General features: G+C 71.3%; 53 protein-coding genes (2 of these 53 cut by a window edge). 36 read left to right on the forward strand and 17 right to left on the reverse strand.

Features of this window, described 5'->3' with window-relative positions; genetic code table 11:
• On the forward strand, window positions 1-768 hold the 3' portion of the coding sequence (gene ccsB / locus ACH4EB_RS13945) for a c-type cytochrome biogenesis protein CcsB (protein ID WP_398347691.1). Its footprint begins 324 nt before the window's first position; 768 of the gene's 1092 nt are visible here — the last part of the coding sequence; the start codon falls outside the window, past its left edge; it ends in the stop codon at window positions 766-768.
• Between the two features lie 56 nt (window positions 769-824).
• Window positions 825-1349, forward strand: coding sequence for an SRPBCC domain-containing protein (locus tag ACH4EB_RS13950; RefSeq protein ID WP_398347692.1), 525 nt, complete (start codon window positions 825-827; stop codon window positions 1347-1349).
• Between the two features lie 78 nt (window positions 1350-1427).
• Here ACH4EB_RS13950 and ACH4EB_RS13955 read toward each other — a convergent pair whose 3' ends face one another.
• A complete protein-coding gene (locus ACH4EB_RS13955) occupies window positions 1428-1856 on the reverse strand; it encodes a nucleoside deaminase (protein ID WP_398348103.1) in 429 nt (142 codons plus the stop codon).
• Window positions 1857-1968: 112 nt separating this feature from the next.
• On the reverse strand, window positions 1969-2403 hold the full coding sequence (locus tag ACH4EB_RS13960) for a PLD nuclease N-terminal domain-containing protein (RefSeq protein ID WP_398347693.1): 435 nt from the start codon (window positions 2401-2403) through the stop codon (window positions 1969-1971).
• A gap of 88 nt (window positions 2404-2491) precedes the next feature.
• Here ACH4EB_RS13960 and ACH4EB_RS13965 point away from each other — a divergent pair, with 88 nt between their 5' ends.
• Together ACH4EB_RS13965 and mqnP are read left to right on the forward strand one after the other, a co-directional pair.
• Window positions 2492-3949 (forward strand): menaquinone biosynthesis decarboxylase, encoded by a 1458-nt coding sequence (locus tag ACH4EB_RS13965; protein WP_398347694.1) that lies wholly within the window; start codon window positions 2492-2494, stop codon window positions 3947-3949.
• A gap of 14 nt (window positions 3950-3963) precedes the next feature.
• Complete coding sequence (mqnP, locus tag ACH4EB_RS13970) at window positions 3964-4872, forward strand: menaquinone biosynthesis prenyltransferase MqnP (protein WP_398348104.1); 909 nt, start codon at window positions 3964-3966, stop codon at window positions 4870-4872.
• A gap of 161 nt (window positions 4873-5033) precedes the next feature.
• Here the strand turns inward: mqnP and ACH4EB_RS13975 are convergent, their stop codons facing one another.
• Window positions 5034-5639, reverse strand: a complete 606-nt coding sequence (locus ACH4EB_RS13975; RefSeq protein WP_398347695.1) for a rhomboid family intramembrane serine protease — start codon at window positions 5637-5639, stop codon at window positions 5034-5036.
• 203 nt (window positions 5640-5842) lie between these two features.
• On the opposite strand from ACH4EB_RS13975, the gene ACH4EB_RS13980 reads away from it, so the two are divergent.
• Window positions 5843-6514, forward strand: a complete 672-nt coding sequence (locus ACH4EB_RS13980; protein WP_398348105.1) for a UbiX family flavin prenyltransferase — start codon at window positions 5843-5845, stop codon at window positions 6512-6514.
• Here ACH4EB_RS13980 and ACH4EB_RS13985 read toward each other — a convergent pair.
• A complete protein-coding gene (locus tag ACH4EB_RS13985) occupies window positions 6511-6648 on the reverse strand; it encodes a hypothetical protein (protein WP_398347696.1) in 138 nt (45 codons plus the stop codon). The two genes, ACH4EB_RS13980 and ACH4EB_RS13985, sit on opposite strands and share 4 nt — an antisense overlap.
• 130 nt (window positions 6649-6778) lie before the next feature.
• On the opposite strand from ACH4EB_RS13985, the gene ACH4EB_RS13990 reads away from it, so the two are divergent.
• The 5 genes from ACH4EB_RS13990 (at window position 6779) to ACH4EB_RS14010 (ending at window position 11291) form a co-directional block, all read left to right on the forward strand.
• On the forward strand, window positions 6779-7234 hold the full coding sequence (locus ACH4EB_RS13990) for an Lrp/AsnC family transcriptional regulator (RefSeq protein WP_398347697.1): 456 nt from the start codon (window positions 6779-6781) through the stop codon (window positions 7232-7234).
• 148 nt (window positions 7235-7382) lie between these two features.
• Entirely contained in the window at window positions 7383-8549 is a 1167-nt protein-coding gene (gene mqnE / locus ACH4EB_RS13995; protein WP_398348106.1) for an aminofutalosine synthase MqnE, read from the forward strand.
• 43 nt (window positions 8550-8592) lie between these two features.
• A complete protein-coding gene (locus ACH4EB_RS14000) occupies window positions 8593-9120 on the forward strand; it encodes a GNAT family N-acetyltransferase (protein ID WP_398347699.1) in 528 nt (175 codons plus the stop codon).
• 117 nt (window positions 9121-9237) lie between these two features.
• Window positions 9238-9528 carry a DUF4229 domain-containing protein gene (locus ACH4EB_RS14005; RefSeq protein WP_398347700.1) on the forward strand — a complete coding sequence of 97 codons (291 nt, stop codon included), beginning with the start codon at window positions 9238-9240 and terminating at the stop codon, window positions 9526-9528.
• A gap of 407 nt (window positions 9529-9935) precedes the next feature.
• The gene (locus ACH4EB_RS14010) at window positions 9936-11291 is read left to right on the forward strand and encodes a dicarboxylate/amino acid:cation symporter (protein ID WP_398347701.1); all 1356 of its coding nucleotides are present in this window, start codon (window positions 9936-9938) and stop codon (window positions 11289-11291) included.
• A 175-nt stretch (window positions 11292-11466) separates the two neighbouring features.
• Here the strand turns inward: ACH4EB_RS14010 and ACH4EB_RS14015 are convergent, their stop codons facing one another.
• Window positions 11467-12354, reverse strand: coding sequence for an alpha/beta fold hydrolase (locus ACH4EB_RS14015; RefSeq protein ID WP_398347703.1), 888 nt, complete (start codon window positions 12352-12354; stop codon window positions 11467-11469).
• 165 nt (window positions 12355-12519) lie between these two features.
• Here ACH4EB_RS14015 and ACH4EB_RS14020 point away from each other — a divergent pair, with 165 nt between their 5' ends.
• Window positions 12520-13158 (forward strand): TetR/AcrR family transcriptional regulator, encoded by a 639-nt coding sequence (locus ACH4EB_RS14020; RefSeq protein WP_398348107.1) that lies wholly within the window; start codon window positions 12520-12522, stop codon window positions 13156-13158.
• A gap of 253 nt (window positions 13159-13411) precedes the next feature.
• Here ACH4EB_RS14020 and ACH4EB_RS14025 read toward each other — a convergent pair whose 3' ends face one another.
• The gene (locus ACH4EB_RS14025) at window positions 13412-14311 is read right to left on the reverse strand and encodes a MaoC family dehydratase (protein ID WP_398347705.1); all 900 of its coding nucleotides are present in this window, start codon (window positions 14309-14311) and stop codon (window positions 13412-13414) included.
• Window positions 14312-14610: 299 nt separating this feature from the next.
• On the opposite strand from ACH4EB_RS14025, the gene ACH4EB_RS14030 reads away from it, so the two are divergent.
• On the forward strand, window positions 14611-16632 hold the full coding sequence (locus ACH4EB_RS14030; protein WP_398347706.1) for an AMP-dependent synthetase/ligase: 2022 nt from the start codon (window positions 14611-14613) through the stop codon (window positions 16630-16632).
• Between the two features lie 121 nt (window positions 16633-16753).
• On the opposite strand, the gene ACH4EB_RS14035 is transcribed toward ACH4EB_RS14030, so the two are convergent.
• The 3 genes from ACH4EB_RS14035 to ACH4EB_RS14045 all read right to left on the reverse strand — a co-directional run bounded on the left by ACH4EB_RS14035 (window position 16754) and on the right by ACH4EB_RS14045 (window position 19683).
• Window positions 16754-17980: a lipase family protein gene (locus tag ACH4EB_RS14035; protein ID WP_398347707.1), complete on the reverse strand. Its 1227-nt coding sequence runs from the start codon at window positions 17978-17980 to the stop codon at window positions 16754-16756.
• 83 nt (window positions 17981-18063) lie between these two features.
• Window positions 18064-19284, reverse strand: coding sequence for an AraC family transcriptional regulator (locus tag ACH4EB_RS14040; protein ID WP_398347708.1), 1221 nt, complete (start codon window positions 19282-19284; stop codon window positions 18064-18066).
• Window positions 19285-19479: 195 nt separating this feature from the next.
• Complete coding sequence (locus ACH4EB_RS14045) at window positions 19480-19683, reverse strand: cold-shock protein (RefSeq protein WP_003984261.1); 204 nt, start codon at window positions 19681-19683, stop codon at window positions 19480-19482.
• Between the two features lie 249 nt (window positions 19684-19932).
• Between ACH4EB_RS14045 and ACH4EB_RS14050 the strand changes: the two genes are divergently transcribed.
• Window positions 19933-20832 carry a menaquinone biosynthetic enzyme MqnA/MqnD family protein gene (locus ACH4EB_RS14050; RefSeq protein ID WP_398347709.1) on the forward strand — a complete coding sequence of 300 codons (900 nt, stop codon included), beginning with the start codon at window positions 19933-19935 and terminating at the stop codon, window positions 20830-20832.
• A gap of 290 nt (window positions 20833-21122) precedes the next feature.
• Here the strand turns inward: ACH4EB_RS14050 and ACH4EB_RS14055 are convergent, their stop codons facing one another.
• Entirely contained in the window at window positions 21123-22295 is a 1173-nt protein-coding gene (locus ACH4EB_RS14055; protein ID WP_398347710.1) for an alpha/beta hydrolase, read from the reverse strand.
• A 312-nt stretch (window positions 22296-22607) separates the two neighbouring features.
• Between ACH4EB_RS14055 and mqnC the strand changes: the two genes are divergently transcribed.
• The 4 genes from mqnC to ACH4EB_RS14075 all read left to right on the forward strand — a co-directional run bounded on the left by mqnC (window position 22608) and on the right by ACH4EB_RS14075 (window position 26023).
• Entirely contained in the window at window positions 22608-23807 is a 1200-nt protein-coding gene (gene mqnC / locus ACH4EB_RS14060) for a cyclic dehypoxanthinyl futalosine synthase (protein WP_398347711.1), read from the forward strand.
• 30 nt (window positions 23808-23837) lie between these two features.
• Window positions 23838-24383, forward strand: a complete 546-nt coding sequence (locus ACH4EB_RS14065; RefSeq protein WP_398347712.1) for an imidazolonepropionase-like domain-containing protein — start codon at window positions 23838-23840, stop codon at window positions 24381-24383.
• Between the two features lie 104 nt (window positions 24384-24487).
• On the forward strand, window positions 24488-25093 hold the full coding sequence (locus ACH4EB_RS14070) for a Uma2 family endonuclease (RefSeq protein ID WP_398347713.1): 606 nt from the start codon (window positions 24488-24490) through the stop codon (window positions 25091-25093).
• 231 nt (window positions 25094-25324) lie between these two features.
• A complete protein-coding gene (locus ACH4EB_RS14075) occupies window positions 25325-26023 on the forward strand; it encodes a demethylmenaquinone methyltransferase (RefSeq protein ID WP_398347714.1) in 699 nt (232 codons plus the stop codon).
• Between the two features lie 27 nt (window positions 26024-26050).
• On the opposite strand, the gene ACH4EB_RS14080 is transcribed toward ACH4EB_RS14075, so the two are convergent.
• Window positions 26051-26647: a GNAT family N-acetyltransferase gene (locus tag ACH4EB_RS14080; protein WP_398347715.1), complete on the reverse strand. Its 597-nt coding sequence runs from the start codon at window positions 26645-26647 to the stop codon at window positions 26051-26053.
• Between the two features lie 101 nt (window positions 26648-26748).
• Between ACH4EB_RS14080 and ACH4EB_RS14085 the strand changes: the two genes are divergently transcribed.
• Entirely contained in the window at window positions 26749-28068 is a 1320-nt protein-coding gene (locus ACH4EB_RS14085; RefSeq protein ID WP_398347716.1) for a geranylgeranyl reductase family protein, read from the forward strand.
• Between the two features lie 193 nt (window positions 28069-28261).
• Window positions 28262-29470 (forward strand): DUF418 domain-containing protein, encoded by a 1209-nt coding sequence (locus ACH4EB_RS14090; protein ID WP_398347717.1) that lies wholly within the window; start codon window positions 28262-28264, stop codon window positions 29468-29470.
• A gap of 240 nt (window positions 29471-29710) precedes the next feature.
• Here the strand turns inward: ACH4EB_RS14090 and ACH4EB_RS14095 are convergent, their stop codons facing one another.
• Together ACH4EB_RS14095 and ACH4EB_RS14100 are read right to left on the reverse strand one after the other, a co-directional pair.
• Entirely contained in the window at window positions 29711-30922 is a 1212-nt protein-coding gene (locus ACH4EB_RS14095) for a histone H1-like repetitive region-containing protein (protein ID WP_398347718.1), read from the reverse strand.
• Between the two features lie 280 nt (window positions 30923-31202).
• The gene (locus ACH4EB_RS14100) at window positions 31203-32033 is read right to left on the reverse strand and encodes a C40 family peptidase (RefSeq protein WP_398347719.1); all 831 of its coding nucleotides are present in this window, start codon (window positions 32031-32033) and stop codon (window positions 31203-31205) included.
• 759 nt (window positions 32034-32792) lie between these two features.
• On the opposite strand from ACH4EB_RS14100, the gene ACH4EB_RS14105 reads away from it, so the two are divergent.
• From ACH4EB_RS14105 to nuoN, 14 genes are all read left to right on the forward strand, one after another.
• Complete coding sequence (locus ACH4EB_RS14105; protein ID WP_030022241.1) at window positions 32793-33152, forward strand: NADH-quinone oxidoreductase subunit A; 360 nt, start codon at window positions 32793-32795, stop codon at window positions 33150-33152.
• Window positions 33153-33161: 9 nt separating this feature from the next.
• Entirely contained in the window at window positions 33162-33716 is a 555-nt protein-coding gene (locus tag ACH4EB_RS14110) for a NuoB/complex I 20 kDa subunit family protein (RefSeq protein WP_398347720.1), read from the forward strand.
• Between the two features lie 119 nt (window positions 33717-33835).
• Window positions 33836-34534, forward strand: a complete 699-nt coding sequence (locus ACH4EB_RS14115) for an NADH-quinone oxidoreductase subunit C (RefSeq protein WP_398348108.1) — start codon at window positions 33836-33838, stop codon at window positions 34532-34534.
• Window positions 34534-35856 (forward strand): NADH-quinone oxidoreductase subunit D, encoded by a 1323-nt coding sequence (locus ACH4EB_RS14120; RefSeq protein WP_398347721.1) that lies wholly within the window; start codon window positions 34534-34536, stop codon window positions 35854-35856. Before ACH4EB_RS14115 ends, ACH4EB_RS14120 begins: the two co-directional genes overlap by 1 nt.
• Before the next feature lie 17 nt (window positions 35857-35873).
• On the forward strand, window positions 35874-36728 hold the full coding sequence (gene nuoE / locus ACH4EB_RS14125) for an NADH-quinone oxidoreductase subunit NuoE (protein WP_398348110.1): 855 nt from the start codon (window positions 35874-35876) through the stop codon (window positions 36726-36728).
• Complete coding sequence (nuoF, locus tag ACH4EB_RS14130) at window positions 36728-38083, forward strand: NADH-quinone oxidoreductase subunit NuoF (protein ID WP_398347722.1); 1356 nt, start codon at window positions 36728-36730, stop codon at window positions 38081-38083. Before nuoE ends, nuoF begins: the two co-directional genes overlap by 1 nt.
• The gene (locus ACH4EB_RS14135) at window positions 38080-40704 is read left to right on the forward strand and encodes an NADH-quinone oxidoreductase subunit G (RefSeq protein ID WP_398347723.1); all 2625 of its coding nucleotides are present in this window, start codon (window positions 38080-38082) and stop codon (window positions 40702-40704) included. Before nuoF ends, ACH4EB_RS14135 begins: the two co-directional genes overlap by 4 nt.
• Entirely contained in the window at window positions 40704-42080 is a 1377-nt protein-coding gene (gene nuoH, locus ACH4EB_RS14140; protein ID WP_398348111.1) for an NADH-quinone oxidoreductase subunit NuoH, read from the forward strand. Before ACH4EB_RS14135 ends, nuoH begins: the two co-directional genes overlap by 1 nt.
• Before the next feature lie 43 nt (window positions 42081-42123).
• The gene (gene nuoI, locus ACH4EB_RS14145) at window positions 42124-42720 is read left to right on the forward strand and encodes an NADH-quinone oxidoreductase subunit NuoI (RefSeq protein ID WP_398348112.1); all 597 of its coding nucleotides are present in this window, start codon (window positions 42124-42126) and stop codon (window positions 42718-42720) included.
• Window positions 42720-43529: an NADH-quinone oxidoreductase subunit J gene (locus tag ACH4EB_RS14150; protein WP_398347724.1), complete on the forward strand. Its 810-nt coding sequence runs from the start codon at window positions 42720-42722 to the stop codon at window positions 43527-43529. The genes nuoI and ACH4EB_RS14150 overlap by 1 nt, the downstream gene beginning before the upstream one ends.
• Entirely contained in the window at window positions 43526-43825 is a 300-nt protein-coding gene (gene nuoK, locus ACH4EB_RS14155; protein WP_398347725.1) for an NADH-quinone oxidoreductase subunit NuoK, read from the forward strand. The genes ACH4EB_RS14150 and nuoK overlap by 4 nt, the downstream gene beginning before the upstream one ends.
• Window positions 43826-43837: 12 nt before the next feature.
• Entirely contained in the window at window positions 43838-45814 is a 1977-nt protein-coding gene (gene nuoL / locus ACH4EB_RS14160) for an NADH-quinone oxidoreductase subunit L (protein ID WP_398347726.1), read from the forward strand.
• Between the two features lie 3 nt (window positions 45815-45817).
• Entirely contained in the window at window positions 45818-47434 is a 1617-nt protein-coding gene (locus tag ACH4EB_RS14165; RefSeq protein WP_398347727.1) for an NADH-quinone oxidoreductase subunit M, read from the forward strand.
• A complete protein-coding gene (gene nuoN, locus ACH4EB_RS14170; RefSeq protein WP_398347729.1) occupies window positions 47431-49083 on the forward strand; it encodes an NADH-quinone oxidoreductase subunit NuoN in 1653 nt (550 codons plus the stop codon). Before ACH4EB_RS14165 ends, nuoN begins: the two co-directional genes overlap by 4 nt.
• Before the next feature lie 175 nt (window positions 49084-49258).
• Here nuoN and ACH4EB_RS14175 read toward each other — a convergent pair whose 3' ends face one another.
• The 4 genes from ACH4EB_RS14175 to fahA all read right to left on the reverse strand — a co-directional run bounded on the left by ACH4EB_RS14175 (window position 49259) and on the right by fahA (window position 52497).
• A complete protein-coding gene (locus ACH4EB_RS14175) occupies window positions 49259-49600 on the reverse strand; it encodes a hypothetical protein (RefSeq protein ID WP_398347730.1) in 342 nt (113 codons plus the stop codon).
• Between the two features lie 167 nt (window positions 49601-49767).
• On the reverse strand, window positions 49768-50250 hold the full coding sequence (locus tag ACH4EB_RS14180; RefSeq protein ID WP_398347731.1) for a hypothetical protein: 483 nt from the start codon (window positions 50248-50250) through the stop codon (window positions 49768-49770).
• Window positions 50251-50602: 352 nt separating this feature from the next.
• On the reverse strand, window positions 50603-51301 hold the full coding sequence (locus tag ACH4EB_RS14185; protein WP_398347732.1) for a GPP34 family phosphoprotein: 699 nt from the start codon (window positions 51299-51301) through the stop codon (window positions 50603-50605).
• Window positions 51298-52497 carry a fumarylacetoacetase gene (gene fahA, locus ACH4EB_RS14190; protein WP_398347733.1) on the reverse strand — a complete coding sequence of 400 codons (1200 nt, stop codon included), beginning with the start codon at window positions 52495-52497 and terminating at the stop codon, window positions 51298-51300. Before fahA ends, ACH4EB_RS14185 begins: the two co-directional genes overlap by 4 nt.
• A gap of 329 nt (window positions 52498-52826) precedes the next feature.
• Here fahA and ACH4EB_RS14195 point away from each other — a divergent pair, with 329 nt between their 5' ends.
• From ACH4EB_RS14195 to ACH4EB_RS14205, 3 genes are all read left to right on the forward strand, one after another.
• Window positions 52827-54110: an ATP-grasp domain-containing protein gene (locus ACH4EB_RS14195; protein ID WP_398347734.1), complete on the forward strand. Its 1284-nt coding sequence runs from the start codon at window positions 52827-52829 to the stop codon at window positions 54108-54110.
• Between the two features lie 123 nt (window positions 54111-54233).
• Window positions 54234-55454, forward strand: a complete 1221-nt coding sequence (locus ACH4EB_RS14200; RefSeq protein ID WP_398347735.1) for an FAD-dependent oxidoreductase — start codon at window positions 54234-54236, stop codon at window positions 55452-55454.
• Between the two features lie 289 nt (window positions 55455-55743).
• Window positions 55744-56525, forward strand: partial view of a polyprenyl synthetase family protein gene (locus ACH4EB_RS14205; protein WP_398347736.1) — the 5' portion only. 232 nt of this gene lie beyond the right edge of the window; only the first 782 of its 1014 coding nucleotides appear in the window; its start codon is at window positions 55744-55746; its stop codon lies off the right edge, out of view.

Consider the following 56525-nt stretch of genomic DNA (forward strand, 5'->3'; position numbering starts at 1 on the left):
TACGGCCGGATCGCCATCTCGCTGACCACCCTCGGGTTCCTGATCCACCTCGGCGGAGTCCTCACCCGCGGCCTGTCCGTACAGCGCGCCCCCTGGGGCAACATGTACGAGTTCTCCACGACCTTCGGCATGGTCGCGGTGGCCGCGTACCTCGTCCTGCTCGTCCTGAAGAAGAACGTCCGCTGGATCGGCCTGCTGCTGACCGCCACCGTCCTGCTGGACCTGGGCGTGGCCGTCACCTGGCTCTACACCGACAGTTCGCAGCTCGTCCCGGCCCTGCACTCGTACTGGCTGTGGATCCACGTGAGCTGCGCGATCATCTCCGGCGCCTTCCTGTACCTGGGTGCCGTCTCGACGCTGCTCTATCTCTTCCGCGACCGCTACGAGAGCAAGCTCGCCGACCCGTCCGGCAAGCAGCCCGGCGCCTTCGCCACCTCCGTCATGGAGCGGCTGCCCGCGGCGTCCAGCCTGGACAAGTTCTCCTACCGGGTGAACGCCGCCATCTTCCCGCTGTGGACCTTCACGATCATCGCGGGCGCGATCTGGGCCGGCGAGGCCTGGGGCCGTTACTGGGGCTGGGACTCCAAGGAGATCTGGTCCTTCGTCACCTGGGTCGCCTACGCCGCCTACCTGCACGCCCGCGCCACCGCCGGCTGGAAGGGCCGCAAGGCCGCCTACCTGGGCCTGTTCGCTTTCCTGACGTACATCTTCAACTACTACGTGGTGAATTACTTCTTCTCCGGCCTGCACTCCTACTCGGGCGTCTGACCCGGTCGGAGCAGCACACCCCGACGCGGACCGGCGCCGTACGCGACGGTGGCCTCATGAACCGACCTGAGAGCCCCGTCCCGTACGGCGCCGCCGTTTCCGCCGACGACACCCACACCCTCCGCTACGAGCTGCGTCTTCCCCAGCCTGTGGAAAAGGTCTGGGGCGCGGTGGCCACTCAAGAGGGCCTGCCGGGCTGGCTGGCGGCCGCCGACCCGTTCGTACGGCACGAGGGCGGCGCGATCACGCTCCGCTGGCAGAACACCGACGAGAACGGCGTCGCGACGGTGGCCCCCGGACAGGTCACGGGCTGGGGGCCGACCCGGCTGGCCGAGTACACCGTCGACCCCCACGGCCGTATCCGCTTCGACCTCCGGCCGCACGACACCTCCGGCACCCGCCTCCGCTTCACCAACGAGTTCACCGGCTCCGCCGCCTACCGCCTGGACTGCCTCGCCGGCTGGCACCTCCACCTCGAATTCCTCATCGACGCCCTCGACGGCCACCCCAAGGACTGGTCCACCTGGAACCTGGACCGGTGGCGGGAGCTGCGCGCGGCCTACGCGGCCGCCGGGCAATAGCGGCGGCCCCGGTCGGGCCGCCGTCGCGGACCGGGCCGGGGCCGTCACGGGCGTGCCGGCGCCGTGGCGCCCGGGCGCTCAGTCATGGCCGATGTCCTCGTTCCACACCTCGGGCCGGGCCGTGACGAACTCGCGCATCAGGGCGCGGCACTCCGCGTCGTCGAGCAGCACGATGCGTACGCCGCTCTGCGCCAGCCAGTCGTGCCCGCCGTGGAAGGTGCGGGTCTCGCCGATCAAAACGCGCGAAATGCCGAACTGGCGGATCAGGCCGCTGCAGAACCAGCACGGGGAGAGGGTGGTGACCATCGTCGTGCCGCGGTAGCCGCGCTGCCGGCCGGCGGCCCGGAAAGCGGTGGTCTCCGCGTGCGCGGACGGGTCGCCGTCCTGGACGCGCCGGTTGCGGCCCCGCCCGAGGACGGTGCCGTCGGGGCCGTACAGCGCGGCGCCGATGGGGATGCCGCCCTCCGCCAGCCCGGCCCGTGCCTCGGCGACCGCCGTCGCCAGCATCTCCCGCTCCCGGTCCTTCACGACGGCCACTCTCCTCGCTCCGGGGCGGCCGGGCAACGCGCGGGACGGGGATCGGTGCGGCGCGGCCCCGGGAGCCGTACGCGGCCGGGCGTCAGCCCTTCGGCGGCGGCGTGCCGCCCTCGCCGTCCGCCGAACCGTTTTCCTTGCGGCGCAGCTCTTCCTCGCGGCGGCGCAGGTCGGCCTCCCAGTCCTTCAGGAGGGCCTCGTCGTTCTTGCTCTCCTTCTTCTTGCCCTCGTCCTTGAGCGAGCGCAGGAAGTCGGGGTTGTCGTCCGGCGCGACCCACGTGCGGTCCGTGCCGCGCGCGCCGCGGGGCCACGGCGCGCCGCCGCCGGCGTGCTCGCGGCGGGGCCGGCCGGCGACCAGCCAGGCGACCGGCCCGATCAGCACCTCGCCGAACAGCAGGATGATGAAGACCCAGGCGATCTTCGGCAGGCCGCGTACCTGCTTCTCCGGCGTGTTCAGGCAGTCGATGAACGCGTAGATCCACAGCGCCAGGATCAGAAGGAACGGCAGATACCTGAGCATTGCGGAAGCAGCCCCCCTGAGCTGACGGGCGGGCCTCGGCGGGGCCCGGTGACCTGTCCAGGGTAGTGCGTACCGGATACTGGAACGCATGGCTTATGACGACCTTCGCTCGTTCCTGCGTGCGCTCGACCGGGAGGGCGACCTCAAGCGGATCAAGGCCGAGGTCGACCCGCACCTGGAAGTCGGCGAGATCGTGGACCGGGTGCAGAAGTCCGGCGGGCCCGCGCTGCTCTTCGAGAACGTCAAGGGCTCGTCGATGCCGCTGGCGATGAACGTGTACGGCACCGACCGCCGGCTGCTCAAGGCGCTCGGCCTGACGTCGTACGACGACATCAGCGACAAGATCGGCGGGCTGCTCAGGCCGGAGCTGCCGCAGGGCTTCGTCGGTGTGCGCGAGGCGTTCGGCAAGCTCGCGAACATGACGCACGTACCGCCGAAAAAGATCAAGGGCGACGGCGCCCAGGTCCAGGAGGTCGTGCTCCGGGGCGACGAGGTCGACCTGGACCGGCTCCCCGCGCTGTTCACCTGGCCGCAGGACGGCGGGTCGTTCTTCAACCTGGGCCTGACCCACACCAAGCACCCGGAGACGGGCGTACGGAACCTGGGCCTGTACCGCCTCCAGCGCCACGACAAGCGCACCATCGGCATGCACTGGCAGATCCACAAGGACAGCCGCAACCACTACCAGGTGGCCGCCAAGCGCGGTGAGAAGCTGCCGGTCGCCATCGCCTTCGGCTGCCCGCCGGCCGTGACGTACGCCTCGACCGCGCCGCTGCCCGGTGACATCGACGAGTACCTGTTCGCCGGGTTCGTCCAGGGCAAGCGGATCGAGATGGTGGACTGCAAGACGGTCCCGCTCCAGGTCCCGGCCAATGCCGAGGTCGTGCTGGAGGGCTGGCTGGAGCCGGGCGAGATGCTGCCGGAGGGCCCGTTCGGCGACCACACCGGCTTCTACACGCCGCAGGAACCGTTCCCCGCGCTGACCATCGACTGCGTCACGATGCGCAGGCGACCGCTGCTCCAGTCGATCGTGGTCGGCCGGCCGCCGACGGAGGACGGGCCGCTGGGCCGCGCCACGGAACGGTTCTTCCTGCCGCTGCTGAAGATCATCGTGCCGGACATCGTGGACTACCACCTGCCCGAGTCGGGCGGCTTCCACAACTGCGCGATCGTCTCGATCGACAAGAAGTACCCCAAGCACGCCCAGAAGGTCATGCACGCCATCTGGGGCGCGCACATGATGTCGCTGACCAAGCTGATCATCGTGGTCGACGCCGACTGCGACGTGCACAACCTGCACGAGGTGTCCTGGCGGGCCCTGGGCAACACGGACTACGCGCGGGACCTGACCGTCGTCGAAGGGCCGGTCGACCACCTCGACCATGCCTCCTACCAGCAGTTCTGGGGCGGCAAGGCGGGCATCGACGCGACCCGCAAGCTGCCCGAGGAGGGCTACACCCGGGACGGCGGCTGGCCGGAGATGGTCGAGTCGGACCCGGCGACGGCCGATCGGGTGACGAAGCGCTGGAAGGAGTACGGGCTGTGAGCGGGGAAGCCGTCATGGGCGAGGGCGGCGCGGAGGCGCTTGCCCGCCCGCGCGGGGGGGTAGCGGCCTTCCTGCGGCTGGTGATGATCGAGCACTCGGTCTTCGCGCTGCCCTTCGCCTACATCGCCGCGCTGACCGCGATGCACGGCACGGACCGGTCCGTGCACTGGGTCGAGCTGCTGCTGGTCACCGTCGCCATGGTGGGTCTGCGGACGTTCGCGATGGCCGCCAACCGCATCATCGACCGGGAGATCGACGCCCGTAACCCGCGCACCGCGGGCCGCGAACTGGTCACCGGCGCGGTGAGCGTTCGGTCCGCATGGACCGGCGCGCTGATCGCCGTGGTGTGCTTCCTGGGCGCCGCCGCGCTGCTCAACCCGCTGTGCCTGGCGCTGGCGCCGATCGCCGTGATCCCGATGGTGGTCTATCCGTACGGGAAGCGGTTCACGAACTTCCCGCACGCGATCCTGGGCCTCGCCCAGGCGATGGGCCCGGTCGGCGCGTGGATAGCCGTCACGGGGTCGTGGTCCTGGGACGCGGTGATCCTCGGGGTCGCCGTCGGTGTCTGGATCGGCGGCTTCGATCTGATCTTCGCCTGCCAGGACGTGCAGGCGGACCGGGCGCACGGCGTGAAGTCCGTACCGGCCCGCTTCGGCATCCCGGGGGCGCTGCACGGCGCCCGCGCCTGCCACGCCGTCACCACGGCGCTGCTGGTCTGGTACGCGCTCGCCACCCACGCCGGGGTGTTCTTCTGGCTCGGTCTGGTGATCGTCGTCGGTGCGTTCCTCTACGAGCACACCATCGTGCGGCCGCACGACCTCTCCCGGCTCAACCGGGCCTTCTTCCAGGTCAACGGCTTCATCGGAATAGCGCTGTTCGTCTGCGCGCTGCTCGACCTGTTCGTCCGCGGCCTGACGCTCTGAGCGCGGGGGCGTTGCGGGGCGGCCGCTCCCGGAGCGCTTTTCGGCCCGTACGGCAACGGCCCGGCCACCGGCCGGACGAGGAACTCCCGGGCACGACCACAGGGGTACCGCCGGGGACGGGCCCGGCCGGGGCCGGTGCCCTGCCCTCCGGTCCGGCGGGCCTACGGGACCGGCCGGGCCACGCCGCCGGGTATCCGCGCGGCCGGGCGCTGCCGGAAGACGCAGGCCGCGAGCACACCGCCGGCCAGCCCGAAGAGGTGGCTCTGCCAACTGATGCCGCTGTCGGTGGGCAGCGCGCCCCACAGGATCGAGCCGTACACCGCGGCGACCAGCAGGCCGAGGCCGATGTCCAGCGGCTTGCGGTCGATGAAGCCGCGGATCAGGAGGTAGCCGAAGAGGCCGAAGACGACGCCCGAGACGCCGGCCGTGTTGCTGCCGGCGGGGGCGGTCAGCCAGACGCCCAGGCCGCTGGTGAGCGCGATGAGCAGGGTCACCCCGGCGAAGCGGCGCAGCCCGCTGCGGAGCGCGGCGAGGAAGCCGAGGAGCAGCAGCGGCAGGGTGTTGGCGGCCAGGTGGTCGAAGCCGAAGTGGATGAAGGCGGCGGGCAGCACGTCGGCCAGCTCGCTCATCTCGCGCGGCCGCACGCCGAAGGTGTCGAGCCCGTTGCCGGACACGGCGTCGGCGATCTCCAGGGCCCACAGCAGCGCGACCCAGCCCAGTGTCAGTGCGGCGGCGGGCCTGGCCCGCTCCAACGCTCGCGTCGTCATCCGCGGCACCTTCCTTTCCCCGTGCACCGGGTCCACCGGATCCGTCGGCTGCACCGGCTTCACTGGAACAAACGGCCGTGACGGGCCCGGTGGTTCCGCCGGATAGGCTCGATCCCGTGGAACCGCAGGACAACAACCCCAGTCAGCCCGGTGTCACAAGGCCCGGCGGGCACTCCGCCCGGCCGGCCGCCGGGTCCGCCGACGTGCCCCGCCGCCCTTGGGTGGTGGGTGTCTCCGGCGCGTCCGGCACCCCGTACGCGGCGTCCGTGGTGCGTGCCCTGCTCGCGGCGGGCGAGGCGGTGGATCTGGTCGTCAGCCGGGCCTCGCGGCTGACACTGCTGGACGAGACGGGCATCTCCTTCCGGGACGCGCACTGGCGCGCGGACCTGCGGGAGTGGCTGGCCCGGGGCGCGGACGGCAAGCCGACGACCTTCGCCGTCACGGACGCGGACCTGGACCTGGTGCGGTACTGGCCGGCCGGTGATCTCGCCGCGGGGCCGTCGTCCGGCTCGTACCCGGTCAAGGGGATGCTGATCGTGCCGGCGAGCACGGCGTGTGTGGCGGGGGTGGCGCTGGGCCTGTCGAAGGACCTGCTCCAGCGGGTGGCGAGCGTGACGCTCAAGGAGCGCAGGAGGCTGGTGGTCGCGGTGCGGGAGACCCCGCTGAACGGGCAGACCCTCAAGCATCTGGTGACGCTGGACGAGGCGGGCGCGGTCGTGCTGCCCGCCTCGCCGGCGTTCTACGCGGGAGCGACGCACATCCAGGATCTGGTGGACTTCGTCGCGGGCCGGGTGCTGGATGCGGCGGGCGTGCCGCACCGGCTCTACCGGCGCTGGGTAGGGGAGCTCGGATCGGGCTCCAAGGAGGAGAACTAGCGCTTCTTGGCGGTGGAGCCGTTGCGGCCGAAGAGGCGCTTGCCCTGGGTGGTGGCGGGACGGTGAGCACGTGAACGATTGGCCAGGTCCTGCAGCTCGCGCATGCGGGCGTAGGCCATCTCGATCGAGTACACGGTGACTTCTCCTGTGAAAGATCGTCTTTGATCAACTGAGATTGACGGTTTACAGGGTCGCATCCCCTGTATGCCTTAGATTCTACATGGAAAAGCCGGGATTGCAGAGCGAATGGAAGGTCAGGGGCGTATGGATGCCGTAGATAGGCAGCTCATCCAGGCACTGCGGGAGAACGGCAGGGCCTCGTACGCGGAGCTGGGCCGGCTCGTGGGCCTGTCCGGGCCCAGCGTCACCGACCGGATCAACCGCCTGGAGGCGGCCGGCGTGATCACCGGCTACCGCGCGACCGTCGACGCGGCCTCCCTGGGCCTGGGCGTCACCGCCCTGGTCGGCATCTCCCTGTCGGACGCGGCCGACCACGAGGACGTGGCCATGCGGCTGCGCGACCTCGCGGAGATCGAGGACGCCTGGTTCATCGCGGGCGACGACTCGTACATGCTCAAGGTCCGGGTCAGCGACGTGGACGGGCTGGAGCGCACCATCCGCCGGCTCTCCGGCACCAAGGGCGTCTCCCGTACGCGCACCACCATCGTGCTCTCCACCAAGTGGGAGAACCGCGTCGGCGAGCTGCCCGAGGAGGCGTAGGGCGCCCCGCGACGCCACTTTCCGCGCCTGTACGGCGGGCTCCCGGCCGTACAGGCATGGGGGCCCGGCGGGGCCGGAAAACGGGGGAGTACGCTCGGTGAAGCCCGATTTTGGCAGAGATATGGGAGGCGGCCGGATGACTGCATCCATGGATGTGGGTCTCAAGCGCGAGCTGGAGGACAAGGTCCGGTCCGGGGAGCGGCTGACCCGCGAGGACGGCATCGCCCTCTACGCGTGCGACGACCTGGCGTGGCTGGGCGGGCTCGCCCACGAGGTGCGCACGCGCAAGAACGGCGACGTGGTGCACTTCAACGTCAACCGCCACCTCAACATGACCAACGTGTGCACCGCCTCGTGCGCGTACTGCTCCTTCCAGCGCAAGCCCGGCGAGAAGGACGCGTACACGATGCGCATCGAGGAGGCCGTCCGCCTCGCCAAGGCGATGGAGGGCGAGAACCTCACCGAGCTGCACATCGTCAACGGCCTGCACCCGACCCTGCCGTGGCGCTACTACCCGCGCTCGCTCAGCGCCCTCAAGGAGGCGCTGCCCGACACGGTCTCCCTCAAGGCGTTCACCGCCACCGAGATCCACCACTTCGAGAAGATCTCCGGGCTGCCCGCCTCCGAGATCCTCGACGAGCTGATCGACGCCGGCCTGGAGTCGCTGACCGGCGGCGGCGCCGAGATCTTCGACTGGGAGGTGCGTCAGCACATCGTCGACCACGACACCCACTGGGAGGACTGGTCGCGCATCCACCGCCTGGCGCACGAGAAGGGCCTCAAGACCCCGGCGACGATGCTGTACGGGCACATCGAGGAGCCCCGGCACCGCGTCGACCACGTCCTGCGCCTGCGGGAGCTGCAGGACGAGACCAACGGCTTCCAGGTCTTCATCCCGCTGCGCTACCAGCACGACTTCGTGGACATGAAGGACGGCAAGGTCCGCAACAAGCTCCAGGCGCGCACCACGATGGCGACCGGTGCCGAGGCGCTGAAGACCTTCGCCGTCTCCCGGCTGCTGTTCGACAACGTTCCGCACGTGAAGGTCTTCTGGGTCATGCACGGCGTGCAGACCGCGCAGCTCGCGCTCCAGCACGGCGCCGACGACATGGACGGCTCGGTCGTCGAGTACAAGATCACGCACGACGCGGACAACTACGGCACGCCGAACAAGCTCACCCGCGACGACCTGCTGGAACTGATCCGCGACGCGGGCTTCCGGCCGGTCGAGCGCAACACCCGCTACGAGACCATCCGGGAGTACCCGGGCCCGGACGCGGAGCGCCGCGAGGCGCCGCAGCCGATGCGGGTGTGATCTTCGAGGCGGGGTGTCACCCGGGGCGATTAGGGTCCGCACCATGGATCTCCGCTTCGACCTGGACCCCGCCGTCACTCCCGGGCTGACCGACGGCATCCGAACGCTGTGGGCCGAGGTGTCCAACGCGGGCGGTGCCGTCGGTTTCGTCCCGCCGGTGACGGCCGAGGACGTACGCCCCGACCTGCTCGCCCACCTGGTGGCGATGACGGAGGGGCGCGCCCGGCTGATCGCGGGCCGCGACGCGCGTGACGGCCGGGTGCTCGCCACCGCGTTCCTCCACCTCAACCAGCACCGCCTGATGAAGCACTGGCTGTGGGTCTACACCGTGATGGTGCACCCCTCCCTCCAGGGGCGGGGCGCGGGCCGCGAACTGATGGCGGCCGTCGACGACGCCGCCCGTGAGACCGACGGCATCGAGGGCATCCGGCTCACCTGCCGCGGCGGCATCGGCGTCGAGCGGTTCTATGCCTCGTGCGGCTACAAGGAGGTCGGCCGGGTGCCGTCGGCGATCAAGCTGGCCGACGACGACTACCGGGACGACATCACGATGTGGCGGGAGCTGCGCTAGCCGGGGGCCCCGCGCGCCGCATTCCGCTTTCGGGGCAGGGGCCCGGAAGATCACGAATCGGGCTGTGCTTGACTGGACGCAGACCCTTTCGGTTGTCGTCGTGAAGAAGGTCCGCCCGTGAGTAGCCAGAAGTTCGCCACGCTCCGCTACACCGCCCTGCGTCTGGGGATCTTCGTCGGGTGCTTCGCGCTGGTCTGGGTACTGGCGTACTTCCACATCATCCCGCTCGCCGTGGGCAGCTCCAACGCCGTGTGGCTGCTGCTGCTCGCGATCGTGATCTCCGCGCCGCTGAGCTTCGTGCTGCTGCGCAGGCAGCGGGACGCGATGTCCGAGCAGATCGTGGCGAAGGTGGACCGGCAGAAGGCCCGCATCGCGGCCAACGCCCGCCAGGAGGACGGCCTCCTGTAGCCCCGGGTGCGGCCGGCCCCCGGACCGCCGGTGCCGTAAGGCGCCTCACAGCCGACGTACGCCCCGCCGTGGAGTTCACCCCTCCACGGCGGGGCCTCGTGCGTTCCGTGAGGCCCCCCGGACGCCGCCCGCCCCTCGTACCCAAAGAAATTCTTTGGGGTCCCCAAAGTTCAAGTGTTAACGTGTTCGACATGAAGACAGCAGCAGCGCACCACCTCCCCACGGGCGTCCCGCTCGTGGCGCGCCTGCACGTCGATCTTTGCCGCTGCATGTCCGCGGCCTGTCGCCGCCGCTGACCCTTTCCCCGCGGCGGCCGGAGATCCCGTACGGATCGATACGGACCTCCTGTCTCCTGGCGCTGCCCGCCGTTTCCTTCCCGACGTCTGTCCGTCCCCGGAGTGTGTCCGTTGTCCACCACGTCTTCCGAGACCCCGCGGTCCGAGACCGCCAGATCCTCCCGCCGTATACCCAAGGTCCCGTTCTGGGCGCAGATCCTGCTCGGCCTCGTCCTCGGCGTGCTGCTCGGCTGGATCGCCAAGAGCGGTGACGTCTCCTGGCTGAAGACCACCCTCGACACCATCGGCAGCCTCTTCGTCCAGCTCCTCAAGCTGGCCGTGGCGCCGCTGGTCTTCTTCGCCATCCTGGTCTCGATCACCAACCTGCGGCAGGTCAACAACGCCGCCCGGCTGGCCACCCGCACCCTGCTGTGGTTCATGGTCACCTCGCTGATCGCGGTCGCCATCGGCATGGCGATCGGCCTGATCAGCAACCCCGGCGCGGGCACCGGCCTGACCCCCAAGGACGGCAAGCTCCCCGAGCACGCCGGCTCCTGGATCGACTTCCTGACCGGCATCGTCCCCAAGGACGTCATCACGCCGTTCACCGAGCTGAAGGTCATGCAGATCGTCTTCATGGCGACGGTGGCCGGCATCGCGGCCCTGAAGCTGGGCGACCGCGCCGAACCGGTGCTGCGCCTGAGCCGCTCCGCGCTGGAGCTGCTCCAGAAGGCCCTGTGGTGGGTCATCCGGCTGGCCCCGATCGGCTCGCTCGGCCTGATCGGCTACGCCATCGCCGACTACGGCTGGGATCTGATCAGCAAGTACGCGACCTTCACCGTCGACATCTACGTCGGCTGCGCGATCGTCCTGTTCGGCGTCTACCCGCTGCTGCTGTCGGTCTTCGCCAAGGCCAACCCGCTGCAGTTCTTCAAGGGCGCCTGGCCCGCCATCCAGTTGGCGTTCGTCTCCCGCTCCTCGGTCGGCACCATGCCGCTGACCCAGAAGGTCACCGAGCGCCTGGGCGTCCCGAAGGAGTACGCGTCCTTCGCGGTGCCCTTCGGCTCGACGACCAAGATGGACGGCTGCGCCTCGATCTACCCGGCCCTCGCCGCGATCTTCATCGCGCAGATCTTCAACGTGGACCTGGGCATCGGTGACTACGCCCTGATCGCCTTCGTCTCGGTCATCGGCTCGGCGGCCACCGCCGGTCTGACGGGCGCCACCGTCATGCTGACCCTGACCCTGTCCACCCTCGGCCTCCCCCTGGAGGGCGTCGGCCTGCTGATGGCCATCGACCCGATCCTGGACATGATGCGGACGGCCACGAACGTCGCCGGCCAGGTCGTCGTGCCGATCCTGGTCTCGGCCAAGGAGAAGATCCTGGACCGCGACGCGTACGCCCGTGCCGCCGGCGTGGACCTGGAGGACCGCGCGGTCGCCGACGCCGAGCAGAAGGTGTCGGTGCCGGCGCCTGCCGGAGCCTAGGAGCGGACGCCGAGCGCGGGATCGCGGCACCGTGACGCCGGGCGGGCCGGGGACACACCCCGGCCCGCCCGGCGTTTCGCGTGCGTCCGGGGCGACGGCTCCGTACACCCGGGCGACGGTGACGGCTCCGTACGTCCGGACGACGGCGATGGCTCCGTACGCCCGAGCCGTCCCCTCAGCCCGCTTTCGCCGTATGCGCGAGGATCGCCTCCGCCAGCGGCCCCTGGACCGCCGGGGGCAGGGCGTGGCCCATGCCGGGGATCTCCACCAGGCGCGCGCCCCGGACGGCCTGGGCGAGGTGGTGCGGGTGCGGCGGCGGGAAGACCGGTTCGGCCGGGGCGCTGATGACGAGGGTGGGCACCTGGTTGGCGGCCAGGGCCTCGGTGCGCAGCATGCCGGAGTTGTCGGCGCGGGCGGGCGCGGTGGAGACGTCGTACCGGCCGGCGTGCTCGATGATCCCCCGCTCCAGCTCGCGGAAGTACCCGGCGTCGAACGGGAGCTGCCCGCCGCTCAGGACCCGCCAGTGCGCCACGCGCCGGTCGAGCTCGGCTTCCAGCCCGTGGTCCTCGACGGGGCGGGACCACATCTCCAGCACACCCGGGGCGATGCCGGGCAGTTCGGCGACGGGGACCAGGGTGCCGTCCGGGCGGGTGTACGGGGTGGTGCTCAGCGCCGAGGTGCCCATCAGGGTGGCGCTCAGCACCCGGTCGGGGTGATCGGCGAGGACGAGCTGCGTCAGCATTCCGCCGAGAGACAGCCCGGCCAGGTGCGCCCGCTGGACGCCGAGGCCGTCGAGGACGCGGACGATGTCCTGCGCCAGGTCCGTGATGCGGTACGGCCGCTCGTCGAAGGACCAGGTGGAGCGGCCCGTGTCGCGGTGGTCGTAACGGATGACCCGGTGGTGGACGGCGAGGGCGTCCACGAACGGCTCCGGCCAGCCCAGGCCGGACGCCTGCGCACCCATGACGAGCAGCAGCGGGGTCGCGTCGGCCGGGCCGCGCTGCTCGGTCCACAGGCGCACGCCGGGGGCCGCTTCGATGAATCGCCGGTGCGCCTGGTGCATGGGGGGACTTCCTTCCGCTGGTTTTAACGAGACGAGTCGTATCGTCTCGTAACGTAGGTGAGCACGTCAAGAGACGTCGGGCCGGGCGGGGAAACGTAAACTTACTTGGCGGTAAAGGGGTGGGACGGGAAGGCAATTGGGGTGGGAACTGTGAAGAGCAAGCGGATGCCGCGGGCGGTACGGGAGCAGCAGATGCTCGACGCGGCCGTGCTGACCTTCGCGCGGTGTGGTTACCGGGCGGCCTCGATGGACGAGATCGCCGAGGCCGCGGGGGTGTCGAAACCGCTGGTCTATCTGTACCTGAACTCCAAGGAGGAGCTGTTCAGCGCGGTGATCCGGCGGGAGGCGTCGGCCCTCGCGGAGGCCGTGCGGGCCGCCGTGGAGCCGGACGCGCCCGCCGACCGGCAGTTGTGGAGCGGGCTGAAAGGATTCTTCGCTCATACGGCCGAGAATCCGGACGGCTGGGCGGTGCTGCACCAGCAGGCCCGCACGCAGGGCGAGCCGTTCGCGGTCGAGGTCGCCGCGCTGCGGGCGGAGATCGTCGAATTCGTCACGGCGATGATCGGCGCGGCGGCCCAGGAGGCCGGCTGCGACCGGGAGCCGGCCGCGCGCGAGGTGTCCGGCCTGGCCCACGCCCTGGTGGGCGCCGCCGAATCACTGGCCGACTGGGCCAACGGGCGGGGCAGCGGAACGGCGCCCGGGGAACGGCCGTCGGCCAAGGACACGGCGGCGACGCTGATGAACTTCGCCTGGGCGGGGCTGGGCCGGCTGATGGACGGGGAGCGGTGGTCGCCCGGCGGGTGAGAGCGACGGGGCGCGGCCGGGGGTGAGCCCAAACCCTCTCCGGGGCGGGGCGGACCGGGGCGCGTGGTCGGCGCCCGCCGGTCCCCGGGCGGGTGTGACAGCGCCTGCCGGCCCCGGGCGTGTGCGACAGCCCCCGCCGGTCCCCAGGCGGGTGTGAGCGGCACGCCGTCGGCCCGAGGCGGGCCGGGCGCTTCCCGTCACGGGCCGTGTCTCCCTGGTCCGGGCCGGTGCTTCCCGGTCCGGCCCGTGCGCGTCACACGTCCGTCTCCACCCTCCCCTCCAGGTGGACGCGGGACCGGCTCCCGGAGCCGCCACGCAGTTGGAACGTGCCGCCGGTGCGCGTGGTCTCGTAGCCGTACGAGACGGTGGCGGGCAGCAGCACCGGCGCGCGGAACTCCGCCGAGATGCGCAGCGTGGGCGTGCCCGGCAGCACCGCTTCGGCGGCGCAGCGCGCGAAGGTCCACATGCCGTGCGCGATGGCGCGCGGGAAGCCGAGCGGGCGGGCCGTGAGGGCGTGCAGGTGGATCGGGTTGTAGTCACCGGAGACGGCGGCATGGCGGCGGCCGAGGTCGGCGGGCAGCCGCCAACGGGCGCGTACGGGCAGCACGCGGGGGGCGGGTGACGGGGAACCGGCACGTCGCTCCCCCTCGTCCGCGCCCGTCCGGTGTCGTGCCAGATAGGTGCTCCGGTCGTGCCACACCAGTGCGCCCGCGCGGCGTGCCTCGGTGGTCAGCACGGCCTCGGTGCCGCGGTGATGCGGCCGCAACGGGCCCGCGAACACGGACAGTTCGAGCGTGTCGGTCGGGTGCAGCGGCGCGTACTGGGTGATCTCGATGCCGGTGTGCACCAGGCCGAGCATCGGCAGCGGGAAGTCCCGCGCGCTCATCAGCCGTGCGGCCAGCGGGAATCCGAGGATGTGCGGATAGGTGACGGGCAGCGGTTCGGTGGCCTCGTACCCGCAGACCCGGGCGTACGTGGCGGCCCGGCCCAGCCCGATCCGTACGGCGGGCAGCACCAGGCGGGTGCGCGGCACCGCGGCGTCCGGCCGCGGGTGCTTACCGAGTCCGGTCAGAACTCCCTTGGCCAGTACGGGCATCAGCCGCGGCGGGCGGGACCGGCCGGGGCTCGCGCCGCCCGGCGCGTCGGCCGCCATCAGGCGCCCGGCCGGTGCGGCGCGGGCAGCGGGTGGTCCGTGCGAGGGGTGCGGCGGGGGCCCGGAGCCGAATCGGTGGGAGGAAGACGGTGTTCGGGCATTGGCCAACTCCTGGTCCTCGCATAAATTTACTTCGAAGTAAGGTTACTGTCGGGTCAGGTGTTGGTCGAGAGCGCGAGCCTGCGGTCCGCGCGCCGGTCACGGCCGCCCAACGAGCCTGCTCCTTCGGCCCGTTGGTGCCCGCCGGCCGGCGCGCCGCGGGCGGGCCGCCGCGCCCACCGTGAGACGAGGAGCCGCTCGTGTCCAGTCAGCAACGGCAAGGCGGGCCACCGGCGCCCGCTCTGGTGGAGCCCCGCACACGGGTACGGGGCGGTGTCGTGCGGGAGGCGTCCGTACCGCCGCTGGCCCCGCCGGTGCGGACCGGTTCACTGGGAGACATCCCCTTCGACAACGCCGCGCAAGCGCCCGGCGAGGTGGTGCTGGCGCGCAAACAGGCGGGGCGGGAGGCCGGGGGCGCGTGGCGGGACGTGAGCGCCGCCGAGTTCGCCGCCGAGGTGCTCGCCGTGGCCAAGGGACTGATCGCCCACGGCCTGCGGGCGGGCGACCGGCTGGCCATCATGTCCCGTACGACGTATGAGTGGACGCTGGTCGACTTCGCCGCCTGGGCGGCCGGACTGGTCACCGTGCCCGTCTACCCGACGTCCTCGGCCCACCAGGCGCACTGGATCCTGCGGGACTCGGGGGCGGTGGCCTGTGTCGTGGAGGGCGTCGAGGAGGCCCGGCTGGTCAGCGGCGTACGGTCCGGGCTGCCCGGGCTGCGCCACCTGTGTCAGTTGGACACCGGCGCCGTGCCGCAGATCGTGTCGGCCGGGCGGCCGGTGCCGGACGCGCTGGTGACCGAGCGGCGGGCGGCCGCCGGCCCCGCCGACATCGCCACCCTCGTCTACACCTCCGGCACCACCGGCCGCCCCAAGGGCTGCGTCCTGACCCACGGCAACTTCTTCACCGAGGTGGACAACGCGATCGAACTGCTGCACCCGGTCTTCAGGTCGGTCAGCAGCGAGCCCGCCGCCACGCTGCTCTTCCTGCCCCTCTCGCACGTCTTCGGCCGGATGGTCGCGGTCGGCTGCCTGCGCGCCCGGGTACGGCTCGGCCACGCGCCCAGCATCCGTACCGAGGACCTCCTCGCCGACCTGGCCGCCTTTCGCCCCACGTTCCTGCTCGCGATCCCCTACGTCCTGGAGAAGGTCTACAACACCGGCCGCGCCACGGCCGAGAAGATGGGCCGGGCCGCCTCCTTCGACCGCGCCGCAGCGATCGCGCGGCGCTACGGGGAGGCCGTCGAGGCGAAGGAGCACGGCACGGGCAGCGGTCCCGGCGTGGCGCTGAAGGCGGCCCGGCGGATGTACGACCCGCTGGTCTACCGCCGTATCCGCGCCGCGCTCGGCGGCAAGGTCCGCCACGCGATCTGCGGCGGCTCCCCGCTCGGGCACCGGCTCGCGGCCTTCTACGCCGGCGCGGGCATCGAGATCTTCGAGGGCTACGGGCTCACCGAGACCACCGCGGCGGCCACGCTGACCCCGCCGCTCCGGCCCCGGATCGGCACGGTCGGCTGGCCGCTGCCCGGCACCGCCGTACGGATAGCGGAGGACGGGGAGGTGCTGCTGCGCGGCGGGCAGGTCTTCACCGGCTACTGGGACGCCACGGCCGGGGGCCCGCTGGCCGGGGACGTGGACGAGGCGGCCGGCGGCGGACGTCCGGACGGGACCGGCCCCGGGCCTGGGACCGGGACCGGCGTGGGTTCCGGGGGCGCGGACGGTGACGGTGCCTGGCTGGCGACCGGAGACATCGGGGCCCTGGACGCGGACGGCTACCTGACCATCACCGGCCGCAAGAAGGAGCTGATCGTCACCTCCGGCGGCAAGAACGTCGCCCCGGCCCCGCTGGAGGACCGGCTGCGGGCCCACCCCCTCGTCGGCCAGTGCATGGTCGTCGGCGACGACCGCCCGTACATCACCGCGCTCGTCACGCTGGAGCCGGACGGGCTGGCGCACTGGCGGCAGATGCGGAAGAAGCAGCAGGTCCCGATGGCGGAACTGGTCCACGACGAGGCGCTGGTGGCCGAGATCCAGGCCGCCGTGGACGACGCCAACCAGCTCGTCTCGCGCGCCGAATCGATACGCCGATTCACCGTGCTGCCGGTCGACTTCACGGAGGAGGCCGGGCACCTCACCCCGTCCCTGAAACTGCGGCGGGCCGCCATCGCGCGCGACTTCGCCGGGGAGATCAAGGAGTTGTACGGATCCGGCACCCCCTCCTGATGCCCCGTTAACTGACCACCGGGTAACCTCGGGTGTGCCCGGACGGGAAGACCGGAACCCCGTGTCACCTCTGTGGGGGAAGTGGCACGGGGTTCCTCTCCGTGAGCCTGTCGCCGTCGGATCAGCCGCAGTTGGCGCGCGCCGGCTTCCCGGCGAAGCGGTCCGCCAGCCAGTTGGCGGCCGGTACGGCGCCCGCGATCGCGCCGACGACGTGCTCACCCAGCGGGATCGTGGCCCACCGCACCTCGGTGCCCTTGGCGCACCAGTCCGCGCGCAGTTGCTTGCCGACGCCGTACGGGATCAGCTCGTCGAGCGTGCCGTGGTAGAGGAAGACCGGCGCGTCCGGCTTGCGCGTACCGAGGTCGGAGGCGCGCAGCCGCTGCTGCCAGTCGGCCTCGTACAGCGGGTTCCTGACCGTGACGTCGGAGATCTTCTTGAAGGCGCCGGCGATGGCGTCGATCGCCACGCAGTTGCGCTTCATGAAGTCGACGTAGTGCCGGCCCTTGGCGTTGAGGTACTTCGCCAGGTCCAGCTCGGGGAAGGCGGCGTCCTGGCCGACGGCCGCCATCAGGATCAGGCCCGCGCCGATGTTGCCGTTGTTGAAGTCGGCGACCTTGAGCAGGTCGGCCGGGACGCCGCCGGTCGCGGTGCCCTTCACCTTCAGCTCGGGCGCGTACGTACCGTGCAGCTCGGCCGCCCAGCTCGACGCCTGGCCGCCCTGGGAGTAGCCCATGATGCCGACCGGGGAGTCCTTCGTGACACCCGCCTGGACCGCGCCGGGCAGACGCTGCGCGGCGCGCGCCGCATCCAGGACGGCCTGCCCCTCGGCGCGGCCGACGGTGTAGGTGTGGTCGCCGGGCGTGCCCAGGCCCTCGTAGTCGGTCACGGCCACCGCCCAGCCGCGGGCGGTGAGCTGCTGGATGAGGTTGGCCTCGACGGTGGTGCCCTTGGGGAAGCCGGCCGAGGGCGCGCACGTGTCGGCGAGGCCGACCGTGCCGACGGCGTACGTGACCAGCGGGCGCGGTCCGGTGCGGCCGTCATCCGGGACGATCACGGTGCCGGAGACGACGTTCGGGGCGCCCTTGGCGGTGGTGGAGCGGTATTCCATGTGCCAGGCGCGGGTGCGGGTCGGCTGGCCCGGCAGTGGGTGGAAGGACGTGGGGGCGGCCCGCACGATGTCGCCCGGCCGCGCGCTGTCCGCCCGGGCGGACGCGGCGTACGGGGGCGAGGACTGGGTGGCCGTGGCGTTCGTGAGGCCGAGCGAGAGGGTGAGTGCCGTGGCGGCGGTGAGGGCGGTGGCGCGCAGCGCGCGGGTCGCGCGGCGGGCACGGGGGGCGGGTTGCACCATGCGGCTCTCCCAACGGTCCGGAGGACGGTTCAGTTGGGGTGACCGTAGTGACTCACGGGTAAGGACGGTGCTGACCGGGACGCTCAGCTTTGCTGACCCGGCGGAGCGCCGGCCAGCACGCCCGGAGCGGTCGGACGCAGCCGGTACGCGCCCGGCGTGGTCCCCGTCCACCGCCGGAACGCGCGGTGGAAGGCGGTGTCCTCGGAGAAGCCGAGCCGCGCCGCCAGCTCGGCGATCGGCTCCCGGCCCGCCGTCAGCGAGCTGATCGCCGCGTCCCGGCGCACCGCGTCCTTCAGCCGCTGGTACGAGGTGCCCTCCTCCTGGAGCCGGCGGCGCAGCGTCGCCGGGCTCACCGCCAGCCGCGCCGCGACCTCGGCCACCTCCGGCAGGCGGGCCGGGCCCGCGGCGCGCAGCGCGAGCCCGAGCGTGCGCCGTACCCGCTCGGTGACGGTCGTGCCGTACTCCCGGCGGCTCAGCAGGTCGGCGGGCGCCCGCCGCAGCATCGCCGTCAGCGCCGCCTCGTCCCGGACGACCGGCGCCGCCAGCCAGCGGGCGTCGAAGACCGCCGCGGTACGCGGCGCCCCGAAGCGCACGTCGCAGCCGAAGAGCAGCGCGTACTCGGGGGCGTGCGCGGGGGCTGGGTGGGTGAAGCAGGTGTGGCGCAGCGGGATGCGGTGGCCGACGAGCCAACTGGAGAGCCGGTGCCAAATGATCACCAGGGCCTCGGCGAGGAAGGTGCTCTCGGGGTAGGGGCGCAGGTCGGTACGGATCGAGAACTCGGCGGTGGCGGTTGCGGTGGCGGTTGTGGGGGAGGGGGCGGAAGCGGAGACGGCGGAGAGGGAGGCGGCGGGTATGTCGGGGCCGGGACCGGAGGCGCCGGGGTCGGAGGCGCCGGGAGGGGAAGCGCCGGGGCCGGGAGCGTGGGATCTGGCGGCGCCGGGGCCGGGGGCCGCCCAGCCGTCCACCGCCATCTCGGGTCCGCCCGGGAAGAGCCCGTAGAACCGCACGGCCCGCTCCAGCGCCGTACCGAGGTCCGGGCAGCTCAGACAGGCGAGGCCCATCATGGCGAAGGTGCCCCGGCGGCTGGGCAGCGGCCCGAGCCCCAGGAATTCGTCGTCCGTCGCCCGCTGCACTTCCTTGACCAGCCTGGCGAACCGGTCCGCGCCGACCCGCGCCCGCTCGTCCCCGAGCAGCAACGGCGAAATCCGCGCCGCCTGCAACAACGGCACGGTGTCCACACCCGCCCGCCGCGCACCACTGAGCACGGCCCGCACATGGTGCACCGCGATGGTCGGCCCGGTCATGACCCTTCACGGTAGCCGTGGGGGCCGCGGAGGTCAGGAGGGCCGACGGAGGGGAAACCGGAACGGCCGCGCGGCCGCCTTCTGATTTCGCCGGGCGGCCGCGCAAAGGCAGGAGCCCCGTCTCCCTCCCCGAAAGGAAGGAGCGGGGCTCCTTGGGTACTGCTAAGTCGACCGCGATCGGTCGGACCGGGCAACTCAGACCGGCGTGACGTTCTCCGCCTGCGGACCCTTCGGGCCCTGCGTGACGTCGAAGTTCACCTGCTGGTTCTCTTCCAGGGAGCGGAAGCCAGAGGCGTTGATCGCAGAGTAGTGAACGAAGACATCCGGGCCGCCGCCGTCCTGGGCGATGAAGCCGAAGCCCTTTTCAGCGTTGAACCACTTCACGGTTCCGGTAGCCATAAGCCCTCCTTGGGCCAAAGGGTTGCCCTGCTCCAGAACCTGCGAGAAGTCTGAAAACTACAAAAGCCTGCGGCGTCACATGCTCCGCAGGCTCTGTACTGCAAGGGAAACCAAACTGCAACTTGCGCTGAGCCTAGCACGGGGCGCTTGTGGGGCGGAAGAGCCAAAGATCACGTTTACCCGTGCGATGTGGCGGCCACGGGCGGCCCCGCCGCCTCGTCCGGCACGCGCCGGGTCTAGCCTCCACATGTGGACAATTCAACCGTTGGAGACGCATCCGCAGGAGCCGCGGCCGAGCACCGTCGCAGCCGGCCGCGGGTGGGCCACATCCAGTTCCTGAACTGTATGCCCCTGTACTGGGGCCTCGCGCGTACGGGCACGCTGCTCGACCTGGAGCTCACCAAGGACACCCCGGAAAAGCTCAGCGAACGGCTGGTGCGCGGCGATCTCGACATCGCGCCGGTCACCCTCGTGGAGTTCCTGCGGGCCGCCGACGACCTGGTCGCCTTCCCCGACCTGGCGGTCGGCTGCGACGGCCCGGTGATGTCGTGCGTGATCGTGTCGCAGAAGCCCCTGGAGGAGCTGGACGGGGCGCGGGTCGCGCTCGGCTCGACCTCTCGTACGTCCGTACGGCTGGCCCAACTGCTGCTGGCCGAGAAGATCGGCGTCACTCCTGAGTACTACACCTGCCCGCCCGACCTCGGCGTGATGATGCAGGAGGCGGAGGCCGCCGTGCTGATCGGGGACGCGGCGCTGCGCGCGAACCTGCACGACGCGCCGCGGCTCGGCCTCCAGGTGCACGACCTGGGACAGATGTGGAAGGACTGGACGGGGCTGCCGTTCGTCTTCGCCGTCTGGGCGACCCGGCGGGACTACCTGGCGCGCGAGCCTGTCGTCGTACGCAAGGTGCACGAGGCGTTCCTGGCCTCCCGCGACCTGTCGCTGGAGGAGGTCGGCAAGGTGGCCGAGCAGGCCGCGCGCTGGGAGAGCTTCGACGAAAGCGTGCTGGAGCGCTACTTCACGACACTGGACTTCCGCTTCGGTCCGGACCAGTTGCGCGGGGTGACGGAATTCGCCCGCAGGACCGGAGAAACGACCGGCTATCCGGCGGACGTGCGGGTGGACCTCCTGGAGAACCCGCACAGCTAGGTCCCGGTCCCGGTGGATTCGGGCGGATTCCGGCGGCGAATTCCGCGCGTACGGAAGGTGTGCGCGAGCCGAACGCGAGCTGTACGAGAAGCACCCGAAAGGCACGGGTGCCGCATTCGGCGCTGTGCGGAAGTCGTACGGGGGGCGTCCGGAAGCCCAGGGAAACCCCTGTGCCAGCCGTAGGGAAACCGTATGGAATCCCTAGGAAAATCGTCGGGAAGCCGTCGGGAAGCCGTCGGGAAGCCGTCAGGAGTGAGTAAGGAAGGCGTACGAAATGCCCGGCCGACGCGTCAGGGTGCGGGCGTCGGGCCCGGCATCACCTTGCTGATCCATTCCATGGAACCGTCATTCATGCCACGGACGTATCCGCGGGCGTTGTGCCCGCCGCCTTGGATCACTTGAAGGCGGGTCTTGATCGGTCCCTTGCCGTATTTCTTCATGAAGGATTCCAGCTTGGCCCGGCCGCCCTCCTTGGTGCCGATCTGGAAGGCGATGTGCACGTCCGGGGCCCCGGGCCGGGCGATCAGGTCCTTGGCCAACTGCTCCGGGTCGTTGGCCCGCCGCTCCTTCTCGTGGCCGCGCCACAGCGGCGAGTCCGGCCGGGTGTCCGGGCCGCTGGCGATCACGGCCTTGAACCGGTCGGGGTGCTGGAGCACCTGCTTGAGGCCCACGTAGGCGCCCGAGGAGGAGCCCATGAAGGCCCAGCCGTCCCGCGAGGTGAAGGTACGGAAGTTGGCCTTGACCAGGTCGGGGACGTCGTCGGACATCCAGGTGCCCATCTTCGGCTGCCCGGGGATGTCACTGCCGTCGTAGTAGTGCTTGTCGTCCGCGTTCAGGACCGGCATGACGACGATGAACGGCTTGCTCTTGCCCGACTTCGACCACTCGCTGATGCTGCTTTGCAGCTTCAGGTCGGTTCCCATCCAGTAGTTGACCGGGTAGCCGGGGCCGCCGGGCAGGGCGATGAGCACCGGGAACGCGCTTTTGGCGTACGTGTCCTCGTAGTACTCCTTGGGGGCCCAGACCCACACCTTGCCCGTGAAGCCGGACTTCTTCCCGTGCAGCGTGGTCACGCCGATCCGGGTGCCGTCGTCCAGCGTGTTCGCCGTCGTGAACTGCGCCCGCGGGCCGGTGGGCATCCGCACCCGCGGATCGGACGTGCCGGACGGTCCGCCCGCGCCGGCCGAACCGTCCGTGCCGCCGCCGTCCGGGCGCGGCTGGTCGAAGGTCATCGGGTCGCCGTTGTCGGAGAAGACGTCGAAGGCGTTCAGCACGGGGACGGCGGCCAGGCCCAGCGCAGCGACGACCGCGCCGAGCAGCCAGAGCCGCTTGCGCCCGCCCGCACGGCGGCGCCGGGCACGGTGCTCCCGGGCGGGGCCGCCGGGCGCGGGGCCGCCGTCGGGCCCGTACGCGGACCGGCCCCCGGGGCCGTGCGGGGGCTGCTCGCCGGAAGGGTGGTGCACGACGGACTCCGGAAGGTGCGCTGCCCCGCAGGACAAGTCGGACGGTTGCTTGCGTTCCACCTCTTTGATGGCGAAAGCCGCTGTACGGGTTCACCGGACCGGGCATGACCTGGGTCATAGCCCGGGACGGCCCCGGGCCGGCGCGGGAGCCGAAGCCCCGGAGCCGCTGGGGGCGGCCGGCCCCGCGCGCCCCTGAGGAAGACCGGCGGCCGGCCCGTCTCCCGGGCCGTTCACCTTCGCCCCCCGCCAGGGCCGTCGTACCGCTGGCGTACGCTGGTTCGGTCGTTATGCCCGCCTCCGAAGGGACGCCCGGTGACCGAGAACGCCGACCTCCAGTCCGTACTCGACCGTGCCGCGGGGGGCGGGCGGATCACCCCCGAGGAAGCACTCGACCTGTACCGCTCCGCGCCGCTGCACGCGCTGGGCGCGGCGGCCGACGCCGTGCGCCGCCGCCGTTACGCCGGTACGGAGCACATCGCGACGTACATCATCGAGCGCAACATCAACTACACCAACGTGTGCGTGACGGCCTGCAAGTTCTGCGCCTTCTACGCCGCGCCCAAGGACACCGCCAAGGGCTGGTCCCGCGATCTCGACGACATCCTGCGCCGCTGCGCCGAGACCGTCGAGCTGGGCGGCACCCAGATCATGTTCCAGGGCGGGCACCACCCGGACTACGGCGTCGAGTACTACGAAGAGCACTTCTCCGCCATCAAGAAGGCGTTCCCGGAGCTGGTCATCCACTCCCTCGGCGCCTCCGAGGTCGAGCACATGGCCCGGATCTCCAAGACCACCGTCGAGGACGCCATCCGCCGCATCCACGCGGCGGGCCTGGACTCCTTCGCCGGGGCCGGCGCCGAGCTGCTGCCGGAGCGCCCGCGCAAGGCCATCGCGCCGCTGAAGGAGTCCGGCGAGCGCTGGCTGGAGATCATGGAGACCGCCCACAAGCTGGGTGTCGAGTCCACCTCCACGATGCTCATGGGCACCGGCGAGACCAACGCCGAGCGCATCGAGCACCTGCGCATGATCCGGGACGTCCAGGACCGTACGGGCGGCTTCCGCGCCTTCATCCCGTACACCTACCAGCCCGAGAACAACCACCTCAAGGGCCGCACCCAGGCGACGATCTTCGAGTACCTGCGCATGATCGCCATCGCCCGGATCTTCCTCGACAACGTCGCCCACATCCAGGGCTCCTGGCTGACCACCGGCAAGGAGATCGGCCAGCTCTCCCTGCACTACGGCGCGGACGATCTCGGCTCGATCATGCTGGAGGAGAACGTGGTCTCCTCCGCCGGCGCCAAGCACCGCTCCAACCGTCAGGAGATCATCGACCTGATCCGCAAGGCGGGCCGCGTCCCGGCGCAGCGCGCCACCACGTACGAGCACCTGGTCGTGCACGACGACCCGGCGAACGACCCGGTCGACGCCCGCGTCACCTCGCACATCTCCTCCACGGCCATCGAGGGCGGCACGGCACACCCCGAGCTGAAGCTCGTCGAGGCCAACTGAGGACCGGCCGGGCCGGCGTGTGAGCCCCGCGTGCTGACGATCCACCGCGTGCACGGTGTCCGCCGCGCCCCCGACGGCGCCCCGGAACCCGGGCACGCGGTCGTCGTCTCCGGCGACCGCGTCGAGGCGACGGGCCCGTACGAGGAGCTGGCCGAGCGCTACGGCGACCGCGCCCGCGTCCGCGACTGGGACGGCACCCTGACCCCCGGCCGCCACGAACCGGACGGCACGGCGCTGCTCGAAGCCGCCTACCATCCCGATCCGCGCGAGGCCGGCGACCTGGGCACCGCCCCCCTCACGGGTGACGCGCTCGCCGCCCTCGGCATGACCGACACCCGCTGGGGTGCCAGTGCCCGCCGCGGCATCCAGCGCCTGCTGGCCATCGGCACCACGTCACTCTCCGGCCCCTTCACCCGCCCCGCCGTCCGCACGGCGGTCGCCCGCTCGGGCCTGCGCGAGCCGTCCGGCCCGCGCGCTCTGGCTCCCGGGGCGCCCGCCGACTTCGCGGTCTTCGCGGAGGACGGGCGCTGCCTGGTCACGGTGCTGGGCGGCCGGCTGGTGTACCGGGGACGCTGAGGCGTCGAGGCCGAGAAGCCCGCCCGTCACTTCGTGTGACGGTACTGTCGTATTCAGGACCGTGATCCGCACTCGCGTCCACACTCGTGTCCACGGAAGCAGTGATGAGCACTGACCGGCGGCTGGAGAAGGCGACTCCGGAGACCTGGACGAACCCGCCCGGTGGGCGGTGGACGTTCGATCAGGTCAAGGACGTGGTGCTGCCCTTCGACTGGGAACTCGTGGACGGAGTGATCGAGGTCCGGGGGATGGCGGAATGGTGGCACGACCAAATCCGGGACGAGCTGTTCTTCCGCATCAAGCAGGTGAAACCCGACCTGTACGGCGTCAATGCCGAGCGGTGTCCGGTGCTCGATGCTTACAACTCCGTCAAGCCCGACATCGTCGTCTTCGACAAGAGCGGGATCGATGTCGCCTCGTCGGCGGCCACGCCGGCCACCATCGTGAAGCTCGCGGTGGAAGTGGTGTCGCCGGGCTCCCAGGCCCGGGACCGGAGCGGCAAGCCCTTCCTGTACGCCGAGGCGGGCATCCCGTACTTCTGGCGTGTGGAGCACGGTGCGGACGACAGGCCGGTGGTGCACGAGTTCTGGCTGCGCCGCGACGTGGGCGAGTACGTACCCGCCCCCGAGCACCCTCGCCACACCGAGAAACTGGAGACGGACCGGCCCTTCCCCGTCGGCGTCGACCTGGCGAGTCTGCTGGAGCTGTGAGTCCGGGCGTCAACGATCCGTGAAGGCCGAGGCGACCTGCGTCAGGACACCGTCAACGAAACCGGAACCGACCCTTCCCCCCGGCAAGATCTTCTGCGCGGGGACGGTCGATTCGGCCGCTCACGATGCTCAGCGCATGACGCAGCACCGCTGGACCGCCCGGATGTTCTGAGGGGGGCATCGGGCCGTCCCCGTCCAAAGTCTTCCGGAGCCGTAGGGAACAATGGCCGGGTGACCCGAGCCTCCCTGGACAAGCAGCCGCAGGACGTCGCCGCGATGTTCGACGACGTGGCGGCGCGCTACGACCTGACCAACGACGTGCTGTCCCTCGGGCAGGCGCGGCTGTGGCGCAAGGAGGTGGAGCGGGCCGTGGCGGCGCGCCCCGCCGAGCGTGTGCTCGACCTCGCCGCCGGTACGGGCACCTCCTCGCTGCCCTTCACCCGCACCGGCGCCTACGTCGTCCCGTGCGACTTCTCCGTCGGCATGCTGGGCGAGGGCAAGAAGCGCCGCCCGTGGATGCCATTCGTGGCCGGTGACGGGATGCAACTGCCTTTCGCCGACGACGTGTTCGACGCCGTGACCATCTCCTTCGGGCTGCGCAACGTGCAGGACACGGACGCCGCCCTCGGTGAGCTGTACCGGGTCACCAAGCCCGGCGGCCGGGTCGTCATCTGCGAGTTCAGCGAGCCGACGTGGGGGCCGTTCCGTACGGTCTACACCGAGTACCTGATGCGGGCGCTGCCGCCGGTCGCGCGCGCGGTGAGCAGCAACCCGGACGCGTATGTGTACCTCGCCGAGTCCATCCGCTCCTGGCCCAACCAGCCGGCGCTGGCGGCACGCCTCCAGCAGGCGGGCTGGTCGAAGGTGGCCTGGCGCAACCTGACGGGCGGCGTGGTCGCCCTGCACCGGGGGACGAAGCCGGGCGCGTGACGGCGGAGGGGTGCCTCCGCCTCGCCCTCACAGGTCCAGCCGGAAGCAGTGCCCCTCCCGCCCGCCCGGCGTCCGGAACGTCTCCGCGGGCCGCATGCCCAGCCGCCGTGTCACCGCGACGGACCGCGCGTTGCCGGCCGCGACCATGGCGACCACACTCCGTACGCCCGCCACCCGTACGGCCTCCAGGGCCGCCCGCGCCGCCCGCGTCGCGTACCCCTGGCCCCAGTACGCCCGGCCGAGCCGCCAGCCGATCTCGATCTCGCCCACCGGGCCCCAGTCGTGCGGCCACGGCTGCGCGCCCGTGAAGCCCATGACCGGCCCGGCCGGCCGCTCTCCCGCCACCATCGAGTACAGGCAGAAGCCGTGCTCCGCATGGTGTCTGCGCTGGCGGGCGGTCAGCTCCTGGTAGACGGAGAGTTCGGCGGTGGCGCCGCCGTGGAACGCCATCACCTCCGGGTGGTCGAACACCCGGTGCCAGTGCCAGGCGTCCTCCTCGACGGGCACGCGGAGCGTGAAACCCGGTACGGACAGCGGCCGGGACGACCCGTCCGGCAACCGGTGCGACGCCGTCCGCGACGGCGGCCCGGACGGCATCCGCGGTGGCTCCAGTGGTTCATGCATGGACCGGCCAACCCTTCAGTTCCTGATCACCTACGCCCCCATAGACTGACGGGGCCCAGTGCCGGTCGGCACCCAGATATCGACTTCCGGGAGATCCCGCCGTGACCGAGTCCGCGACTGAGTCCGTGAGCGCGTCCGTGAACACCCCCCGCTCCGAGCACCGCGCGGACGTCATCGTCGTGGGGGCGGGCCCCGCCGGCTCGACGGCCGCGTACCACCTGGCCAAGTCCGGCCTGGACGTTCTCCTCCTGGAGAAGACCGCCTTCCCGCGCGAGAAGGTCTGCGGCGACGGCCTCACGCCCCGCGCCACCAAGCAGCTCATCTCCATGGGGATCGACATCTCCGAAGAGGCGGGCTGGCTGCGCAACAAGGGCCTGCGCATCATCGGCGGCGGCAACCGCCTCCAGCTCGACTGGCCGGAACTGGCCTCGTACCCGGACTACGGCCTGGTCCGCAAGCGCGACGACTTCGACGAGCAGCTCGCGCACCAGGCACAGAAGGCCGGCGCGCGCCTGTACGAGCGCTGCAACGTCGGCGCCCCGGTCATCAACGACCTGACCGGCCGCATCGAAGGCGTCCAGGCCAAGCTGGGCGAGGAGAAGACGCCGGTCACCTTCCACGCCCCCGTCGTGGTCGCCGCGGACGGCAACTCCACCCGCCTGTCCCTGGCGATGGGCCTGCACCGCCGCGAGGACCGGCCGATGGGCGTCGCGGTCCGTACGTACTTCACCTCGCCCCGGCACGACGACGACTACCTGGAGTCCTGGCTGGAGCTGTGGGACCGCCGCGGCGCCGAGGACCGGCTGCTGCCGGGCTACGGCTGGATCTTCGGCATGGGCGACGGTACGAGCAACGTCGGCCTCGGCGTCCTCAACACGTCCTCCTCCTTCAAGGAGCTGGACTGGCGCGAGATCCTCAAGGCGTGGTGCGCCTCCATGCCCGCGGACTGGGGCTACACCCCGGAGAACATGACCGGCCCGATCCGCGGCGCCGCCCTCCCCATGGCCTTCAACCGGCAGCCGCACTACACCAAGGGTCTGCTGCTCGTCGGTGACGCGGGCGGTCTGGTCAACCCGTTCAACGGCGAGGGCATCGCCTACGCCATGGAGTCCGGCTCCATCGCCGCCGAGGTCATCGTCCAGGCCCACGCCCGCGCCACGTACGCCCAGCGCGAGCTGGCCCTCCAGCGCTACCCGAAGATCCTCAAGGACACCTACGGCGGCTACTACTCCCTCGGCCGCGCCTTCGTGAAGCTCATCGGCAACCCGAAGGTCATGAAGATCGCCACCCAGCGCGGCCTCACCCACCCGATGCTGATGCGCTTCACCCTCAAAATGCTCGCCAACCTCACCGACCCCACGGGCGGCGACGCGATGGACCGCGTCATCAACGGGCTGAGCAAGGTGGCCCCGAAGGCGTAGCGGGCGCGTCACCGGCGCTGACGTCACGGCGGCCGGCCTCCCGGAGCAGAATCCGGGGGCCGGCCGCTGCCGTGTCCACGGCACACGGGTGCTGCATCGAACGATGTAGTCCGTTCTCGTCGCCGTGGACGAAGAAACGGGATCTTTCCGCCCGGAGGATGGGAGAAAGACGGCACCGGCGAAGGGCGGCGGCGTGACGGGAACGGTTGAGGTCGCGGCGGGGGCGGCCGGCAGGAAGGACGCGGGGGCGGGCCGTGCGGCGCGGCTGCCGTTGCTGGACGTGCTGCGCGGGGTGGCGATCCTGGGGACGCTGATGACCAACGTCTGGATCTTCGCGGCGCCGGGCGCGGAGTGGGCAGTCCTGGCCGGGAGCGGCACCGCGCCGTCGGCCGGCCCCTGGTGGGCCGGGGCCGCGGAGGGCGTCTTCCGGTTCGTCGCGGACGGCAAGTTCCTGGCGATGCTGACGATTCTCTTCGGTGTCGGCCTGGCCATTCAGTTCCGGTCCGCAGCGCGGCGCGGCCGCACGTGGCCCGGCCGGTACAAGTGGCGCGCGCTGTTCCTCTTCACCGAGGGCACCGTGCACTTCGTCCTCGTCTTCGCGTGGGACGTGCTGATGGGGTACGCGGTCGTCGCCCTGCTGGTGGCCTGGCAGTTGACCCGTGCCGAGCGCACGCAGCGGGTGCTGATGTGGGTGGCGGCCGGGGTGCACGGGGCGGTGCTGGGACTGTTGACGATGGTGGCTGCCGGGGGCGGGGCCGGGGAGGGAGCCGGGGCCGCCGGCGGGATCAGCGCGCGGGTTGTCGAGCTGTACGCCGCCGGAAGCTACCCGGAGCAGATCGCGTTCCGGCTGCAGAACGCGATCGCGCTGCGCATGGAGCCGGTCATCTCCTTCGCCCTGCTCGTCTTCCTCTTCCACCTCGGCGTACGGCTGTACCGGACGGGCGCCTTCCGCCCGGACGCGCACGGGCGGTGCCTCCGACGGCGTCTGTGCGGCTGGGGCCTGGGCGTCGGCATCCCGCTCAACGTCGCCGCCGTGGCCGCCGGCCCGGACTTCGCCATGGTGGCCCGGTACGGTGCCGCACCCGTCGTCGCCGTCGGCTACCTGGGCCTCATCGGCCTGATCGTCGACCGGGTACGCCGGCCGGGACCGCTGACCGCCGGGCTCACCGCGATCGGCCGCACGGCACTGTCCTGTTACGTCCTCCAGAACGCCCTGTGTGTGCTGGCCTGTTACGGCATCGGGCTCGGCCTGGCCGCACGGTGGGCGGGCCAGGGCCCGTGGTGGGTGATGGGCCTGTGGGCGGTGGTGGGCACGGCGCTGTTCACCGGGGCGCGGCTGTGGCTGCGGCACTTCGAGCACGGCCCGCTGGAAGCCGTTCAGAAGCGGCTGGTCCGGTCCTGAGGCGGGAAGGCGCGTGCGGGCCATGACAGCGCTCACCGGATCGCGGGTTTCCGCGATCCGGTGAGCGGCGGCAGCGGCCCGGCCACCGCCCTTCACGAGCCGGGCGATCCCGCGCGGTGACCACCCGTGAACGACCCGGCCGATCCGGTTACGCGATTCTTCCGCGGAACTCCCCGGGGCGGGAATGGGGCGCAGCGGAAATTCCGCGGGCCGCGTGCACCGGGAAGGCCCGCCGCTCGGTCATACCGGGCGTTCCACGGCGCGGCGGCGTGGCCCTTTGAGCAGTTGGGCCCCCGCGGGGCAGGGGACCGTGGCGAACACCCGGTTCATCTGGCCCTGGAGCTGTGCCCGGCGCTGGGAGGTCGTCCGGGGACTGTGGGCCTCTTCGTACAGAGGCCGGCTCCGCCGCTGGGCGGCCTGGCTCTTCGGGGTGTGGAACTGGAGCTCGTACGGGTGGCCCGAATTATTCGCCCGCCAGGCGGTGTTGATGCCCTTGTAGCCCCGTGGACGTGCCCAGGTGTTGGCCCAGCGGAGATTCTCGTTCTTCCACCCGGCCAGCAGCTTGGTGGTGTCCTGAACGCCCTTGACGTACGTCGCGTCCGGCCACGTCAGGATGTAGCGGACGGAATCGTAGATGTTGTTCAGCGCCTCGTCGGCGGTCTCGGTGGGGTTGTTCTGCATTTCGCGGGCGACCGATCGCTTGACCGATTCCGGGGACCGCAGACGGTTGTCGAATCCGACCACGGTGGCCTTGGTCCTGCGGGCGATGCTGCGGACCTGGGGGCTGATGGTGCGTTCGGCCTTCTTGGCGCGGGCGAGGAAGACATTGACCTTGCGCAGGTCGGCGGCGTCGATATAGAGCCCTTCCCAGTGCCAGCCGTGGTCCTTCCTGAGCTGCCTGGCCGGGAGCTTCTTGGCGGGTGGGCGCTTGGCCGGCGGCCGCTGCGCCGTCGGCGGCCGCTGCGACGAGGGCTTCTGGGCCGGCGGCTTCTTCGCGGGGGGCTTCATCGCGGCCTGCTTCCTGGGCGCGGTCTGGCACGGGGGGCAGCCCGGCGGCCTCCTGTCGCTCTGCTTCTTCGCCGCCTGCTTCCTGGCGGCCTGCTTCTTGGCAGCTTGTTTCCTGGCGGCCTGCTTCTCGGCCGCTTGCTTCCTGGCCGCCTGCTTCTCGGCCGCTTGCTTCCTGGCCGCCTGCTTCTCGGCGGCCTGCTTCCTGGCCGCCTGCTTCTTCGCGGCTTGTTTCCTGGCGGCCTGCTTGTCGGCGGCCTGCTTTTTCGCCGCCTGCTTCTTGGCGGACGGCGTGGGACAGGTATTGGCGGGCTTCTGCTGGGGTTCGGCCGGTGGGCAGCCGGGTTCGGCGGCATGGCCCGGGCCCAGGCTGAGGGTGGAGGCAAGTGCGGTCGCCGTCACCGTCCAGGCGACAGCCCGAAAAGTATGGGCGTGATGGTTTTTCATGTAATTAAGTGCTTCCTCTCGTCAGCCGCCGTCCGAGGCCAGAGAAATGAGCGTGCGGGCATTACGGGGCGGAAGGGATGAGTACGGCGAGAGGTACAACTGGGACAGAGCCGTTACGGTAGTTGTGCCGAACGGGCGTCTCTTCATCGAATGGGCGCTGCGGACCGATCCGATGATCGGTCATCACATACGGCCGAATGGTGCTTTGCTCGCGCAACGCACGAGGGCCGCCGTTCCCGAGCGGTGGGAACGGCGGCCCTCGGCCGTGCGTGGGGGCGCCCTACAGGACGCGGACCGCGCCGGTCGGCTGGCTGTAGCTCAGCGGCTTCTCCACGATGCCGGTGCTGGAGTTCTGGGCACCGATGAAGTTGCCGTTACCGACGTAGACGCCGACGTGGTAGGCGCTGCCCGCGCTGCCCCAGTACAGGATGTCGCCGACCTGGAGGTTGTCCAGGCCCACCTGGGTGCCGGCGGTGGACTGCGGCTGCGAGGTGCGCGGCAGGTCGATGCCGATGGTGCGGTAGGCGGCCTGCACCAGGCTGGAGCAGTCGTACGCGGACGGGCCGGAGGCGCCGAGCACGTAGGACTTGCCGAGCTGCGCGCGCAGGAAGCCGATCAGGGAGGCGGTGCTGCCGGTCGCGCCGGTGACGGGGGAGTCGTCGGACGAGGCGGACAGGGAGCGCAGCGAGGTGCGCTCGGAGGAGCGGGAGGCGCGCTTCTGGGCGGCCTCCTCCTTCTCCTTGGCCTGACGGGCCTCTTCGGCCTTCTTCTCGGCCTTCTCGGCCGCGGCCTTCTTGTCGGCCTCGGCCTTCGCCTTGGCGGCGGCCTCGGTGGCCTCGGCGATGGCACTGTCCTGCGCGGCCTGGCGCTCGTAGTCCAGCGCCATCTGCTGGGCGGTGTCCGCGCTCTTGGCCAGGCTGGTGGCCAGTGCCGAGGTGATGGTCGGCATTTCCTGGGTCTCGGAGACGGGCTTCTCCGCCGCGCCGGCCGGCATGCTCGCGCCGGTCACCGCCAGGGTGATGATGCCGCCGGTGACCCCTGCGCGCAGTGCCCGCGAGGACGCGGAACGGCGGGGCTTCCGGTGGCTGGGTATGACTGCGTTCGGGGACATGGCACCACGGCTATCAGGAGCCACAGGTTGCTGCCAACAAAGGTGGTGTGCGCCACACTTGACGCGTACGCGATGAATAAAAGGGACTTTTCGCCGGTCGAGCGCCCGGCGGCGGACTGTCCGGATTTCGTGATCATGTTTCTACGCATGGCATTTACGGGCCGATGCGCGCCCCGAGGGCACTTATCACCTACTGATCCGCCACGCCAAGGCTTCCCGAAGGTCAAGCATTCAAGGCGGCAAGCCGCGTGGGATAGGTCACTCGTGAGTGCCCGTTATGTTCCCGTGATGTCCCCGTGGCGGATGTGCTCGTGAACGCGAGCACGTACCGACGATCACGGGACGGTCACGACGGTCTCGGGACGGTCACGGCGGGCGGGCGCCACCCGGCCCGCCCCTGATGCCCGCCGGCCCCTAGCAGTTGGTGCGCCCTGGCGCCAATTTGCCTGAGTCCTCCACCTCTTGATAGTGGCTACCCCACGCTGACCAGGGGTTACGCCGCGAGATGTCACCTCCAGTGATCATTCGCGCGCTTCCCGTACGAAGATCGACGCTCATCGGACCAAATGATTGGGCGTCAGGTGGTGGAGATCACAAAGACGTTGACGCACCCCGTGTCGCAGATCACAGACCGGCGGGCATAAGATGCAGGCGGCTCGGGCTTGTGAACTGCCTCACATAGGCGCGATCTTCGTGGGACGGCGCACGGGGCCGGGCGGACCGCCATCCAGTCATCGTCGACTGAAGGGAGCGAGGACGGTGAACGCTTACGCGCCCATCCTCGTACTGGGAGCCCTCGGGGCAGGCTTTGCGATCTTCTCTGTCGTGATGGCCACGCTCGTCGGACCCAAGCGCTACAACCGGGCGAAGCTAGAGGCGTACGAATGCGGAATCGAGCCCACGCCGCAGCCGGCCGGCGGCGGTCGATTTCCGATCAAGTACTACCTCACGGCGATGCTCTTCATCATTTTCGATATCGAGATCGTCTTCCTCTACCCCTGGGCCGTCACTTTCGACGCGCTCGGGCTTTTCGGGCTCGTGGAGATGCTCCTCTTCGCGCTCACCGTCTTCGTCGCCTACGCCTACGTGTGGCGTCGTGGCGGCCTGGAATGGGACTAGGGGCCACCAATGGGACTTGAAGAGAAGCTGCCGAGCGGCTTTCTGCTTTCCACCGTCGAACAGGCCGCGGGCTGGGTGCGCAAGTCATCGGTCTTCCCCGCCACCTTCGGCCTCGCCTGCTGCGCCATCGAGATGATGACGACCGGCGCCGGACGCTACGACCTCGCCCGCTTCGGCATGGAGGTCTTCCGCGGGTCGCCGCGCCAGGCGGACCTGATGATCGTGGCCGGCCGGGTGAGCCAGAAGATGGCGCCCGTGCTGCGGCAGGTCTACGACCAGATGCCGAACCCGAAATGGGTCATCTCGATGGGCGTGTGCGCCTCGTCGGGCGGCATGTTCAACAACTACGCGATCGTCCAGGGCGTCGACCACATCGTCCCGGTGGACATCTACCTGCCCGGCTGCCCGCCGCGCCCGGAAATGCTGTTGGACGCCATCCTCAAGCTGCACCAGAAGATCCAGGGCGGCAAGCTCGGGGTCAACCAGCAGCAGGCGGCCCGCGAGGCGGAGGAAGCGGCCCTCAAGGCGCTCCCGACGATCGAGATGAAGGGGCTGCTGCGGTGAGCGACGGCACGACCAAGGGGACCAACGGGAACGGTGACGCCAACGGCACTGGCGGTGTCAACGGTACCCAGGGGACCGGAGCGGCCAAGGGACCCAACGGGGTCAACCCCGACAAGGACCTGAACGCGCAGAACCTCCCCGGTCAGCGCGGCGACCACGGCGAGGTCATCGGCACCCGCCGCGGCATGTTCGGCGCGAGCGGGGGCGGCGACACCTCCGGGTACGGCGGGCTCGTACGGAGCGTACGGATGCCGGGGGCCAGCGCCCGCCCGTACGGCGGCTGGTTCGACGAGGTGGCCGACGAGCTGGAAGGCGCGCTCGACGAACAGGGGCTGGTCCCCGAGAACGTCATCGAGAAGACGGTCGTCGACCGCGGCGAGCTGACCTTCCACATCGAGCGGGAGTACCTGCCGGCCGTCGCGCAAACCCTCCGCGACGACCCGGCGCTCCGCTTCGAGCTGTGCACCGGCGTCAGCGGCGTGCACTTCCCCGGCGACCGGGGCCGTGAGCTGCACGCCGTCTACCACCTGCGCTCGATCACCCACAACCGGCTGATCCGGCTGGAGGTGTCCGCGCCGGACGCCGACCCGCACGTGCCGTCCCTCGTGGGCGTCTACCCGACCAACGACTGGCACGAGCGCGAGACGTACGACTTCTTCGGCCTGGTCTTCGACGGCCACCCGGCGCTCACCCGGATCATCATGCCGGACGACTGGCAGGGCTTCCCGCAGCGCAAGGACTACCCGCTCGGCGGCATTCCCGTCGAGTACAAGGGCGCCCAGATCCCGGCTCCCGACCAGCGGAGGTCGTACACCTGATGTCCACCAGCCATGCGACCCCTCGGGAGACCACCGAGGGCACCGTCTACACGGTCACCGGCGGCGACTGGGACGAGATCGCGGCCGCCGCGGCCCGCACCGACGACGAGCGGATCGTCGTCAACATGGGCCCGCAGCACCCCTCCACGCACGGCGTGCTGCGACTGATCCTGGAGATCGACGGCGAGACCGTCACCGAGGCCCGCTGCGGTATCGGCTATCTGCACACGGGGATCGAGAAGAACCTCGAATTCCGCACCTGGACGCAGGGCACCACCTTCGTGACCCGGATGGACTACCTGACGCCGTTCTTCAACGAGACGGCGTACTGCCTGGCCGTGGAGCAACTGCTCGGCATCACCGACGACGTACCGGAACGCGCCTCCGTCATCCGCGTGATGCTGATGGAACTCAACCGGCTCTCCTCCCACCTGGTGGCCATCGCCACCGGCGGCATGGAGCTGGGCGCCACCACGATCATGATCTACGGGTTCCGGGACCGGGAACTGATCCTGGACATCTACGAGCTGATCACCGGCCTGCGGATGAACCACGCCTACATCCGGCCCGGCGGACTCGCCCAGGACCTGCCGCCGGGAGCGGTCGACCAGGTGCGCGAGTTCGTGAAGAAGATGCGCAAGAACCTGACCGAGTACGACAAGCTCGCCACCGGCAACCCGGTCTTCAAGGGCCGTATGCAGGGCATCGGCTACCTCGACCTCACCGGGTGCCTGGCCACCGGCGCCACCGGGCCGGTGCTGCGCTCCGCCGGACTCCCGCACGACCTGCGCAAGGCCCAGCCGTACTGCGGGTACGAGCACTACGACTTCGACGTGCCGACCACCGACACCTGCGACTCCTACGGGCGGTTCCTGATCCGCCTGGAGGAGATGCGCCAGTCGCTGCGCATCGTCGAACAGTGCCTGGACCGGCTCGCGCCCGGCCCGGTGATGGTCGGCGACAAGAAGATCGCCTGGCCCGCCCAGCTCGCCATGGGCCCGGACGGGCTCGGCAACTCGCTCGACCACATCAAGAAGATCATGGGGACCTCGATGGAGGCCCTGATCCACCACTTCAAGCTGGTGACGGAAGGCTTCCGGGTGCCGCCCGGCCAGGCGTACGCGGCCGTGGAGTCCGCCAAGGGCGAGCTGGGCGTGCACGCCGTCAGCGACGGCGGCACCCGCCCCTACCGGGTGCACTTCCGCGACCCGTCCTTCACCAACCTCCAGGCCATGGCGGCGATGTGCGAGGGCGGCCAGGTCGCCGACGTCATCGTCGCCGTCGCGTCCATCGACCCCGTGATGGGAGGCGTCGACCGGTGACAGACGTCAGTTTGGGGATGCCGCAGCTCCCCGCCCCCGACTACCCGGCCGAGGTGCGGGCCCGGCTCGCAGCGGACGCCAAGGAGGTGATCGCCCGCTACCCCGGCTCGCGCTCCGCGCTGCTGCCGCTGCTGCACCTCGTCCAGGCGGAGGAAGGCCACGTCACCCGCACCGGTGTCCGCTTCTGCGCCGAGCTGCTGGGCCTGACGACGGCGGAGGTCACGGCGGTCGCCACCTTCTACTCGATGTACCGGCGCGGGCCCGGCGGCGACTACCAGGTGGGGGTGTGCACCAACACCCTGTGCGCGGTGATGGGCGGCGACGCGATCTTCGAGACGCTGCAGCAGCACCTGGGCGTCGGCAACGGCGGGACGACCGAGGACGGCAAGGTGACGCTGGAGCACATCGAGTGCAACGCGGCCTGCGACTTCGCGCCCGTCGTGATGGTCAACTGGGAGTTCTTCGACAACCAGACGCCGGACAGCGCCAAGCGGCTGGTGGACGACCTGCGGGAGGGCCGGTCCGTCGCGCCGACCCGGGGCGCGCCGCTGTGCACGTACAAGGAAACGGCCCGCATCCTCGCCGGGTTCCCGGACGGCCGGCCGGGCGCGGTCGAGGCCACCGGCGGCGCGGGTCCCGCGTCGCTGGTGGGGCTGCGGCTGGCCAAGGGCGAGGCCGTACCGGGCGCGGGCTCCGCCGGCCACGTCGTACCGCAGCGGGGCGCGGGCCCGGCCGAGGGCGAGGGCGAGCACGCCGGACGGGCCGCGGGCGAGGCGCCGGCCACCCACCCCAGCTCGCACGACGCGCCCCGCGACACCGCCGCCAGCGACCCCCACCACCCAGCAGGTCCGACCGCCGAGGAGGGGGAGTGATGACCGTGGCAGCCGAGGTCAGCAAAGCCAACCCGGAGAAGCTGCTCGCGCCCGTGCTGTCCGCCTTCTGGGACCAGCCGGACTCCTGGACACTGGAGACCTACCTGCGACACGACGGCTACCAGGGCATGCGCAAGGCCCTCGCGATGCCGCCGGACGACGTGATCGCGTACGTCAAGGACGCCGGACTGCGCGGCCGCGGCGGCGCCGGCTTCCCCACCGGGATGAAGTGGCAGTTCATTCCGCAGGGCGACGGCAAGCCGCACTACCTCGTCGTCAACGCCGACGAGTCCGAGCCGGGCACCTGCAAGGACATCCCGCTGCTCTTCGCCAATCCGCACTCCCTGATCGAGGGCATCGTCATCGCGTGTCACGCGATCCGGTCGCACCACGCCTTCATCTACCTGCGCGGTGAAGTCGTGCCCGTGCTCCGGCGGTTGCACGAGGCCGTACGGGAGGCGTACGACGCGGGCTATCTCGGCCGCGACATCCTCGGCTCGGGCCTGGACCTGGACGTCGTCGTGCACGCGGGCGCGGGCGCGTACATCTGCGGCGAGGAGACCGCGCTGCTGGACTCCCTGGAGGGCCGTCGCGGACAGCCCCGGCTGCGTCCTCCCTTCCCGGCGGTGGCGGGCCTGTACGCCTGCCCCACTGTCGTGAACAACGTCGAGTCCATCGCGTCGGTTCCCGCCATCATGAACAAGGGCAAGGACTGGTTCCGGACGATGGGCAGCGAGAAGTCCCCGGGCTTCACGCTGTACTCGCTCAGCGGCCACGTCGCCAACCCGGGCCAGTACGAGGCCCCGCTGGGCATCACGCTGCGCCAGCTCCTCGACATGAGCGGCGGCGTGCGGCCGGGCCACCGGCTCAAGTTCTGGACGCCCGGCGGCTCCTCCACGCCGATGTTCACCGACGAGCACCTCGACGTGCCGCTGGACTACGAAGGCGTCGGCGCCGCGGGCTCGATGCTCGGCACCAAGGCGCTCCAGTGCTTCGACGAGACCACCTGCGTCGTACGGGCCGTCACCCGATGGACCGAGTTCTACGCGCACGAGTCCTGCGGCAAGTGCACACCCTGCCGCGAAGGCACCTACTGGCTCGTGCAGTTGCTGCACGACATCGAGGCCGGCCGGGGCCGCATGAGCGACCTCGACAAGCTCGACGACATCGCCGACAACATCAACGGCAAGTCCTTCTGCGCGCTCGGCGACGGCGCCGCCGCACCGATCTTCTCCTCGCTGAAGTACTTCCGCGCGGAGTACGAGCAGCACATCACCGGCAAGGGCTGCCCCTTCGACCCCGCCAGGTCGACCGCCTGGGCCGACACCGACGCTCACCTGGGGGTGAACGCATGACCGTCACGACCACGGGGTCCGACAGCGGCTCCGCCGCGGGGCCCTCCGGGGGTGGCGGGGCGGCCGTACCGCCCGAAGACCTCGTCACGCTGACGATCGACGGCATCGAGATCTCCGTCCCCAAGGGGACGCTGGTCATCCGGGCCGCCGAACTCCTCGGCATCGAGATCCCGCGCTTTTGCGACCACCCGCTGCTGGACCCCGCCGGCGCCTGCCGCCAGTGCATCGTGGAGGTGGAGGGCCAGCGCAAGCCGATGGCCTCCTGCACCATCACCTGCACCGACGGCATGGTGGTCAAGTCGCAGCTCACCTCGCCGGCCGCCGAGAAGGCGCAGCGCGGCGTGATGGAACTGCTGTTGATCAACCACCCGCTGGACTGCCCGGTCTGCGACAAGGGCGGCGAGTGCCCGCTGCAGAACCAGGCCATGTCCGCCGGGCAGGCCGACACCCGCTTCGAGGGCAGGAAGCGCACCTTCGCCAAGCCGGTACCGATCTCCCAGCAGGTACTGCTGGACCGTGAGCGCTGCGTGCTGTGCGCGCGCTGCACCCGCTTCTCCAACCAGGTCGCGGGCGACCCGATGATCGAACTGATCGAGCGCGGCGCGCTCCAGCAGGTCGGCACGGGCGAGGGCGACCCGTTCCAGTCGTACTTCTCCGGAAACACCATCCAGATCTGCCCGGTCGGCGCGCTGACCTCGGCCGCGTACCGCTTCCGGTCCCGCCCCTTCGACCTGGTGTCCTCACCGGGCGTCTGCGAACACTGTGCGGGCGGCTGCGCGACCCGTACGGACCACCGGCGCGGCAAGGTCATGCGGCGGCTGGCCGCCGAGGACCCCGAGGTCAACGAGGAGTGGATCTGCGACAAGGGGCGCTTCGCCTTCCGGTACGCGCAGCAACGCGACCGGCTGGAGCACCCGATGGTGCGGGACGCCGCGACCGGCGAACTGGTGACGGCGAGCTGGCCCGAGGCCCTGGAGGCGGCGGCGCGCGGGCTGGGCGCCGCCAGGGGCCGGACCGGCGTGCTGACCGGCGGCCGGCTGACCGTCGAGGACGCGTACGCCTACGCCAAGTTCGCGCGGGTCGCGCTGGACACCAACGACATCGATTTCCGGGCCAGGGCGCACAGCGCCGAAGAGGCCGACTTCCTGGCGGCGCGGGTCGCCGGGCGGGGGCGCGACCTGGACGACGACGGGGGAGCCGCCCACGCGGCCGGCGGCCGGGCGGTGACGTACACCGAGCTGGAGAAGGCACCGGCCGTCCTCCTCGCCGGCATCGAGGCGGAGGAAGAGGCGCCCGGCGTCTTCCTGCGGCTGCGCAAGGCCCACCGCAAGCGCGGGCAGCGCACCTTCGGGCTCGCGCCGTACGCGACCCGTGGCCTGGTCAAGGCGGGCGGCACGCTGCTGCCCGCCGCGCCCGGCACGGAGACGGAGTGGCTGGACGCGCTGGCCGGCGGGGTCGGCCCGGGCGGAGCCCAGGGGAGTGCCGGCCTGGAGGGCGCGGGCCGCAGCGCGGCCGAGGCGCTGCGCTGCGCGGGCTCGGTGATCATCGTCGGTGAGCGGCTGGCCGCGGTGCCGGGCGCGCTGACGGCGGCCATGCGGGCCGCCACCGCGACCGGCGCCCGACTGGTGTGGATCCCCCGGCGGGCCGGTGAGCGCGGGGCCGTCGAGGCCGGCGCGCTGCCGGGGCTGCTGCCGGGCGGGCGCCCGGCGACCGACCCGCGCGCCCGCGAGGAGGTCGCCGCCGCCTGGGGCGTCGCCGGCCTGCCGCAGCGGCACGGCCGGGACACCGGCCAGATCGTGGCCGCGGCGGCCGCCGGGGAACTGAGCGCCCTGCTGGTGGCGGGCGTCGACCCGGCGGACCTGCCGGACCCGGCGCGGGCCCTGGAGGCGCTGGACGCGGTGGGCTTCCTGGTGAGCCTGGAGCAGCGCCCGTCGGCCGTGACGGAGCGGGCGGACGTCGTCCTGCCGGTCGCGGCGGTCGTCGAGAAGTCCGGCACCTTCCTCAACTGGGAGGGCAGGGCCCGGCCGTTCGAGGCCGCGCTCAAACCGGACCAGGTGACCCGGCGGCACCTGCTGCCGGACGCCCGGGTGCTGCACATGCTCGCCGACGCTATGGACGTCCGCCTGGCGCTCCCCGACGTACGGGCGGTGCGGCGCGAGCTGGCCGCACTGGGGCCGTGGGGCGGCACGTACGCGTCCGACCCCCTGGAGGCCGGGCGCGCGCTGCCGCGTCCGGAAGCCGGCGAGGCCGTACTGGCCGGCCACAAACTGCTGCTCGACCAGGGGCGGATGCAGGAAGGCGACGAGGCGCTGGCCGGCACGCGGCACGCGGCCGTCGCCCGGATGTCGGCGGCCACCGCCGAGGAGACCGGGGTCGAGGACGGCGGCCTGCTGGCGGTCACCGGGCCCGCCGGGTCCGTACGGCTGCCGCTGGCGGTCACCCCGATGCCCGACCGGGTGGTGTGGCTGCCGCTGAACTCGGTGGGTGGCGGGGTGGCCGCCGACACGGGGGCCCGGCCCGGGGAACCGGTGAAGGTCGCGCCGGTGGCCGGCGCCGGTGAGCCGGACGTGTCCGGCACGTGCGGCCCGGAGTCCGGACCGGTCGAGGAGGTGGACGCGTGATGCACCATCTGGCGCTGTCCGGCAGTGTGCTGGCGCAGGAAGACCTGTCGATGTTCGGCCGTGACCCGTGGTGGCTGGTCGTCGTCAAGGCGGTCTTCTGCTTCGCGTTCCTCATGCTGACCGTGCTCTTCTCGATCGTCTGGGAACGCAAGGTCGTCGCGTGGATGCAACTGCGCATCGGCCCCAACCGGCACGGCCCCTGGGGCATGCTCCAGTCCCTCGCGGACGGCATCAAGCTGATGCTCAAGGAGGACGTGGTCGTCAAGCGGGCCGACAAGGCGGTGTACGTGCTCGCGCCGGTCGTGGCGGCCGTACCGGCCTTCATGGCCGTCGCGGTGATCCCCTTCGGCCCGGCCGGCAACGAGGTCTCGATCTTCGGCCAGCGGACCACGATGCAGCTCACCGACCTGCCGATCGGCGTGCTGTACATCCTGGCCACGGCCTCCGTCGGCATCTACGGCATCGTGCTGGCGGGCTGGTCCTCCGGCTCGACGTACCCGCTGCTCGGCGGCCTGCGGTCGTGCGCGCAGATGATCTCGTACGAGATCGCGATGGGCATGGCCTTCGCGTCGGTCTTCCTCTACTCCGGGTCGATGTCGACCTCGACGATCGTGGAGGCCCAGCAGGACAGGTGGTACGTACTGCTGCTGCCGGTCTCCTTCATCATCTACATCGTCGCCATGGTGGGCGAGACCAACCGCGCGCCGTTCGACATGCCGGAGTCCGAGGGCGATCTGGTCGGCGGCTTCAACACCGAGTATTCGTCGATCAAGTTCGCGATGTTCATGCTCGCCGAGTACATCAACATGGTGACCGTCTCGGCGGTCGCGGTGACCCTCTTCCTGGGCGGCTGGAAGGCCCCGTACCCGATCAGCACCTTCTGGGAAGGCGCCAACCACGGCTGGTGGCCGCTGCTCTGGTTCGTCATCAAGGTGCAGTTGCTGCTGTTCTTCTTCATCTGGCTGCGCGGCACGCTGCCCCGCGTGCGCTACGACCAGTTCATGAAGCTGGGGTGGAAGGTCCTCATCCCGGTCTCGATGGTCTGGCTGATGCTGGTCGCGACCGTACGGGCGCTGAAGAACGAGGGGTACGACTTCCAGCGGATCGTGATGTTCGTGGGCGGCGCGGCCATCGCCGTGCTGCTGATCTCGCTCGTCGCGGACTTCTTCCGGCGGGGCGAGAAGGAGGAGCCGGCCGAGGAGCCGGCCTTCGACCCCATGGCGGGCGGCTTCCCCGTACCCCCGCTGCCCGGGCAGACCCTGCCACCCGTGCCACGGCGACGGCCCCGACGGGACCGGGAGCTGATTGTCAGTGGCGGGGTGGACACTGTCAGTGACGGAACCGACAAGGACGGAAAGGGGGGCGACGGTGCCTGACTTCCAGAACCCCGTGGCCGGCTTCGGCGTGACCTTCAAGGCCATGTTCAAGAAGCGGCTGACCGAGCAGTATCCGGAGGAGAAGAAACCGACGGCGCCGCGCTTCCACGGCCGCCATCAGCTCAACCGGCATCCCGACGGGCTGGAGAAGTGCGTCGGCTGCGAGCTGTGCGCCTGGGCCTGCCCGGCCGACGCGATCTACGTCGAGGGCGCCGACAACACGGACGAGGAGCGCTACAGCCCCGGCGAGCGCTACGGCCGCGTCTACCAGATCAACTACCTGCGCTGCATCCTCTGCGGCCTGTGCGTCGAGGCGTGCCCCACCCGCGCGCTGACCATGACCAACGAGTACGAACTCGCCGACCGGTCCCGCGAATCGCTCATCTACACCAAGGAGGAGCTGCTCGCGGGGCTGGAGGACACGATGGTCGACAGCCCGCACGCCATCTACCCCGGCATGACGGAGAAGGACTACTACCGCGGCCTGGTGACGGAGGCCGCACCGGGCACGGTGCGGCAGGTGGCCGTCTCCCGGGGCGAGACGGCCGAGGGCGAGGGCGGCGCGGACACCGCGGCGCCCCAGGCGGGCGCGTCCACCTTCGGGCCGGACGAGCCCGCGGCGCGGGAGGTGGGCCGGTGATGACGACCTCCCTGGCCGCCGCGGCGTCCACCGGCGAGGCGGTGCAGTTCTGGATCCTCGGTACGGTCGCGGTGCTCGGCGCACTGTGCACGATCCTGTTGCGGCGCGCCGTGCACAGCGCCCTCTCGCTCGCCGGCACCATGATCATCCTCGCGGTGTTCTACCTCGCCAACGGCGCGTACTTCCTCGGCGTCGTGCAGATCGTCGTCTACACGGGCGCGATCATGATGCTGTTCCTCTTCGTCGTCATGCTCGTCGGCGTCACGGCCGCCGACTCCCTCAAGGAGACACTCAAGGGCCAGCGCTGGCTGGCCGCCACCTGCGGCCTCGGCTTCGGCATCCTGCTCATCGCCGGCCTCGGCAACGCCTCGCTCAAGCACTTCAACGGCCTCGGCGAGGCCAACGCCGGCGGCAATGTGCAGGGCCTGGCGACGCTGATCTTCACCAAGTACGTCTTCGCCTTCGAGGTCACCGGCGCGCTGCTCATCACGGCGGCGGTCGGAGCGATGGTCCTGACGCACCGCGAGCGTACGGAGCGCGCCAAGACCCAGCGTGAGCAGTCCGAGCAGCGCATCAGGGAAGGCAAGCACATCCCGCCGCTCCCCGCGCCGGGTGTCTACGCCCGCCACAACGCGGTCGACATCCCCGGCTTGCTCCCCGACGGCACCCCGTCCGAGCTGACCGTCAACCCGACGCTGCGCGAGCGCGGCCAGATCCGCGACGTCTCCGGTGAGTCGCTGGACGAACTGAAGGCGCTGGAACAGCGCTCCGAAGAGTGGCTGGGCCGCAGCGAGGAGGCGAACCGATGAACCCGGTCAACTACCTCTACCTCGCCGCCCTGTTGTTCACCATCGGCGCGGCGGGGGTGCTGATCAGGCGGAACGCCATCGTGGTGTTCATGTGCATCGAGCTGATGCTCAACGCCTGCAACCTCGCCTTCGTGGCCTTCTCGCGGATGCACGGAAATCTGGACGGACAGATCATCGCGTTCTTCACGATGGTCGTCGCCGCGGCCGAGGTCGTGGTGGGCCTGGCGATCATCGTGTCCATCTTCCGCGCCCGCCACACGGCCTCGGTCGACGACGCCAGCCTGATGAAGCTGTAAGGGGTCGTAAACGTGGAGAACCTGATCGCGCTGCTCGTCGCGGCACCACTGGTCGGTGCGGCCCTGCTGCTGTGCGGCGGCAGGAGACTGGACCGGGCCGGTCACTGGCTCGGCACGCTGCTCGCGCTGGCGTCCTTCGCCCTGGCCGTACCCCTGTTCACGGAGCTGCTGGGCCGCGACGCCGAGCACCGCACCCTGCACCAGCACCTGTTCAGTTGGGTGCCGGTGGGCGGCTTCCAGGCGGACGTGGCCTTCCAGCTCGACCAACTGTCCATGACGTTCGTCCTGCTGATCACCGGTGTCGGATCGCTGATCCACATCTACTCGATCGGCTACATGGAGCACGACGAGCGGCGCCGCCGCTTCTTCGGCTACCTGAATCTGTTCCTCGCGGCCATGCTGCTGCTCGTCCTCGCCGACAACTACCTCCTGCTGTACGTCGGCTGGGAGGGCGTGGGCCTGGCCTCGTACCTCCTCATCGGCTTCTGGCAGCACAAGCCCAGCGCGGCGACGGCGGCGAAGAAGGCGTTCCTGGTCAACCGCGTCGGTGATGTCGGCCTGTCCATCGCGATCATGCTGATGTTCACCACGTTCGGGACGTTCGCGTTCGGCCCGGTGCTGGGCGCGGTGGGCGAGACGTCCGAGGGCAAGCTCACCGCCGTCGGTCTGATGCTGCTGCTCGCCGCGTGCGGCAAGTCGGCCCAGGTCCCGCTGCAATCGTGGCTCGGCGACGCGATGGAGGGCCCGACCCCGGTCTCGGCCCTGATCCACGCGGCGACGATGGTGACCGCCGGCGTCTACCTGATCACCCGCTCCGGGGCGATCTTCAACGGGGCGCCGGACGCGCAGACCGCCGTCGTGGTGGTCGGCGCGGTGACGCTGCTGTTCGGTGCGATCGTCGGGTGCGCGAAGGACGACATCAAGAAGGCCCTGGCGGGCTCGACGATGTCGCAGATCGGCTACATGATCCTGGCCGCCGGCCTCGGACCGATCGGTTACGCCTTCGCGATCATGCACCTGGTTACCCACGGCTTCTTCAAGGCGGGCCTCTTCCTCGGCGCCGGTTCGGTGATGCACGGCATGAACGACGAGGTGGACATGCGCCGCTACGGCGGCCTGCGCAGGTACATGCCCGTCACCTTCATCACCTTCGGCCTGGGCTACCTGGCCATCATCGGCTTCCCCGGACTGTCCGGCTTCTTCTCCAAGGACAAGATCATCGAGGCGGCGTTCGCCAAGGGCGGCACGGAGGGCTGGATCCTCGGCGGCGCGGCCCTGCTGGGCGCCGCGATCACCGCGTTCTACATGACGCGGGTGATGCTGATGACGTTCTTCGGAGAGGAGCGCTGGCGCAAGGCGCCGACGCCGTCCCCCGCCGAACCGTCGGTGGAGCCCGCGGCCCGGACACTCCCCCGGCCCGGCGGCCGGGAGGTGCCCCCAGACGAGTACACCCCGCCGCACCCGCACGAGTCGCCGAAGTCCATGACGATCCCGATGATCCTGCTGGCCGTCGGGTCGGTGTTCGCGGGCGGGCTGTTCAGCATCAACGAGGCCTTCGTGACCTGGCTGGAGCCGGTCACCTCCTTCGAGCACGGGCACCCGCCGATCGGCGCCGGGACGATCACCACCGCCACCATCGTGGTGATGGTCCTCGGCGTCGCGCTCGCCTACCTCCAGTACGGGCGCAAGCCGGTGCCGGCCGTCGCCCCGCGCGGTTCGCTGCTCACCCGGGCGGCCCGCCGCGACCTGCTCCAGGACGACTTCAACCACGTCGTGCTGGTGCGCGGCGGCGGGGAGCTGACCCGCGCCCTGGTCCAACTGGACCACTCCGTCGTGGACGGCGCGGTCAACGGCACGGCGGCGTCGATGGGCGGCCTCTCCGGCCGGCTGCGCCAGGTGCAGAACGGCTTCGCCCGCTCGTACGCGGTACAGATGTTGGGCGGTGCGGCCGTGCTGATCGCCGCGACCCTGCTGATGAGGGGTGTCTGAGCCATGTCGTTTCCCCTGCTGACGGCCACCGCGGCGGTCCCGGCGATCGGCGCGATCGCCACCGCCGCGGTGCCCGCCGCCCGGCGCGCCGCCGCCAAGTGGCTGGCGCTGCTCTTCTCGCTGGCCACGCTGGTACTGGCCGCGGTGGTCGCGGTCCGCTTCGACACGGGGGCGAAGGGCCCGTTCCAGCTCACCGAGTCACACGCCTGGATCAAGGACTTCGGGGTCCGCTACGAGCTGGGCGTGGACGGCATCGCGGTGGCGCTGATCGCGCTGACCGCGCTGCTGGTCCCGTTCGTGATCCTGGCGGGCTGGCACGACGCCGACCCCCTGGAGGGGAAGGAGCCCAACCGCCGCTGGCGCCCCACCCAGGGTTTCTTCGCGCTGGTCCTCGCGGTCGAGGCGATGGTGGTCATCTCCTTCGAGGCCACCGACGTGTTCCTCTTCTACATCTTCTTCGAAGCCATGCTGATCCCGATGTACTTCCTCATCGGCGGCTTCGGGGACCGGGCCGGAGCGGGTGGTGAGGAGCGCAGCGCGACGCTCCGCTCGCGGGCCGCCGTGAAGTTCCTGCTCTACAACCTGGCCGGCGGTCTGATCATGCTGGCCGCGGTGATCGGGCTGTACGCGGCCACCGCCGACCAGCTCGGCAGCGGCACGTTCTCCCTGACGGAAATCGTCCAGGCCCGGGCGGACGGCCGGCTGACGCTGGGCACCGGCACGGAACGGCTGCTGTTCCTCGGCTTCTTCTTCGCCTTCGCGGTGAAGGCGCCGCTGTGGCCGCTGCACACCTGGCTGCCGGGCGCGATGGGCGAGTCCACCGCGCCCGTCGCCGTGCTGATCACCGCGGTGGTCGACAAGGTCGGCACCTTCGCGATGCTGCGCTTCTGCCTCCAGCTCTTCCCGGAGGCCAGTAGCTGGGCGACCCCGGTGATCCTCGTCCTGGCGCTGATCAGCATCCTGTACGGGGCGCTGCTCGCGGTCGGCCAGCGCGACATCAAGCGCCTGGTGGCGTACGCCTCCATCTCCCACTTCGGCTTCATCGTCATGGGCATCTTCGCCATGACGAGCCAGGGCCAGGGCGGCGCGACGCTGTACATGGTCAACCACGGCATCTCGACGGCGGCGCTGATGCTGGTCGCCGGGTTCCTGATCTCGCGGCGCGGCTCGCGGCTGATCGCCGACTACGGAGGGGTGCAGAAGGTCGCGCCGGTGCTGGCCGGCACGTTCCTGGTCGGCGGCCTGGCGACGCTGTCGCTGCCGGGCCTGGCGCCCTTCGTCAGCGAATTCCTGGTGCTGGTGGGCACGTTCAGCCGCTATCCGGCCGTGGGCATCGTGGCCACCGTCGGCATCGTGCTCGCCGCGCTGTACGTCCTCGTCCTCTACCAGCGCACGATGACCGGCCCGGTGAAGGCCGAGGTGCGGGCCATGCCCGACCTCAAGGCACGGGAGCTGGCGGTGGTCGCCCCGCTGATCGCGCTGCTGCTGTTCCTCGGTGTCTACCCGAAACCGTTGACGGACCTCGTCAACCCGGCGGTGGACCACACCCTGTCCGTCGTCGACCAGCACGATCCCCGCCCCGACGTACCCGTGAAGGCAGATGCGGAGGCCGCGAAGTGAGTTCCGTGGCGAGCGTCCACAGCCTGTGGACCATTGCGGCCGAGGCACCGGCCAAGATCCCGGCGCCGAAGATCGAGTATGCCCAGCTCGCGCCGGCGCTGATCGTGCTGGGTGCCGCGGTCGTCGGCGTCGTCCTGGAGGCGTTCCTGCCGCGGCGCAGCCGCCACCACGCCCAGCTCCTGCTGTCGGTGCTCGCGCTGGCCGCCGGATTCGCGGCCGTGGTGGGGCTGGCGGCGGGCGGCTTCGGCGCCACCAAGGCGAAGATCACGGCGATGGGCGCCATCGCCGTGGACGGCCCGGCGCTCTTCCTCCAGGGCACGATCCTGCTGGTGGCGCTGGTCGCCACGTTCACCTTCGCCGAGCGCCGGCTCGATCCGGCCGCGCACGGCAGGAAGGTGGACTCCTTCGCGGCACAGGCCGCGGCGGTGCCCGGCGGTGAGGCCGAACGGGCCGCGGTCAAGGCCGGGTTCACCACGACAGAGGTGTTCCCGCTCGCGCTGTTCGCGGTCGGCGGGATGCTGGTCTTCCCCGCCGCCAACGACCTGCTGACCCTTTTCGTCGCGCTGGAGGTCTTCTCCCTCCCGCTGTACATCCTGTGTGCGCTGGCCCGCCGCCAGCGGCTGCTGTCGCAGGAAGCCGCGGTGAAGTACTTCCTGCTCGGCGCGTTCTCCTCGGCGTTCCTGCTGTTCGGCATCGCGCTGCTGTACGGGTACGCCGGCACGGTGACGTACTCCGGTATCGCGCAGGTCGTCGGCGACGGCGCCAAGCAGATCAACCCGGCGCTCGCCGACACGATGGGCAATGACGCGCTGCTGCTGATCGGCGGGGCGCTGGTGCTGATGGGGCTGCTCTTCAAGGTCGGCGCGGTGCCGTTCCACATGTGGACGCCGGACGTCTATCAGGGCGCGCCGACCCCGGTGACCGGGTTCATGGCGGCGGCCACCAAGGTCGCCGCGTTCGGTGCGCTGCTGCGGCTGCTGTACGTGGTCCTGCCGGGGCTGCGCTGGGACTGGCGGCCGGTCATGTGGGGCGTCGCGATCGTCACGATGCTGGGCGGCGCGATCGTCGCGATCACCCAGACGGACATCAAGCGGCTGCTGGCGTACAGCTCCATCGCGCACGCCGGGTTCATCCTGGCCGGTGTGATCGCCACCAGCAAGGACGGCATCTCGTCCGTCCTGTTCTACCTGGCGGCGTACTCCTTCGTGACGCTCGGCGCGTTCGCGGTGGTCACGCTCGTCCGGGACGCGGGCGGCGAGGCGACGCACCTGTCCAAGTGGGCGGGGCTGGGCAGGCGCTCGCCCCTGGTGGCGGCGGTCTTCGCGGTCTTCCTGCTGGCCTTCGCGGGCATCCCGCTGACCTCGGGCTTCACCGGGAAGTTCGCGGTGTTCAAGGCGGCGGCCGAGAGCGGCGCGGGCTGGCTGGTGGTGGTCGGTGTGCTCTCGTCCGCCATTGCCGCGTTCTTCTACATCCGCGTCATCGTGCTGATGTTCTTCGACGAGCCGAAGGCGGACGGCCCGACGGTGGCGGTGCCCAGCCCGCTGACCACGACGGCCATCGCGGTCGGTGTGGTGGTCACGCTCGTCCTGGGGCTGGCGCCGCAGTACTTCCTCGACCTGGCGGGCCAGGCGGGGGTGTTCGTGCGCTGAGCGGCGACGCCGGTGGACGGCATACGGGCCACGGCCGCCGTCCGGTACCCCTGCGGGGTGCCGGACGGCGGCCGTTCCGCCACTCGGGCGAAGGGGACCGGCGCGGCCTGAAGCAGCGTGCGAGGAGGGCCGGCCGGAGCACGAAAGGCGCGGATCAGCGCGGGAGGGGCCGGGCTCAGCGGGAGAACAGCACCGAGCGGACCAGGACCTTCGTCGGGGCGGCCTTGCCGGGCGGGACGACGAAGAAGACATCGCTGCTGCAGTCGTCGTCGGCGAAGAGGGTGGCGGTGGCGTTCGTCCTGTTGCGCGCGGCGTAGGCGAAGTCGGCACCGTCCGGCAGCTTGAGGGTGATGCACTCCTTGCCCGGCGGGTTGAACAGGGCGGCGCGCTGGTCGAGCTCGTTGCCGGTGTTGAAGCCGTAGGAGAAGACGCCGTCGGCGGCGTAGGCGGAGGTCGGGGTGGTCAGGGCGAGTACGGCCGCTCCGAAGGCGGCGGCGACGGAGGTGCGCAGGCGCATCTCGTGACTCCTCGTGGTTGTCGGTGTCGAGCAACTACTCGGAGTGAATATGGCTCAGCGTATGGCGTCTTTCCCGGCGCCGCCCCGGAAACACCCCTGGTGGCGTAGCGGCTCTCCGCCGTTCGCGCCGGGCAGGGCCCGTTACGGGCGGGCGGCCTGACCGCCCGTCAGGAGTGCGCTGGTCCCGTGGGTGGGCTCGGCGTCCCGGGCAGTTCGAGCTTGCCCTCGGCCTTGGTGAAGTCGTCGGTGGGCCCGCCCTTCCAGCTCACCTTCAGCGTCCTGCCGTCCGCGCCCGGCTCGATGGTGCCCAGGGTGCGGGTGGTGTGGCCGCCCATGCACTTCAGGGCGATCACCGTGGTGCCCCTCGTCTCGACCCTGCCCTGGCAGGCCGCCCCGGTGTCCGCGCCGAGGCCCAGGGACGCGATGCCCCGGTAGATCACCAGGGTGAGGTGCGAGTCGCCGGTCGTGGCCGTCCAGGCACCGTCGAGGCTGTCGGTGCCGTCGGTGTGCCTGCCGCTGGGGGGCTGCGACGGGGTGGCGGCCGGCGCCTTGCCCGCCCCGGCCCTCTTGTCGTCTCCGCTGCTGCCACAGCCGCTGAGCAGCAGGGCGGTCATGGCGGCCGTCCCGGCGATCTGCGCTGCCTTGCGCACGTACGTCTCCTCCGTCGGGGGACAGGGCGACGAGAGGCTAGCAATGCCGTACTCGGTCCGGACCGGTTACGGATGGGGCGGGAGGGATTGCGGCAGCTTCGCTACGAAGTCGGCGCGCTGCCGTGACCTTCCGAGCCGAGGCCGGGCAGGGGAGGCGCGGGCCACCCATGACGAGGAAAGGCGCGCCCCGGGCTCTCCGGCGCCCTGGGCGCCTGCCCGTGGCGCTCCGGCCCTCTTGGCCCCTGTTCCGTGGCGCTCCGGCCTCTGATCCCTGTTCCGCGGCGCTCCGACCCCCGCTCCGTGGCGCTCGGCCCCCTGGCCTCGGCTCCGCGGCGGCTCCGGCCCCCGCGTCTCAGCCGGCGCCGGCCGCGGCCTCGTCCTGGAAGACCGCGGACGCCACCGCGCGGGCGATCCAGTGCTCGCGGGCCAGCGTTTTCAGGCCGCGGCGTACGGCGCGCCGGTCCCGGCCCAGCTCCAGCTTGCGGTCCAGGTGGCTGGCCGAGACCAGAGCGGCCAGCACCCGGTCGTGCGGGTCGGCGAAGCCGGTGGCCAGGGCGCCCTTGAACCGTGCGCGGACCGGCCCGGCGAGGTCCGCCGGACCGGCCGCCAGGCGCTCGTAACGGAACAGGCCGAGCGCCCGCCGGGACTCCCGGCGGATCGCACCGCGCTGTTCCAGCCGCTGCCGGCACACCTCGTCGATGCCGCGCGCCGCGGTCCGCACCCAGCGCCGGACCTTGACCTCACCGTCCTTGCCGGAGACGGGCAGGGTGGCCAGCGCGGTGTCCAGCACCAGGTCACCGAGCGGCAGCGGGCTGCCCACGACGATCCGGCCGCCGCGGCCCCCGGTGACCCGCCCGGCCAGCTCCAGCTCCGCGAGGGCGGCGCCCGCCAGGGCGTACCGCAGGTGGGACGGGTCGTTCAGCGGCTTGCCCCGCACCGGGTCCAGGGCGAGGAGCAGCAACTCCTCGGGCAGCGTGGGCCCCCGGTCCGCGCCGCCCGCGAACCGGCCGGCCGCGCCGCTCCGCTCGCTCCCCGCCCCGTACCCGGTCATGACGTACGCGCGGGCCGGATACGTCCGGTGACCTCGCCCAGGCCGATCCGGGAGCCCTCGGGCCCCGGCGCCCAGGCGGTCAGCGTGACCTCGTCGCCGTCCTCCAGGAAGGGCCCCTTGCCCTGGGTGAGTTCGAGGAGGCAGCCGAGCTGGTCCGGCTCCGGGCCGGAGACCGTGCCGGAGGCGTAGAGGTCGCCGGTACGCAGCGAGGCGCCGTTGACCGTCATGTGGGTGAGCTGCTGGGCGGCGGTCCAGTACATGGCGGAGAAGGGCGGGCGGGCGACCGTCGCGCCGTTGATGCCCACCTCGATGCGCAGGTCGATACCGCCCGGCTCGGTGTCCGTGTCGTCCAGATAGGGGAGTACGGGGACGTCGCGGGCGGGCGGCGCCGTACGGGCGTGGTCCAGCGCGTCCAGCGGCGTGATCCAGGCGGACACGGAGGTCGCGAAGGACTTGCCGAGGAAGGGGCCGAGCGGCACGTACTCCCATGCCTGGATGTCCCGCGCGGACCAGTCGTTGACCAGGCAGACGCCGAAGACATGGTCGCGGAAGCCGTCCAGGCCGACCGTCTCGCCGAGCGCGGACGGCGTGCCGACGACGAAGCCGACCTCCGCCTCGATGTCCAGCCGCCGGGAGGGCCCGAAGGTGGGCGCCGCGTCGGCCGGTGCCTTGCGCTGGCCGCTGGGCCGTACGACCGGGGTGCCGGAGACGACGACCGTGCCCGCCCGGCCGTGGTAGCCGATGGGCAGGTGCTTCCAGTTGGGGGTGAGCGCGTCGGCGTTCGGGCGGAAGATCCGGCCGACGTTGGTGGCGTGGTGCTCGCTGGCGTAGAAGTCGACGTAGTCCGCGACCTCGAACGGCAGGTGCAGCGTCACGGCGGTCAGCGGGATCAGCAGCGACTCGGTGGCGCCGCGGTGCGCCGGGTCGGTGACGGCCGTGCGGACGGCCTCCCGCACGGCCCGCCAGATGTCGCGGCCCGCGGCGAGCAGCGGGTTCAGGGTCGGCGCGGCGAGCAGGTCGGCGTGCGGCGACCCGGAGGTGGCGGCGAGCGCGTTCAGGTCCAGTACGTGGTCGCCGTAGCGGACGCCGATGCGGTGCCGCTCCGGCTCGTCCGCCGTACTGAAGACGCCGTAGGGGAGGGTGTGTGCCCCGAAGGGGTGGTCATCGGGCAGGTCGAGCGGGTGCTGCTCGGGCATGTACGGCTCCTCGCGTGGTCGTCTCGCGTGCGTCGTCACCTGTGGCCGTGGGCCCGGCCGGCGGACCGGCGGGCTCGTCGATCAGATTACGGCCCAACGGCCCTTGAGGGGATGGCCGGCCGGGCGCTGGGCGCCGCTGCGGAGGCGGCGGGACGGCAGCACCGCGAGAGGGGGCGGCGACAGAAGAGACAAGGAACCGCGCTAAAGGCGTTGGCAAAGCGCCCTAAAAGAGTTCGTAATGTCCTGAAAGACGGTGCCGGAATGGTCAGTTCGGTTCTAGCGTCGTGCGGGGCGTGGCCGGGGCGGGACGCGTGCCGTTGGGGGGTCAGGTGGCTCGGAGCAGCACGGCGTTCGCGGTGGACCGGACCGTTCCGGGGCTCATCGTGAAGATCGGCGACTATCCGCTGCACCACGGCGGGGTGGGGGCGATCCGCAGTCTGGGGCGCCTCGGCGTGCCCATGTACGCGATCACCGAGGACCGGTTCACACCCGCCGCCACCTCGCGTTATCTGCATGGGCGCTGCGTCTGGCCGACCACCGGGCGGGAGGACCCGCAGCGGCTCGCCGAGGTACTGCTGCGGATCGGCAAGCGCATCGGCCGGCCCGCGGTCCTGATCCCGACCGACGAGGAGGCCGCCGTCCTGATAGGTGAATTCGGCGACGTCCTCCGCGACCACTTCCTGTTCCCCCGCACCGAAGCGTGTTTACCGCGCCGCCTGGCCAGCAAGAAAGGCCTGCACGAACTCTGTGTCGAGCACGGCGTTCCGTCACCGGCAACCGCCTTCCCGGAGTCGCTGTCGGACATCGAGCACTTCGCCGCGCAGGCACGTTTCCCCGTCGTGGCCAAGAACCGTGAGGCGTTCCAGCGGCGCCGGCACCCCGCGGTCGCCGGCACCACCCGGATCTCCGGCCCCGGCCAACTGATCGGCCTGGCCCGCGACTGGGGCCCGCGACCGGGGGTGATCCTCCAGGAGTACCTGCCGCGGGAGGAGGCCGAGGACTGGATCGTGCACGCGTACTTCGACGCGGACAGCGCCGCGCTCAGCCTGTTCACCGGGGTCAAGGTGCGCTCCTGGCCACCGCACGCGGGCATGACGGCCTGCGCGTACGTCGTCGACAACCCCGAACTGGCCGATATGACCGCCCAGTTCGTCAAGCGCGTCGGCTTCAGTGGCATCGTGGACCTGGACTGGCGCTACGACCGCCGGGACGGCGCCTACAAGCTGCTGGACTTCAATCCGCGGATGGGCGCCCAGTTCCGGCTGTTCGAGAACGAGGCGGGCATCGACGTCGTACGGGCCCAGCACCTGGACCTGACCGGACGGAAGGTGCCGGAGGCGGAGCAGCGGGCCGGGCAGCGGTTCGTCGTGGAGAACATCGACCTGCCGGCGCTGGTCGCGTACCGGCGCAGCGGCCGCACGACACCGCACGCGCCGCGCCACGCCACCGGCACCGAGCTGGCGTGGCTGGCCGCCGACGATCTCAAGCCGTTCTTCACGATGCTGGCCCGGTTCGTCGGGCCGGGGACCCGGCACCTGGTGGAGCTGCGGCGCGCGAGCAGACGCGCGCGGACGGCGGCGGACGGCGGGGCGCTCCGGCGGACGCGGCCGTAGCGGGCGAGCCGTGGGGGAGCGGCGGGGGATCAGCGGGGGACGTGGGGAAGCCGTGCGGCAGTTCCCCGCCAGGGCAGTGCGCGGCACTGCCGGACCAGCGACACCCTGGGGAGGGGAACGCACGTGAACACTCCGGTAGCGGTCATCGGGGCCGGTCCGTACGGCCTGTCGACGGCGGCGCACTTGCGCGCGCGGGGCGTGCCCGTACGCGTCTTCGGCCGGCCGATGGTGAGCTGGCGCGCGCACATGCCCGCGGGGATGCTGCTCAAGTCGACGCCGGCGGCGTCCACCATCGACGCCCCGCAGGCCGGGCACACGCTCCAGGACTTCTGCGCCGCGGCCGGCGGACGGCACTACGAGTCCGACTGGGACATCGTGCCCGTCGAGACCTTCGTGCGGTACGGCGAGTGGTTCCAGGAACGGCTGGTTCCGGACCTGGAGCAGGTACGGGTCGTCTCGGTCGACCGGCGTTCCGGCGGCCCCGGCCGGCGTCCGGACGGATTCGAGCTGAAACTGGACAGCGGCGAACAGTTCCGGGCGCGCGCCGTCGTCGTGGCGACCGGGCTGACCGGCTTCGCCCGGCTGCCGCGCGCGCTGGCCGCGGCCGTGCCGGACGGGCCGTCGCCCACCGGGCCCGTCTCGCACAGCTCCCAGCACCGTGACCTGTCGGTCCTCGCGGACCGGGACGTGATCGTGGTCGGCGCCGGGCAGTCGGCGCTGGAGAGCGCGGTGCTGCTGGCCGAGTCCGGTGCCCGGTCCGTGCGGGTCGTGGCACGCGGGCGCACCGCGGTGGGCTTCGGCGCGCCGCCGGACCGGCAGCCCAGGCTGCGCCCCACGTCACCCTTCGGCAACGCGTGGTCGCTGTACGCGTTCACGTATCACGCGGGCGGTTTCCGCCACCTGCCCGCACCGGCCCGTCGCTACCTGGTCCGGCGGGTGCTGGGGCCGCTGGGCGCCTGGTGGCTGCGGGACCGCTTCGTGGGGCGCGTCCAGGTCACGGCCGGGCGGCGGATCGTACGGGCGCGCGTCGAGGACGGCCGCCCGGTCCTGACGCTGCGCGGCCCGGACGGCCGGACCGGCGAACTGGCCGCCGACCACGTCCTGGCCGCCACCGGCTACCGGGTCGACCTGGCGGCGATGGACTTCCTCGGCCAGGGGCTGCGCACCGGCATCACGGTGAGCGGCGGCGGCCCCCGGCTGGACGCGGGCTTCGGCTCCTCGGTCCCGGGCCTGCACTTCACGGGCCTCCCGGCGGCGGCGTCCTTCGGGCCCGTGATGCGCTTCGTCTGCGGCACGGAGTTCGCGTCCCGCCGGGTGGCGGCGGCGGTGGCGGCGGCGCGCTGAGCCGCGCGTTCCGGCCGGTGTGGCCGAGCGGAGCACCCCGCCGCGGGAGGCCGGGGTGCTCCGGTTCGTCTTCTGCTGCGACAAATCAGCACCATTGGTGGATCAAGGACATAGCGGATGGCTGCCCGTGGTGCCCGCGCCGGGCCCGCGAACGGCCCGCTCACCGTTCGAGTGCGTCGGAGGGGCGGGCGCTCACGGTGATCCAACACCGACCGGATACGCTGGCCAATGGTGGAGACAGCGACAGATCGACAATCCGTTTGATCGTCAGCAGACAGGAGTACCCCTCGTGACCGTCGTCGGGCCCTTCGGGCTGAGCGTGCGGGACCAGGCTCTTGAGGCCGATGTCCAGGCCGGGTTGGCGGCTGTCGAGGAGGGCCTGCTGGAGGCCACCAAAAGCGACGTGCCGTTCATCACCGAGGCCGCCCAGCATCTCGTCCGCGCAGGTGGCAAGCGGTTCCGGCCGCTGCTGGTGATGCTCGCCGCGCAGTTCGGCGACCCGCACTCGCCGGGCGTCGTCCCGTCGGCCGTCGTCGTGGAGCTGACGCACCTGGCGACGCTGTACCACGACGACGTGATGGACGAGGCGGACGTGCGCCGCGGGGTGGCCAGCGCCAACGCCCGCTGGGGCAACTCCGTGGCCGTACTGACCGGCGACTTCCTCTTCGCGCGCGCCTCGCACATACTGGCCGACCTCGGCCCGGAGGCCGTACGCATCCAGGCCGAGGCGTTCGAACGCCTGGTGACCGGCCAGATCCTGGAGACCGCGGGTCCGCGGGACGGCCGCGACCCGATCGACCACTACCTGGACGTCATCGCGGGCAAGACCGGCTCGCTGATCGCCGTCGCGGGCCGCTTCGGCGCGATGATGTCCGGCGCCGACGAGGCGACCGTCAACATCCTGACCCAGTACGGCGAACGCCTCGGCACCGCCTTCCAGCTCGCCGACGACGTCCTGGACATCGCCAGCGACTCCCACGAGTCCGGCAAGACGCCCGGCACGGACCTGCGCGAGGGCATCCCGACCCTGCCGGTCCTGCACCTGCGCGCCCTGGCCGACGGCGCGCACGG

This window comes from Streptomyces sp. NPDC018045, assembly GCF_044327445.1.
Taxonomy (GTDB): Bacteria; Actinomycetota; Actinomycetes; order Streptomycetales; family Streptomycetaceae; genus Streptomyces.

What these genes read in the sequence shown, in the direction of transcription:
- nuoH (WP_398348111.1), top strand. Translation starts at nt 40,704, where the DNA reads ATGCACCATCTGGCGCTGTCCGGCAGTGTGCTGGCGCAGGAAGACCTG.
- ACH4EB_RS14165 (WP_398347727.1), top strand. Translation starts at nt 45,818, where the DNA reads ATGTCGTTTCCCCTGCTGACGGCCACCGCGGCGGTCCCGGCGATCGGC.
- ACH4EB_RS14070 (WP_398347713.1), top strand. Translation starts at nt 24,488, where the DNA reads ATGAGCACTGACCGGCGGCTGGAGAAGGCGACTCCGGAGACCTGGACG.
- ACH4EB_RS13965 (WP_398347694.1), top strand. Translation starts at nt 2,492, where the DNA reads ATGGCTTATGACGACCTTCGCTCGTTCCTGCGTGCGCTCGACCGGGAG.
- ACH4EB_RS14045 (WP_003984261.1), bottom strand. Translation starts at nt 19,683, where the DNA reads ATGGCTACCGGAACCGTGAAGTGGTTCAACGCTGAAAAGGGCTTCGGC.
- mqnP (WP_398348104.1), top strand. Translation starts at nt 3,964, where the DNA reads ATGGGCGAGGGCGGCGCGGAGGCGCTTGCCCGCCCGCGCGGGGGGGTA.
- ACH4EB_RS14025 (WP_398347705.1), bottom strand. Translation starts at nt 14,311, where the DNA reads ATGGCGGCCGACGCGCCGGGCGGCGCGAGCCCCGGCCGGTCCCGCCCG.
- nuoF (WP_398347722.1), top strand. Translation starts at nt 36,728, where the DNA reads ATGACCGTGGCAGCCGAGGTCAGCAAAGCCAACCCGGAGAAGCTGCTC.
- ACH4EB_RS14035 (WP_398347707.1), bottom strand. Translation starts at nt 17,980, where the DNA reads ATGGTGCAACCCGCCCCCCGTGCCCGCCGCGCGACCCGCGCGCTGCGC.
- ACH4EB_RS13950 (WP_398347692.1), top strand. Translation starts at nt 825, where the DNA reads ATGAACCGACCTGAGAGCCCCGTCCCGTACGGCGCCGCCGTTTCCGCC.
- ACH4EB_RS14000 (WP_398347699.1), top strand. Translation starts at nt 8,593, where the DNA reads ATGGATCTCCGCTTCGACCTGGACCCCGCCGTCACTCCCGGGCTGACC.
- nuoI (WP_398348112.1), top strand. Translation starts at nt 42,124, where the DNA reads ATGTTCAAGAAGCGGCTGACCGAGCAGTATCCGGAGGAGAAGAAACCG.
- ACH4EB_RS13955 (WP_398348103.1), bottom strand. Translation starts at nt 1,856, where the DNA reads ATGCTGGCGACGGCGGTCGCCGAGGCACGGGCCGGGCTGGCGGAGGGC.
- ACH4EB_RS13990 (WP_398347697.1), top strand. Translation starts at nt 6,779, where the DNA reads ATGGATGCCGTAGATAGGCAGCTCATCCAGGCACTGCGGGAGAACGGC.
- ACH4EB_RS14015 (WP_398347703.1), bottom strand. Translation starts at nt 12,354, where the DNA reads ATGCACCAGGCGCACCGGCGATTCATCGAAGCGGCCCCCGGCGTGCGC.
- nuoE (WP_398348110.1), top strand. Translation starts at nt 35,874, where the DNA reads ATGCCGCAGCTCCCCGCCCCCGACTACCCGGCCGAGGTGCGGGCCCGG.
- ACH4EB_RS14095 (WP_398347718.1), bottom strand. Translation starts at nt 30,922, where the DNA reads ATGAAAAACCATCACGCCCATACTTTTCGGGCTGTCGCCTGGACGGTG.
- fahA (WP_398347733.1), bottom strand. Translation starts at nt 52,497, where the DNA reads ATGCCCGAGCAGCACCCGCTCGACCTGCCCGATGACCACCCCTTCGGG.
- ACH4EB_RS14135 (WP_398347723.1), top strand. Translation starts at nt 38,080, where the DNA reads ATGACCGTCACGACCACGGGGTCCGACAGCGGCTCCGCCGCGGGGCCC.
- ACH4EB_RS13960 (WP_398347693.1), bottom strand. Translation starts at nt 2,403, where the DNA reads ATGCTCAGGTATCTGCCGTTCCTTCTGATCCTGGCGCTGTGGATCTAC.
- nuoK (WP_398347725.1), top strand. Translation starts at nt 43,526, where the DNA reads ATGAACCCGGTCAACTACCTCTACCTCGCCGCCCTGTTGTTCACCATC.
- ACH4EB_RS14175 (WP_398347730.1), bottom strand. Translation starts at nt 49,600, where the DNA reads ATGCGCCTGCGCACCTCCGTCGCCGCCGCCTTCGGAGCGGCCGTACTC.
- ACH4EB_RS14020 (WP_398348107.1), top strand. Translation starts at nt 12,520, where the DNA reads ATGCCGCGGGCGGTACGGGAGCAGCAGATGCTCGACGCGGCCGTGCTG.
- ACH4EB_RS14185 (WP_398347732.1), bottom strand. Translation starts at nt 51,301, where the DNA reads ATGACCGGGTACGGGGCGGGGAGCGAGCGGAGCGGCGCGGCCGGCCGG.
- ACH4EB_RS13975 (WP_398347695.1), bottom strand. Translation starts at nt 5,639, where the DNA reads ATGACGACGCGAGCGTTGGAGCGGGCCAGGCCCGCCGCCGCACTGACA.
- ACH4EB_RS14100 (WP_398347719.1), bottom strand. Translation starts at nt 32,033, where the DNA reads ATGTCCCCGAACGCAGTCATACCCAGCCACCGGAAGCCCCGCCGTTCC.
- ACH4EB_RS14150 (WP_398347724.1), top strand. Translation starts at nt 42,720, where the DNA reads ATGACGACCTCCCTGGCCGCCGCGGCGTCCACCGGCGAGGCGGTGCAG.
- ACH4EB_RS14040 (WP_398347708.1), bottom strand. Translation starts at nt 19,284, where the DNA reads ATGACCGGGCCGACCATCGCGGTGCACCATGTGCGGGCCGTGCTCAGT.
- mqnE (WP_398348106.1), top strand. Translation starts at nt 7,383, where the DNA reads ATGGATGTGGGTCTCAAGCGCGAGCTGGAGGACAAGGTCCGGTCCGGG.
- ACH4EB_RS14110 (WP_398347720.1), top strand. Translation starts at nt 33,162, where the DNA reads ATGGGACTTGAAGAGAAGCTGCCGAGCGGCTTTCTGCTTTCCACCGTC.
- ACH4EB_RS14120 (WP_398347721.1), top strand. Translation starts at nt 34,534, where the DNA reads ATGTCCACCAGCCATGCGACCCCTCGGGAGACCACCGAGGGCACCGTC.
- ACH4EB_RS14080 (WP_398347715.1), bottom strand. Translation starts at nt 26,647, where the DNA reads ATGCATGAACCACTGGAGCCACCGCGGATGCCGTCCGGGCCGCCGTCG.